The following is a 44,122-nucleotide window of genomic DNA, read 5'->3' as shown; positions in this document are numbered from 1 at the left end:
TCCCCCCCCCACCGCCCTTCCTAGAATCCGCCCGCCGAAACACTCGCTTCCCCTCATCAACGTTTTCACGCTGTCAAAAGCGTGCCGCACCGCTGCCGTTTCGGCGTGACGCACGGGCGGACCTCAAAGGATTTGCACACATGAACAAAACGCTCATCGCCCTGGCCCTGGGCCTGGCAACCTCCCTGGCGGGCACTTCCGCGTTTGCCAACAGCGTCGGCCAGGTGAACTTCACCGGTAACATCAACGCCAACACCTGCCCGGTCTACCCGATCGATCCAGGTACTGGCGCTCCTGGCCCGATCAACCTGGGCAGCGTTGCCGTCGTCGACTTCGGCGGCGCAGCCGACACCGAAACCGGCGGCCGTGAATTCGCGCTGCAGATCAAGGACGGCGCGGCCTGTGGCTTCAGCGCCGGCGACACCGCCACCGTGCGCTTCGACAGTACCCACGGCAACGCCGGTACCGACGGCAAGTACTACGGCATCCAGACTGGCGGGGCCACCGGCGTCGCACTGGCGATCAAGGACAAGGATGGCAACAACGTCGACAGCGGCACCCCGTCGCGTCCTTATCCGCTGAACGCGATCGGCGAAACCCGCATGGCGTTCCACGCCAAGTATCGCTCCACCGCGGCAACCGTGGTGCAGGGTCCGGTGATTGCCAACATCAACTTCCTCGTCACCCTCCCGTAACTCTCACCCTTGAGCGCAGAGCCCGTCTGCGCTCAAGGGCGTGCGCTGCATTGCGCGCCCCGCATCGCCCTGAGGTATTGCATGTTCCGTTCGATCAAATCCTTACGCCGACACAGGACCGCGCGCGGCTGTGCCCTGGTCATGCTGTTGCTGTCCGTCCACGTCCCGGCCAGCCACGGCGCCCTGACCCTCAGCGGCACCCGCGTGCTGTTCGAGAGTGACAAGCGCAGCGTCTCGCTGGTGGTCGCCAATCCCAGCGACAAGCCCTATGCGGTCCAGGCCTGGGTCAACACCAGCGCCGATGACACCACCACCGCCGTGCCGTTCGCGGTGTCGCCGCCCCTGTTCCGGGTCAACCCGGGCAAGGAGCAACAACTGCAAATCAATGGGTTGCCCAACAACCTGCCCACCGACCGCGAGTCGCTGTTCTTCTTCAACGCCCAGGAGATTCCCCAGGCCGAAGGCGAGCAGAGCAACGTGCTGAACATCGCCATCCGCACCCGCATCAAGCTGTTCTACCGCCCTGCCCAGCTCCAGGACAACCCCAACCTGCGGCTCAAGGACCTGCAATGGTCGGTCCAGCAGATCTGCGGCAAGGCCAGCCTGGTGGTGAACAACCCCACGCCCTTTCACTACACCTTCCATCGCGTGCAAGTGAGCGCCAACGGCAAGACCCAGACCCTGGCCACGCCGCCCATGGTCGCGCCGCTCGATCGTCAGGTGTACGCCCTGGACCAGGTCAAACCGGGCCCGGACCTGGGTGTGTCATTCACCACCATCAATGACTACGGCGGCATCACGCCAGCGATGAACCCGTCCGTCCAGATCAGCCGCTGATCGCCGATCGCCTCCAATAAGCCAGGAAGTTAATGATGAGTCCTTATTCGGGTCGCCGGCGCCTGCCCGCTCGCCAGCGTTTTGCCCAGTTGTTCCTGATCGGCAGCGGCAGTGCCGCGCTGGTCGAGGCCGGGCCCGTGCTGGCGAGTTCGCCGCTGTCGTTCCAGAGCGGCTTCATGCACCAGGGCGTGGGGCAACCGGCCGACGCCGGGCAACTCACCCTGCAGGCGCTGGCCGACGCCCAGGATCTGGGCCCGGGCCGCTACCGGGTCGAGGTCCGTGTCAATCACGAATACAGGGGCCAGCACGAGCTCGACTTTGTCCGCCAGGGTGCCGACCAACTCACTCCCTGCTTCGACGCCGAGTTGCTCGAGCGCTTTGGGGTCAAACTCGACGCCATCGCCGACCCCGAACAGCTCCAGGGGTCGTGCCTGCAACTGAAAACCTTGATCGAAGGCGCACGTACCGACTTCGACGGTGGCCGCCTGCAACTGGCGATCTCCATTCCGCAAATCGCCATGCGCCGCGATGTCACCGGCTACGTCGACCCCGAGCGCTGGGATGACGGCATCAATGCGGCGTTCGTCAACTATCAGGTGTCGGCCCAGCAAGGCTCCAATCGCTACGGCTCCAACAACAGCCAGGACCTGTACCTGAACGCCGGGCTCAACCTCGGCCCCTGGCGCCTGCGCACCAACCAGAGCGGCCGTCAGGACAGCCGTGGCGAACGGGAATGGACCCGCGCCTACACCTACGCGCAGCGGGACCTGCCCGGGATGAACGCCAACCTGACCCTGGGCGAGGCGTTCACCGGCGGTGACATTTTCAAAAGCCTGCCGATCAAGGGCGCACTGATCAGTTCCGACGCCGGCATGTTGCCCGATGCCATGCAGGGTTATGCGCCGGTGATCCGTGGCGTGGCCTTGAGCCGCTCGCGGCTGGAAGTGCGGCAGAACGGCTATCCGATCTATTCGACCTACGTCAGCGCCGGCCCCTACGAAATCGACGATCTGAGTACCGGCGGCGGCAGCGGTGAGCTGGAAATCATCCTCACCGAAGCCGATGGACAAGTACGCCGTTTCACCCAGCCCTACGCCACGCTGGGCAATCTGCTGCGTGAAGGTTCGTGGCGCTACAGCGCGGCGGCCGGCCGTTACAACGCCTCCAGCCACATCGATGACCCGTTGTTCTGGCAAGGCACGCTGGCCATGGGCAGCGGTTGGGGCTCGACCTTCTACGGCGGCCTGATGGCCAGCGAGCATTATCAGGCGACCAACGTCGGTATCGCCAAGGACCTGGGCAGCTTCGGCGCCCTGGCCCTGGACGTCACCCGTTCCGATGCCGACCTCGATACCCGGGACGTGGACTCGGTCCAGGGCACCAGTTACGCGATCAAATTCGGCAAGACCTTCCCCACCCGCACCAGCCTGCGCTTTGCCGGTTATCGCTACTCCACCGAGGGCTACCGCGACTTCGATGAAGCGGTGCGCCAGCGCAGCCAGGACGCGAGTTTCCGCGGCAGCCGCCGCAGCCGTCTGGAAGCGGCGGTGTACCAGAACCTCACGCCGAGCAGCTCGTTGACCCTGTCGCTGTCCCAGGAGGACTTCTGGCGCAGCGATTACCAGCGCCGGCAGTTCCAGTTCAATTTCAACACCCAGCACCGGGGCGTGGGCTACACCCTGTTCGCCAGCCAGTCCCTGAGCGACCGCGATGAACGCAGCGATCGCCAGCTCGGCTTGAGCATCACCCTGCCCCTGGACTTCGGGCACACCAACTCGGCGACCTTCGACCTGCAAAAGAACGGCGACAGCTACAGCCAGCGGGCCAGCCTGAACGGTGCGCTCGATGGCAACCGGTTCAACTACCGGGCCTCGGTGGCCAATGAAGACAACCGCCAACAATCGGCGGAGCTGTCGATGGGGTACCAGATGCCGTTCGGCAACGTCGGTGCCGGCGTCAGCCAAGGCAACGACTACCGCAACGTGTCGGTGAACGCCACCGGGGCCCTGCTGGTGCACGGGGACGGCATCGAGCTGGGGCCTTATCTGGGGGAAACCGCAGGGCTGGTCGAAGTGCCGGGCATCAAGGATGTCGGCGTCGCCAACGTACCGGGGGTGCGCACCAATGAGCGGGGTTATGCGCTGGTGCCTTACCTGCGGCCCTACCGGGTCAACCAGGTGGAACTGGACACCGATCAATTGGGGCCGGACGTCGAGATCGACAACGGCACGGCGCAAGCGGTGCCTCGCCGTGGTGCGGTGGTCAAGACCACCTTCGCTGCCCGTTCGGTCAATCGCATGGTGATCAACGCAACCTTCAACGGCCAGCCGCTGCCGTTCGGCGCGCAGGTCAAGGATCGTGACGGTGAAGCCGTCGGCGTGGTGGGCCAGGCCGGCCAGTTGATGCTCAGCGTGGATGATCAGCCGCAGTCGCTCGAAGTTCGCTGGGGTGATCAGGCGTGCCGGTTGGACATCGATCCGCAACGTACCGAGCCGACCCAGGGTTATCGCCTGCAGGACGTGACCTGTCGTTGAAACGCACTCATTCAGAAGGCGCCGCCCGCTGCGGCGCCTCGCTTATCGAAGGAAAAGGTTCATGAAATTATCACTGCGCCGGGGCATCGGCCTGGCGGGTATCGTGGCGGGATGGCAGCTGGCGTTGCCGGCCGTGGCCAACACCTGTGTCTGGGACAGCGCGCCGGGGCCGCTGGACTTTCAGGCGAACGTCGGTACGGTATATGTGCCGCGTGACGCAAAGATCGGCAGCGTCATCGGCCCGGACATCAATTGGGTGCAGACCGGTAATCCCGGCAACCTGGGCATCACCTGCAGTAACGATGGCAGCGTCACGCTGAACTTCAGCGCCCTGCCGGTCGCGCCCATGGACCGCAGGTATCACGAGCCCATCGGCGGCGAGGACGTCAGCGGCAAGATTTTCATGACCAACATTCCCGGCGTGGGTGCGCGGGTCACCCTGGAAGTGCCTTTCGAGGGGAATTTCGACAATGAATTCGTGCCCATTGGCGGCAAGCCGATCGTGCCCTTTGAAGCGGAAATCACCCGCACCCTGCTGTCGCCTTTCAAGCTGTCGCGCCTGCGCAGCAAAGTGACCCTGGTGAAAACCGGCAACATTCCCCCGGGGCCGCACCTGTTGAGCCGGCAGATTTTCGACGGCCACTTCACCGGTATCGGCAAGGGTTTTCGCTACGGTTTGAACGGCACGGTGGTGCAATCGCAATGTGCGGTGGGCGCCAATCCGGTGAGTGTCGACCCGGTGCCGCTGGGCGATTGGGACGCCAAGGACTTCATCCATCCAGGCTTCACCACCGCGCCGACCGACTTCACCATCACTTTGACCAGTTGCCAGTCGGATCCGTCCAGCGGCAACGAAGCCAGCGCCCACATCCGCCTCGACGGTGCCAATGGCTCGTTGCCCGAAGGTGACGGCAGCCTCGGCGTGTTCAACCTCAGCCCGGCCTCGACGGCCGCCGGAATGGGCATCCAAGTGCTGCACAAGGACGGCGTGACCCCCGTGCCCCTGGGCAATGATGTGGACTTTGGCGTGATCAAGGATGGCCAGGACAAGGTGCTGGATTTCAAGGCGCGTTTCTACCAGATCAAGAACAGCACCGACATCCGCGCCGGCAAGGCCGAAGGTTCACTGAGCTTCACCCTCACCTACCAGTGACGCTGAAAACACAGACAACTGTAGGCGCGAGCTTGCTCGCGAGAGTGGTCAACGATGACACCGGCTGCCTGACCGCCTTGCGCAGTCCGGGACGCCATCGCGAGCAAGCTCGCTCCTACAGATGTCAATCCCTGAGCATCGGCCTCAGCTCGATGAAGTCGAACCAGCGGCCGCCATCGTCGAAGCTGACGGTTGTCTTCACCGTGAACCGCAGGTCACTGTCCAGCCCAAGCATGAACCCTTGGGTGATCCTTGCCGCGACACCGCCGGTGACTTCGTCCGGCAGTACCTTGCGCGGCTCCAGCAGGGTCTCGCTTTTACCGCCCCCGGTCACTGTGAGGGTGATCAGGCAACGCGTGCTGATGTAAGGCCACTTGGGCTGGATCACCGGCAAGCCCGCTGCGGTGATCTGGCTTTTGTACACCGGGTCGCTGTGGGGGGCTGCGAGTTGAGGGGTGGGCAATTTGCCCGGGGGGAAGGCGCGCACCTTCAGGGTCAAGCGCATCGAGGGCATCGTCGAGCCGTCCGGCAGGTGAATCAGGTAGGACACCGGTAACGTACTGTCGAGAAATCCCGCAATGATTTCCTTGTCGATCTTCACATCCCGGGCATCCGGGTCGACAGGCACTGACACGGCACCGGGGCTGCCTGGCTCACCGAACCAGATCTCGACCTGATCGTCCTTGAAATAAACCGCGTCCGCCGGAATGCGTACGGTTGCCCCTTGCAGGGTTCTCTCCGGATTGAGCTCACCCCAGTCCGACGGCTCATCCTCGATCTCCATGACCCAGGGGTTGGGCGCATAACGGGGTGGCCGGATGGCTGCCACCAACAACGCCACGGCATCGGACTCAAGCGTCGGGTTGGATGCGCGGTCCTCGACCCGATAGCTCACCTCACGCTGGCCATCCCCCAGGTTGCGAATGAAATCACCGCTAAACGTCAGCGTGATCGGGTCGGTGTAATTGAGGTGTGTCAGCGGATCGCTGCGCAGTTCGCCCCAGGTGCCATCGTTTGGATTTTTCCAGGTGGCGATCACCACATCACCCGGTGCCGGGGTTCTGTAGGCAGGAACCCTGGCAAGCACCCGGTCGCCGTTCTGCGGTTCGGCCAGGTAATCGGCAGTCAACGCATTGGGCGGCAACACGGGCGCAGGGAAAATCAACTTGTTGTCAGTCGCCAGAACCGGCGGGGTCACATCGATGGTGAGGGTATAAGGCAGGGACGCATATTCATCCCCGGTGTAACTGGTCACCTCGTACAGAAGTTCGTGCTGACCTTCGCTCAGGTAGCGCACCGGGACATCAATGAACAAGTCGGAAGGGGCAATCGGATGGGTCGTGTATTTTTTGCGCTCGACACTGTCACCGTCCCAGAAAAGCTCGGCATATTCCGGGTCCTGGTCCGAGGGTTCAGAGTTATGCCATTGCGGGAACTCGACCCTCAAGTCCTGGTTCTGAGCGCTGCGTGGCAGCAGATGCGGCTCGCCGCCTTCAATATCGTCCAGCACGCCAACCGGTTTGGGGTCTTCCAGCGGTGCGAGACTTTCCTGATTGCTACCAAGCATGAGCTGTTCTCCGCTAAATAAAGCAGTCACGAACAGTAGATACGTTTTCGGTAAATCGGGGTACTAGCAGAACTGCTAGGTGCGCCCCGCAGCGCACGCGGCGGGGCGAACTTTTTGGCCTGGACTAGAACAGGTAACGCAAACCGAAGTTCACGCCCCAAGGCTGTTCGATGTGCTCGCCATTGCTGTAGTCGACATCGGCGTGCATCGACACCTTGTCGGTCAACGACATCGACACACCGGCGCCCAACTCGCCACGGGACCCCGACAGATCGTTGTTGAACACGTTGTCGTTGACCTCGACTTCGTTGTTCTTGGCGAATTCATGGGCGTAGGCGGCACGGAGGTAAGGCTGCACGACCTTGCCGTCGCCCAGGTCGATGTTGCGGCCAACGGTAGCGCCCACTTTGCCCAACAACGAACGGGTTCTGTCGCCCTCGGCGGACAGGCCGTTGTCCAGATCGTAGTCCTTGCCCTGAATGACGACGCCCGCCAACTGGGTGTAGGGCTCGACGAAGTAGCCGTCCTGCAGGGCGATGTGGCGACCGAATTCCAGGGAGGCACCTACGCCATTGTTGTCGTAGTTGCCCTTGGTTTTCTTGCCGTCGCTGAGCTGTACATCGGACTCATTCTGGAAGCGGTTGAACTTGAGCACGCCGTCGAAGTAGTAGCCGCTCTGCGGGTCCAGCCAGGTGGTATAGGCACCCAGGTAGTAGCTGTCGACCGTGCCGCTGGTGCCACGGCTCAGGTTCAGATCGGACTGGCTGTAACCGCCCAGCAACCCGATCAGCCATTGGCCACCACCGATGGGCAACGGCGCATCGGCGCCGAAGGAAATACCCTGTTGAGTCTGCTCGTAGCCCACGCCGGAACTGGCGCTGACATCGAATTTGTTGCCATAGGCCCGTGCCCAGCCACCGGACTTGCCTTCATCGCGACGCACTTCGCCCATGCGCGTACGCAGGGTGCTGAGTTCGCCGTACCAGACGGTTGGTGCGGTGTTGAACAGGGCCAGCACCGATTGCGTGCCCGGGCTGATGGTTTTCAACGCAGTGTTGAGCACCCAGTCGTTGTTGCCCTGCTTGACCAGGTCGTAGGAAAAGGTACCCAGGTCCACCGGCCTGTCCATCGAGAAGGTCGCGTCACCACTGGCGATGTGAATCACCGGGACCACGTTCGCCACAGAAGGCTCCTCGCCGCTGCTGCCCATGAGCACCTTGTGATCGCCCGTGGCAGTGCCGGTGACCTCCAGGGTATCGACCTGGCCGGTCGCGAAATTGGCGTCCATGATCAACAGGCCGCCGGTGCCAGTCAGGTTGCCCACCGACAACTTGTAGAACTCGGTCGGGTTGCCGAACTGGATCGCGCCGCCGTTGTTCATCGCCAGGTTGGCGACGGAACCGGACTCGGTCATCACCCACTTCGCGTTGTTGTCGAGCGCGAGGGAATTGACGTTGACCAGGCGCCCGGTCAGCGACGCACTGTTGTTCAGAGCCACGCTCGCCGAGCTGGCGCCGTCCACGACCACATCCCCCACCAGCGTGCTGTTGTCGACCTGCAGGTCTGCGTTGGCACCGCTGCTGACTTCCAGAATCGCACCGTTGCCGCCCACCAGGGTCGAACCGTTTCTCACCACGATGTGGCTTTGTTCAGTGTTGGTCTGCGCCGCACCGTTGAGTGCGATCGCCGCACCGCTGAGGCCTTCGACGCGGGTGCTGTCCAGGACAAGGCTGTTGGTGGGCGCCAATGGATCGGTCGGGCGCAATTGCACGCCATTCAAGCCACCGGTGATGGTGCTGCCGGTCGCAGTGAGGTTGCCGCCAAAGATCGACGCGCCGACGCCGGTGGCATTGGTGCCGTTCAGTTCACTGCCCACCAGTGTCAGGGTACTGCCGGCACTGACCGCGGCACCGCGCAACGCGCCGTTGATCTGACTGTCGGTGACCAGCGCCGTCGAGCCGGTGTTGGTGGCGGTGTCGCGGTTCAGGCTCAAACCAGTGGTGGCGCTGTTGATGGTGCTGCCGTTGCTGATGTTGGCCGTGCTGGCGGTCAGCGACACCGCGTTGGCCTGTCCGGTGGCATTGGTGGTGGCACCATTGAGGTTGACCGTCGAGCCACCCAACGCGCTGATCTGCAAAGTGCCGACCCCGGTGGCGTTTAGGATCGCACCGGCGCTGAGTTCGTAGGTGTTGAGGGGGATCGTCGGCGGCAGCGTGGTCTCGCCACCGATCAACGCCACGCCCAGGGCGTGTTGAGTGAAGAGTAGTACGGGCGCAATCGCGACAGTTTTAAGCACGAGTGCCAATGGAGTGAGCTTGAACGAATAGGTTGCTGGCATTGAGTCCACCTTCGGATGATCGGTACATAGCGCTTACGCCCTGTCAGAACCTTCTGAAGAGCCTGTATGAACCTGCAAAGGGGGCGAGACTATCGGCAGCCGTTCCGAAAATATGTAGGACTAATCCTGCGAGTCTTCAGACAAATTTCCTCCCCCTGCGGAGCCCGGGATCTCACCGGGCTCCGTTTTGCTCTTTTTCTACCGATTTGCGCGGGCTAAATGGGGCAAGACCCCGGGGTGGTGGACTCGTGCATGCCGACGTTGGCTTGCAGGGTTTTGGAAGTCACATCCACGCCCTTGAACTTGAAGCCGTAGGTAACTCGGCCCCTGCCGTCCTTGTCGTTTTCGTCCACGTAGGTAGGCAGGACGTGTTTATCGTAGGGTTGAACTCGCCATTCGAAGCCAGTGACCGGATAGGCGCCGGCGGCATCGGTCAGCGTTATCGTCTCATCGAGGGGGGTGTCCGTGATCGGTGCCGGCTCACCGGTGCGCCCCGGCAGCGCCCACCATTTCATGTCGACGGTATCGCCTGCCGCCAGCCACTCGCTCAGGTCCGGCACCAACACCACAATGGCATTGTCCGGCCCATCCAGCGATTTGCAGGTGAGCCAGCCGGCGCCGTTTACATCCCTGAACGTAGCGGCGTCGGGGCGCAGGACGACGGCATTGGCGATGACGTCCCTGGGCGGGGATTGTTGTTCGTTCGGCGTGTCAGGGCCGCCGATTCGGTAGTGCATCGTCAGTACGTCGCTATTGCCGGCCTGTTCGATGTACTTCCATAAAACCGTCACGGTGACTTCCTCACCCGCGACTTCGCCGTCGATGGTGATGTCCGCCTCCGGCATGTAGATGCCGCTCCAGTAAAACTTGATGGTTTCACCATCCTTGACCGGGTCGTAGATGTGAAAGATGAAATCGGCATCGAAGGTCTCGTCCGCGGCTTCCAGCACATTCAACTTCCCTGAGTGACTCCTTACGTTGCCCTCCTCCAGGTCTCTGTTGACCGGGTCGGGCCAGGTGATGTCCGGTAAGGGCCGAGGTGGGCCGATGAAGGAGAAGTTGACGTCGACCGTGATGGCTTGCTTGCCCCCGAAAGGCGCACCGCCGCGCAGTACCCGGTAACTGACTTCGGTGGGTTTATTCCCGGTGGCGCTGCCGTATTCAGCCCTCAGCGTATCGGAAGGAACCCGCAGACTCAGTTCGGGGTTGGGGGTTGGGCCTACATCAAAGATGTCCAGCTCGGTGGCGCCCCACATGATCGCGATCTGGTCCCTGGGCTTCCAGTTGTCGTACAGGGGAATATCGACCCAGATGCCGGCGATGGCGTCTTCGATGTCGATGCCATCGTCAGCCAAATCGACCTTGGGCAAATGAAGGTTGGTGGGCAGTGGGCCCAAGGCGACGTGCACTCGGGTCCAACCGGCGAAACGGCTTCGGTTGCGGGCTTTGTCGTATATCGCATAGGCAATGAAACAGTGGCCGTCACCGATGCGCTTGATGTGGTTGGGGTCGAACGTGACTGTTTGTGGACTGTTGGATAAGGGCACGGGGCCTTCATAAGGCAAGTCTTCCGGATTCGCTGGAAGGTCGCGCTCCCAACCGTAGATCACCGAATCGCCTTCGCTCCAGAGCAGGTAACGGGGGATGGTCCCAACCACGTTGTTCACTTCGGCATCGGTGATGATGATGGCCGGAAACGTCATGGGCGCCGGTTCCAGCTCCGTCACCCCTCTGGGTGGGGTTTGATCGCAGATGATCGGGAACGGTGCTGACCAGAACTCATCATGTTTATAGTCCCTCAATGAATACTTGAGCGTGTACTTGCCATCCGCCGCCAGATTTTCAGCAGGTATTTTGAGATCCCGAGGTTTGTCCGGGTAGTCGGGCACCGTATAGGTTTCTTCGTCCACCTTTGTATAGAACAGATTGGCGTCAATCGGGTCATGCCCTTTTGCCAGATGCAAACTCACGACTTCGTCATCACCAGGAAAGTCCGGCAGGTTATCCCACCACTCGATTCCTACCGACAAACCATTGGCGAGCAGCGGCCCAATGAGGGTGCCATCGGTGGCGTCAGCCATGGCCGCCGACAGATCCGGTGGCTTGAGGTCTGCCAGTACCTGCCGGGGTTGTGCCTGTGCGCGTTGGGCACGGTATTTGATGTAGTCATCACGAATTTGCTGTGCCTTGAGTTGCTTTTGCGAGACTGCCATTGCGAATTCTCCAGTGACGGGGGGTATTCAGCCATGACTGCCAGGCAGCACGATCAAACTGGGGTGGCACTGCAAGAGACGCCCTGTCGTTCTGCCGGTCCAGTGAAGCCTGGGGCAAATTAAGCGCGGTTTTCTTTTGTCGCGATACTGTCAGAGTTGACAGGTGTGTGCTTATACAGGGGTATGCACGGCGAGGTTTTTTGTACAGATCCCTGCGCCATGCATAAAAACGCGGTGCTTCGGTCAGATGACAAACCGCGCCACCATCGCATTCAGGTCCACCGCCAGGCGCGACAGTTCGTGGGTGGCGGCGCTGGTCTGGTTGGCGCCGGCGGCGGACTGGGTCGCCAGGTCGCGGATGTTCACCAGGTTGCGGTCCACTTCGCGGGACACCTGGGCCTGCTCTTCCGAGGCACTGGCGATCACCAGGTTACGTTCGTTGATCAAGTGGATCGACTGGGTGATCTGCTCCAGGGCGACCCCCGCGGCACGGGCCATTTCCAGGGTGCTTTGGGTGCGCTGGTTGCTCTGCTGCATCGACGACACGGCTTCACCCGTGCCGTTCTGAATGCCGGCGACCATCTTCTCGATTTCCTGGGTCGACTGCGCGGTGCGATGGGCCAAGGCACGTACCTCGTCCGCCACCACCGCAAACCCCCGCCCGGCTTCCCCGGCGCGAGCCGCTTCAATCGCGGCGTTCAGCGCCAGCAGGTTGGTCTGTTCGGCGATGGCCCGAATCACGTCCAACACCTTGCCGATGTCCCTGCCCTGCGCCGCCAGGCCTTCGATCATCAGCGAGGTGTTCTGCACGTCGTGGGTCATGGTCTGGATCGCGTCGACGGTTTCCACCACGCGGTCTCGACCTTCGCGGGCGGCCTGGGTCGACTGGTTCGACGCTTCGGAAGTCGACACGGCATTGCGCGCCACTTCTTCCACGGCGGCGGTCATCTCGTTGACGGCCGTGGCAGCCTGTTCGATTTCGTTGTTTTGCTGATGCAATCCACGGGACGCTTCTTCGGTGACGGCGCTGAGTTCTTCAGCGGCGGCACCCAATTGCGTGGCGGAACCGGAAATCTGCTCGATGGTCTGGCGCAGATTGGTTTGCATGGTGGCCAGGGCGCCGAGCAAGCGTGCCGGTTCGTCCTTGCCATCGACTTCGATGGTTTTGCTCAGGTCACCGCCGGCGATGGTTTGCGCAGCCTGCACCGCGCGGCTCAATGGGCTGACGATGCTGCGGGTCAGCAACCAGGCCAGCAGCACGGTCGCCAAGGCCGCGATCACCGACACCGCAATGATTCCGTTCACGGCCGTGTTGTAGTTGCTTTCGGCGATCACCCCGGCGGCTTTGGCGCCGTCAGCGTTGTACTGCACCAGACGAATGAGCTGCTCGCCCATCAGGTCGGTGCCGTCCTTGATCCGGGTGTTGATCAGGGTGCGCATCTCGTCGACCTTGTTCTGCCGCGACAGGTCGAGCATTTCCCGCTGGGCCTGCATGTAGCTGTCCAGGGTGGCGCTGAATTGCTTGTACAGCGCCGCTTCATCCGGCCCCGCTGGCAGTTCGGCGTAGGCGGCCTGGGCCTTGCGCGCCTTGTCGGTGAGCACGCCGATACGGGTTTGCGCCTCTTGCAGACTGGCGGGCTCGCGGTTGACCAGGATGCGGAACGACAGGATGCGCATGCGCAAAATGTTTTCGGTGACAACGCCCAATTGCTGGACGCTGGGCAGTTGGGTGCTGCCCATGTCGATCGAGGACTGGCGGATGATCGACATGCGGTTGACCGCGAACACGCCCAGCACGATGACCAGCAAGGCAATGAAAGCAAAACCGAGGAAGGCGCGGGGCGCGATGTTCAGTTGACGCAAGGACATAGGACAATACTCGGATGAGTGAGGCGGCGAGCGTCCTTGCGTGATCAGTCCGGCGCCATGGGCGCCTGTGATCTGTATCGGCGGGGCTTGAGGAATTCTGCGGGGATTTGCGAAATATTTTTCAAGGGGTTACGAGTGTTTCAACCCTGAAACACCAGAGCCCCTGTAGGAGCGAGCATGCTCGCGATGGACGCGAGAACGCCGCGTTCATTCGGGCATCCCGCGTCATCGTTGACGTCCATCGCGAGCATGCTCGCTCCTACAGGGAAATGTTATTGGTTTTTGGCGATGCGCCACACCCGGGCAATATCGCTGGTGCGCTCCCACAACAACCGTGGCGCTTCGATGCAGGCCTGGTCCAGGGTCATCGGCCCACTCGCCAGGGAGAACGCGGCGTCGATGCCGTGTTTGTACAGGTCCTGATAATCCTCGCCCAGGGTGCCGGCGATGGCGATCACCGGCACACCCTTTTCGCGGGCGATCTGCGCCACGCCAAAGGGCGTCTTGCCGCGCAGGGTCTGGGCGTCGAAACGGCCTTCACCGGTGATCACCAGGTCGGCGCCTTCGACGGCTTGGGCCAGGCCCACCAATTCGGCGACCACTTCCACGCCGGGCTTGAATTGCGCACCGAGAAACGCCTTTGCGGCAAACCCCAGGCCGCCTGCCGCGCCACTGCCCGGTTCGTCTCGCACATCATGGCCCAAGGCTTTGGCGCAATGATTGGCGAACAGCCCCAGAGCCTTGTCCAACAGTCTCACCTGCTCCGGCGAGGCGCCTTTTTGCGGGCCGAAAATCGCCGAGGCGCCCTGCTCGCCGCACAGTGGATTGTTGACATCGGCGGCGATGTCGAAGCGCACCTGGGCCAAACGCGGATCGAGCCCGCTCAGGTCAATGCGCCACAGGTTTGCCAATGCCAGGCCGCCCGGCGCCAGCTCCTGCCCGTGACCATCGAGCAGTTGCACGCCAAGGGCCTGCATCGCACCGGCGCCGCCGTCATTGGTAGCGCTGCCGCCGATCGCCAGAATGATTCGCTGCGCGCCTTCATCGAGGGCGGCGCGGATCAATTGGCCGGTGCCGAAGGTGCTGCTGATGCAGGCATCGCGCTTATCCACCGGCACCAGTTGCAACCCGCTGGCCTCGGCCATTTCGATGATCGCGGTGTGGCTGTCGGGCAGCCAGCCCCAGGAGGCATAGGCCGTTTCGCCGAGCGGGCCACGCACTTCGGCCCGCTGACGTTCCCCACCGCACGCCGCCAGCACCGCCGCCACCGTGCCCTCGCCGCCATCGGCCATCGGGCAGGTGATGATCTGCGCGTCGGGCCAGACCTCTTTCCAGCCTTGGGCAATGGCATCGGCCGCGCTTTGGGCGCTGATACTGTCTTTGAACGAGTCGGGGGCAATCACGATTTTCATGGGAATTCTCCAGTTCCATTACCCCCATGCTGCCAGCCGGCACGCACAATAACGCCGGGCCGCTGCACAAGAGGCCATGAGGATTATTGTTCATTTCCACAAAAGCGCAGCGTCAAGTCGCACGCTATCCCCCTGTAGGAGCGAGCATGCTCGCGATTGACGACAGGACGCCGCGGTGATTCAGGGCACCCCGCGTCATCGTTGACGTCCATCGCGAGCATGCTCGCTCCTACAGGGTGGGGGTGTCGGTTTGGGGGAGGAGCTGCACGCCAAGGTAAAGCGCGAGCATGCCGTCCAGGCGCAGCGGATCAACGCCGCTCAGCTCGGCAATCCGCTCCATGCGGTAACGCAGGCTATTGCGGTGAATGCCCAGGGAATCGGCGCAGGCCTGGCTTTGGCCGTCGTGGTCGCACCAGCTGCGCAAGGTCGCCAGCAACTGGCCGCTGTTGTCCTTGGCGATGACTTTGCGCAAGGGGTTGAGCAACTCGTCCAGGGCATCGTCGTTGCGGTGGCGCCAGAGCATCACCGGCAGTCGATAACGATTGAGGGTCAGCAGACGCGAGCGCGGCAACACCTCACGGCCGTAGGCCAACAAGTCGCCGACCCGCCGATAGCAACGTCGCAGCCCGGTCAGCCCATCGGCCTGCCCGCCCACCGCGATGCGCAGGATGTTCCAGCCCAGGCCGTCGAGCTTTTCCAGCAACCGCTCGTTCTCAAGGTTTTGACTGGCCGGTCGGCACCACAACAGGGACGTCTTGGCCGAACTCACGCACCAGCTATCCGGATAACGCGTGGTCAGCCAGGCACTGAGCGCCTCGGCGGTTTGCCCCGGCCCGTGCTCCATGCCCAGCTCGAACAGGTACGGCACCCGGTTCAGTTGCGGCTTGAGCCCCAGTTGTTGGGCCTCGTCGATCAGCCGCGGCGAACTGCCCGCCTCGCTGAGCAACAGCGCCAGCAGATCGTCGCAACGCTGGCGCCGCCATTGCTGTTCGTCCTGCTGGTTGCGCTGGCCAACGAGCATTTCGGCGGTCATGCGCACCAGTTGCGCGTAAGTGCGCAACTGGTCGGGCTCGCCGGTGATGCCCAGCACGCCGATCAGACGCTGATCGAGCATCAGCGGCAGGTTGATGCCCGGTTGCACGCCTTTGAGATGAATCGCCGTCTGCGCGTCGATCTCCACCACCCGACCATTGGCCAGTACCAGTTGCGCGCCCTCATGGCGGGTGTTGATCCGCTCCGGTTCGCCGCTGCCCAGAATCAACCCCTGGCTGTCCATGACGTTGACGTTGTACGGCAGGATGGCCATCGCCCGGTCGACGATGTCCTGGGCCAGGTCGTGATCGAGTTCAAACATGGGGGAATCCTTGCAAACGAATGGATCGGGGGTTGTTCAGCCGCACAGGGCCGGGCGGCAAACCCTGTGCTCAGGCACAAAGACAGCGACCCTGCCCGTGGCCGAGACTCACAGGGCGATCAACGTTACCCTTTGCATCGCAAAAAATCATAATAAAGAGAGAGCCCGCCATGTCACAGAGCGCCGCCGCTACCCAGGCCATCGTTGACGAAAAAAATGCCGTCTACAAACGCATTACCCTGCGTTTGATCCCCTTCATTTTCATCTGCTACCTGTTCAACTACCTCGACCGGGTGAACGTTGGATTTGCCAAGCTGCAGATGCTCGACGCGCTGAAGTTCAGCGAAACCGTGTACGGCCTCGGTGCCGGGATCTTCTTCATCGGCTACGTGCTGTGCGGCGTGCCGAGCAACCTGGCATTGACCCGGTTCGGCCCGCGTCGCTGGATCGCACTGATGATGATCACCTGGGGCACGTTGTCGACCTGCCTGCTGTTCGTCACCACCCCCACCGAGTTCTACACCCTGCGCCTGTTCACCGGCGCCGCCGAAGCCGGGTTCTTCCCCGGCGTGGTGCTGTACCTCTCGCAGTGGTTCCCGACCTTCCGCCGCGGCCGCATCATGGCGCTGTTCATGTCGGCGATACCGGTGTCCGGCCTGCTCGGCAGCCCGTTTTCCGGCTGGATCCTCAACCACTTCGCCGCCGGCCAGGGTGGCTTGGCCGGCTGGCAGTGGATGTTCCTGCTGCAAGGCATTCCGACCGTGATCCTCGGAGCGCTGGCCTATTTCCTGCTCAGCGACAGTTACGCCAACGCCAAATGGCTGACCCCGTTCGAGCGCTCGGTGTTGGAGGCCGACCATGCAGAAGACCTGGCCAACAAGCCGACAACCACCACCGATTCGCTGTTGGCGGTGTTCAAGAACCCGGCGATCTGGGCCTTCGGTCTGATCTATTTCTGCATCCAGAGCGGCGTCTACGCGATCAACTTCTGGTTGCCGTCGATCATCAAGAATCTGGGCTTCAGCGATAACCTGGTGATCGGCTGGTTGAGCGCCATTCCCTACCTGCTGGCGGCGGTGTTCATGCTGCTGGTCGGTCGTTCGGCGGACCTGCGCAAGGAACGTCGCTGGCATCTGGTAGTGCCGATGCTGATGGGTGCGGCCGGCCTGCTGATCGCCGTGAACTTCGCCACTACACCGGCCATCGCCATCCTCGGCCTGACCATCGCCACCATGGGCGCCCTTACCGGCCTGCCGATGTTCTGGCCGGTACCGACCGCGCTGCTGAGTGCCGGCGCGGCCGCTGGCGGTCTGGCGCTGATCAACTCCATGGGCCAGATGGCCGGCTTCCTCAGCCCGTACCTGGTGGGCTGGGTCAAGGACAGTACCGGTTCAACCGATGCGGCGCTGTACCTGCTGGCGGGGGTGATAGTGTGCGGCAGTTTGCTGGCGTTGCGCATGACCCGGACGCTGCGGGTGTAATGGCTGTTTAGTTCGTAGGCGAGTTTCCACGCAGGAAGTACGAGATTTCCTACTTCCAGCGCTGGGGCTTCCTACATTAATAAATTCGAAGAGGCGATAGTCTGCGATCGCCTCGTTTCACTGACGGTTTAGCGAGGTATAAAAAAATCTAAAAGGGTGTAAAAAGTGATCAAACTTTCTGTAACCAGCCTGTGCCTGTCCCTGTCGTTAGCCTGCCTGCCGCTGACCAGTAATGCGGCCCTCCCCGCCCAGTCTGATTCTGCAAAAATGCCTTCCTATCCGTTCAGCCTTTCGTGCAGCAAAGATGGTTTGAGAGGCGAAGCCAGGGGCCATTATTATAACTATGGCCAAAATGGCAGAAGCGTTTATGTGGATCAATACAGAATCCTCAATGCTGACCCTGATCGCAATAAAGCCAATGTGAACACGACCATTGCCAACGCCAGCGGAGGCGGAAGCAAGTCGTTCAAATCTCCCGACAGCATGAAACAGGATGGCCAGTGGCACGACCTGGGTGATTTCTGGCACTCGCCGTGGCCAGCCACTCAAGTAAGGGTGGAGTTTGTTTTCGATAAGAAAGGCGGAGATCCCCGGTGCGATGGTTGGGCCAACCTTGGATAAATTAAATTCAGCTCACGCAACTTGAATATGAAATTCAAATAGTTGCTTCTCATATAAGCAGCATGAGCATTACTCGCGGCGGTATCAGGCCGCGAGTCTTACCCAAAAAAAGGATGTTTGAATGCACAAGTTTATTGCAGGCTCTCTGTTGTCCGTATTACTGGCCTGCCTGCCACTGGCCGGCAACGCTGCCGACGCCGGCAATGCCAAAATGAGCGGAGCTGTTGCTAAACCCTTGCACCTTTCCTGTGAAGCTTTAAACGGTGTATTCCGAGGCGATGTCAAAGGCCATTATTATGATTACGGCAGCAGCAAAGGCATCTACATAACCCAGTATAAAATGTATCAAGACGATGAATTAGCAACCTATGGCCCGCGAGCAAATATAAATCTGATTGCATTCAGCGAGACCACTGTCAAAGAGGTGGCATCCCCGGATAACCGCAAACAGGACAATCAATGGCACAGCGTGAGCCAAAACATTCCAAACATTTCCGGAAGCAGGGTACTGGTGCGAGTCAACTTTGTCTTTGACAGGCCAGGAAAAAAAGACCCCACGTGCATTGCAGAACTAATGATATGAGTTGAAGTCATGTCAATAATCCGGAAATAAACTTTCCACTAGAGCACAACAGAAGCAAGGTGCTGACGAGCGTCGAATTCATTTTTTCCAGACCAGGAGAAAAGGACCCCAGGTGCGCTGTGGAACTCCTGATCTGAGCTGAAAAATCCGGAGTCATCACTTCAGCTGATCATCAATACAATGTTGCTCGCCAATGATTTAGATGGCGAGCAACTTAATCAGCAGTCGACTGGCGCATCAATGACCCAAATGCCTGTTAATGATCATCTCATCCGCCTGTCAAATATCAACAAAAGCTATCCGCATTCCGACGAAAGTCTTTCAATCCTGAATAACGTTTCCATGACGATAAACAAAGGCGAAAGTTGCGCACTGCTGGGTGCTTCCGGTTCAGGCAAAAGCACACTACTGAATATTCTTGGCTTACTGGATTGCGCCGACTCCGGTGAATATTGCCTTGCCGGTCAAAATATCTTCTCCGCCACTCCGGACGAACTCGCCGCCATCCGCAATCGCCACATCGGCTTCATTTTCCAGAGCTTCAACCTAATGCCGCGCCTGAGTGCCCTCGACAACGTCGCCCTGCCCCTGCGCTATCGCAATACCCCGCGCAACCAAGCGCAACAACGCGCCCTGCACATGCTCGCCCAGGTCGGCCTGGAACAGCGCGCCCGGCATCGTCCCGCCGACCTGTCCGGCGGTCAGCGGCAACGGGTGGCGATTGCCCGGGCGTTGATCGGCGAGCCGTCGCTGATCCTGGCGGACGAACCCACCGGCAACCTGGACCGGCGCACGGCGGACGAGATCATGGAGCTGCTGTTGTCGCTCAACCGGACCCGGAACGTGACGTTGATCGTGGTCACCCATGACCCGGCGATCGCCAGTCGCCTGGACCGTCAGGTTCGGGTCGATAACGGTGTGCTGCAGGAGATCTGCCCTTGTCCGCGCTAGGCACCCTTGTGCTGCAGGACCTGGGCACCAGCCTGCGGGCGTTGGGCAAGCGTTCGGTACTGGCGCTGATCGGCATTGCGATTGGCAGTTCATCGGTGGTGGCCATGATCAACATCGGCAGCAACGCCGCCGAGGAGGCTTCAATGATTTTCAAGGGAATGGGCGTCACCACGCTGGTCGCTCAACTGCCCGAATCCACCCGGGTTGGAAGCGTTGCTCGCCTGACGCTTGATACCGATCAACTGCGCGCCTGGGTCCCCAACCTGCTGAACATCGCACCCACTGCGCAAACCGGCAGTTCGGTGACGTTCAAGGGCCGCACCCAGTACACCCAACTGGTGGGCAGCACTGCGGAACTGCCGGGGGCGATGGGTTTGACGCTCCGTGAAGGGCGTTTTTTGTCGGCCTTCGATCAGGGTGATACCTACGCCGTGGTCGGGCACCGACTGGCTGAAGACCTCGGCACGGCGGCTGATCCCTTGCGCATTGGTGATCGGATACGCGTTGACGATTATCTGTTCCAGGTGATCGGCATTCTGCGCAACCAACCCGACAGCCTGCTGATTCCGGTGCGGGCCAACGACTCGCTGTTCATCCCCCTGGCCGGCATGCGCCGGCTCAGCGATTCGGTGCACATCCGTGACGTGATCATTCGCGTGGCAGCCCAACAGGACATCAGTGCGACCGCGGCGGCATTGACCGACCCGCTGAAACGACTGTCCGGCGCCCAGGACGTCGACATGATGATCCCGCAGCAACTCATGGAGGGCATGACCCGGCAAACCCGCACCTTCGCCTACCTGTTGATGGCGCTCGGTGGCCTATCACTGATCGGCGGCGGTACCGGCGTGATGAACGTGATGCTCATGAACGTGTCGTCGCGACGACGCGAAATAGGTGTGCGCATGGCGCTGGGCGCGCGCCGGCGGGACATCCGCAATCTGTTCATGTTCGAGGCCATCACGCTGACTGCCGTGGGGGCGTTGTGCGGTGGGCTGCTGGGCATTGCCTGTGCGTTCACTTATGCCAACGTGTCGGGCTGGACGTTCTTCCTCGCGCCTTTGTCACTGCCCATCGGCGTGCTCAGTACGTTGCTGGTCGGGGTATTTTTTGGCCTGTACCCGGCCATGCTGGCTTCCCGGCTGCAACCGGTCGAGGCATTGCGCGATGAATAACGGGCGAGTCGCGGCGATCACCCTGCTCTGCGTGTTTGCGCAGAGCGGCCACGCATCGGTGGACGTGTCCGCGCCATCATTAACGCGTGGCAATGACCGCAGCGTGCTGTTGAGCCAGCAATCGACGCACCTGACCCTGGGCGACGCGGTGTACCTCGGGTTGCGTAATCATCGGGGGATCCGCAGCGCTTACCTGCAACGGGTGGCGCAGAAATTCGACTTGCGCGTGGCCCGGGACGCGTTCAATCCAAAGCTGCTGATCAAGGCAAAACACGAGGGGACCCAAGGCAGCGAAGACCGGGGCCGCCATACGACGCTGGCCCCCACCGTGAGTCTGCTCAGTGAATACGGCACCCGCCTCAGCACCGGCTGGACCCGCCAACTGGGGGACGCCGAGCGGGCCGGACGTGTGCGCAGCGACGGTTTGAACCTGTCCATCATTCAACCGCTGCTGCGCGGTGCAGGCCGGGACGTGACCACAGCGCCCTTGCGCCTGGCGCAGGTGTCGGAACAGGCCAACCGCCTGAACCTCAAGGCCAGCGTGTCCCGGGCGATCTCCGACATCATTGCCAGCTACCGCGAGTTGCTCAGGTCCCAGGAGCAACTGACGATTGCCCAGGAGGCGCTCAGACGCACGCGCTCACTGCTGGAGGTGAACAAGGCGTTGATCAGCGCCGGGCGCATGGCCGAGTTCGAAGTCGTCCAGACCGAAGCTGACATCGCTGCGCAGGAACTGGGTGTCGAAGACGCGCAAAACCAGTTGCACATCAATCGCCTGGCGCTGCTGCGTTTGCTGGCACTGGACCTGTCGACGCCGGTCCACGCCAGTGAAATCCTCGAGGCCTCCCGCGTGACCATCGACCCGCAGCAAGCCCTGCGCCTGGCGCAGATTCAACAACCGCAGTATTTGTCGACGCTGCTCGGCCGCCAACAGGCCGAGCTGAACCTGTTGGTCGCCAGGGATCAGGCGCGCTGGGACCTGTCGCTGGTCACCGGCGCCAATCAGTTCAACGGCCGCGCGGACTCAGGCATCGGCGCCCGGCGGACTTGGGACAGTTACGCCGGTGTGCAGCTGGAAATCCCCATCGGCGACCTGAGTACCCGCCAGGCCGAGGTTCACGCGCGGGTCAATGTCGAGACTCAGGAGATCCAACTGGCCGACGCTCGCCAGGAACTGGAACGGGACGTCAACAACGTGGTGCGCGACCTCGGCACCCGATGGCGCCAATATGAAATCGCCCAGCGAGCCACTGAACTGTCGCGACGCAAACTGGAGATCGAACGGGAAAAGCTCAATGCCGGGCGCTCCAGCAATTTTCAGATCATCAGTTTCGAAGGCGACCTGCGTGCAGCGCAGAATGCCCGGCTCAGTGCTTTGATTGCCTATCTGAACGCCCAGACCCAACTCGACCTGACCCTCGGCATGACACTGGAAAGTTGGGAGATTGCCCTCAATGACTACTGATAAAACAGGCCTGCGCCGCTGGCAAAAACTGGCGTTGCTGACGTCGATCGTCTTGACGGGCCTGGCGATCATCAAAGTGCAGGCGCCACTCACTGCCGCTGCCGACAGCGAGCAATGGTTGAGCGTAAACAACGCGCCCCTGATCCACAGCATCGCCCTGGCGGGAAAGATCGAACCCCACAAGACGGTGTTCCTGAGCGCGCCCTTTGAAGGCAACATTCAAGCGCTGCTGGTGGAGCAAGGACAACGGGTGGAACAGGGGCAGCGGTTATTGACCCTGGATCCGACCCTGATCGAAACGCAACTGCGCGATGCCCTGGCGGCGCAACTCAAGGCACAGCGCGTCGAGCAAGAAATGAAAGACTGGGACAACAGTGCGCAGGTGGTGCGGGCGCGGCGCACGGTGCGTACCGCTGAAATGACGCTGAGCAACTTGCAACGCAGGCTTGACGACACCCAACAGTTGCTGGCGCGCGGAATCATCCCGCGCAATGAACTGGATGACCTGAGCCAGCAGTTGCAGATGCAACGGCTTGAACTGAGCGCCGCGCAAAACGAGTTGCAGCAAACCCTGGCCCAGGGAACCGGCGAACAGCGGCGCATTGCCGAGATGGAGCTGACCAATGCCACAGTCAAATATGAGGGCTTGCGCGCGTTGCTCGACGGCCAGCACATCGTTGCGCCCTACACCGGGGTGATCGTGCCTGCCAATACCTCATCGCGTCCCGATGCCGGCACCGCACCGTTGCAGGCCGGTTCCCGGCTGAGTCAAGGTCAGGTGGTGTTCGGATTGGCCGATATCGAACGCCTGAAGATCGTGGCCCTGGCCTCGGAGCTCGACGTCAATCAGTTGCATCCGGGGCAACCGGTGGAGATCGAAGGAGATGGCTTCGAGGGTGAGCGCCTGTCGGGCAAGGTGCACATCGTCAGCAGCCTGGCCGACCCCGGTGAAGAATCCAACGGCAGTGCGAAGTTCTCGCTCACCCTGTCGCTGCCGCCATTGACACCCCAGCAGTTGCGCAGGGTGCGCCTGGGCATGAGCGCACGCTTGTCCATCACCACGTATCGCAATGAGCAGGCGATCGTGGTGCCGCCGCAGGCGATTCGCCAGGAAGGTCCGGATCGGGTGGTGGATTACCGAGAAGCCATGGACCGCCCTGTTCAGCGGATGACCGTTACCACTGGGCGATCGAGCGTCGATGGCGTTGAGGTTTTTGGGCTGGCGCCGGGCTTCGTTCGCACGGGCGGGTTGCGGCCTCAATAATTCATTTTGCCGGGCCCGGGCTTTCTGGTATTTGATTGAAGCTTTCCCACTGGCAAAAGGAATTCATCATGAGCTACCGCACGCTGGGTCACTCGGGTTTGCAGGTGTCGACCCTGACCCTGGGCACCATGATGTTCGGCGAACAGACCAGCACCGAAGATTCCCTGCGAATCATCGACAAGGCCTGGGACCAGGGCATCAATTTCATCGACACCGCGGACGTCTACACCCACGGTCGCTCCGAGGAAATCGTCGGCGAAGCGATAGCCGGTAACCGCCACGAATGGGTGTTGGCAACCAAAGTCGGTTTCGGCCCGGTGGACGGTGTGCCGAACCGCAGCGGCCTGAGCCGCAAGCATATGTTCAACGGCATCGACGCCAGCCTGACGCGCCTGGGCACCGATTATCTTGACATCTATTACCTGCACCGCGAAGACCACAACACGCCGCTGGAAGTGACGGTGTCGGCGATGGGTGACTTGATCCGCCAGGGCAAGGTCCGCTATTGGGGCCTGTCTAATTACCGTGGCTGGCGCATCGCCGAGGTGATTCGGGTAGCCGATGCGCTCGGCGTCGACCGCCCTGTGATCAGCCAGCCGCTGTACAACATCGTCAATCGCCAGGCCGAGGCCGAGCAGATCGCTGCGGCGCACAACTATGGCCTGGGGGTGGTGCCCTACAGTCCTTTGGCGCGTGGCGTGCTCAGCGGCAAATACGCCCCGGATGTGGCGCCGGATGCCAACAGCCGCGCAGGTCGCGCCGACAAGCGCATTCTGGAAACCGAATGGCGTGTGGAGTCGTTGCGCATCGCCCAACAGATCCAGGCTTACACCCAGAGTCGTGGCGTGGGCATCGTTGAATTCTCGATTGCCTGGGTGTTGAACAATGGCGCCGTCACCTCAGCCATCGTGGGCCCGCGCACCGAAGCACAGTGGGACGCCTACACTAAGGCGCAGGCGGTGAAGATCACGGCCGACGATGAGGCGTTCATCGATTCGCTGGTGACACCGGGACATGCGTCGACACCGGGGTTCAATGATGTGAGCCACTTTGTGTCCGGGCGTAATTCCCGCAGTTGATGCTGGATGTGCCGGCCTCATCGCGGGCAAGCCTTGCTCCTGCAATGTCGCAGATCCTTGTGGAAACGGGCTTGCTCGCGAAGACGGACGGCTACTCAACATCGATGTCGACTGACCCAGCGCATTCGCGAGCAAACCCGCTTCCACAGTTTTCCGGTTGTTCGCAAAGGCTGGGGGGGCTGATCATCTGGTCAGTATTTGTCACCGAAACCACGTATCCTCCGCCCCCCGTTTCACGTTCGACTTCGCGAGGACAGTTTGTCTAAAGGTATTGCTCTATCGGTTTCAGCCTCGGTGCTGTTTGCCGTCATGTATTACTACACGTCGCTGCTCACCCCCTTGAGCGGCGTGGAGATTTTCGGCTGGCGCATGCTGCTGACCGTGCCCTGCATGACCGTGTTCATGGGGGTGTCCGGTGAATGGCGGCGCGTGGCCGACCTGCTGCGGCGCATCGGCGCAAAACCGAAACTGGTCGCCGGCCTGATCCTGTCGTCAGCCCTGCTCGGCGTGCAGCTCTGGCTGTTCATGTGGGCGCCGCTCAACGGCTACAGCCTCGATGTCTCGTTGGGTTACTTTCTGTTGCCGCTGGCCATGGTGCTGACCGGACGCATCGCTTATGGCGAACGCCTGTCCTATCTGCAAAAGGTCGCGGTGTTCTTCGCCAGCCTGGGCGTGGTCAATGAGGTGTATCAGGTCGGCGGGTTTTCCTGGGCGACCCTGGTGGTGGTCATCGGCTACCCGCTGTACTTCGTGCTGCGTAAATGGCTGAAGACCGACAACCTCGGCGGGCTGTGGGTGGACATGACCCTGATGCTGCCGATCGCCTACGGGTTCGTGCACGGTGGCGACCAGGGTTTCGGGGTGTTCGATCAGTACCCTGCCCTGGCGTGGCTGATCCCGCTGCTGGGGCTGATCAGCGCCTCGGCGCTGGTGGTGTACATCATCGCCAGTCGCCTGCTGCCGTTCAGCCTGTTCGGATTGCTGAGCTATGTGGAGCCGGTGCTGTTGCTCGGCGTGGCGTTGCTGTTGGGGGAAAGCATCAAGTCGGGGGAATGGCTGACCTATATCCCGATCTGGCTGGCGGTGGTGGTGCTGGTGTTTGAAGGGTTCAAGCACCTGATGCGCCAGCGCAGGCCTTAAGCCAACACAAAACAAAAGTGGGAGCGGGCTTGCTCGCGAAAGCGGTCTTTCATTCAACAATGATGTTGACTGATACGACGCCTTCGCGAGCAAGCCCGCTCCCACCGGTTTATCCGTGCAGCGAGTTACTCGGTGGCCAACACCCCACGCCGAACCTGATCGCGCTCGATCGATTCGAACAGTGCCTTGAAGTTGCCCTCACCGAAACCGTCATCGCCCTTGCGCTGGATGAACTCGAAGAACACCGGCCCCATCAGGGTTTCCGAGAAGATCTGCAGCAGCAGTCGCTTGTCACCCGACTCGGACGAACCGTCCAGCAAGATTCCCCTCGCCTGCAGCTCACCCACCGGCTCACCGTGGTTCGGCAAACGGCCTTCGAGCATTTCGTAGTAGGTATCCGGCGGCGCGGTCATGAAGCGCATGCCGATGCTCTTCAGGTGGTCCCAGGTCTTGACCAGGTCATCGGACAGGAACGCCACGTGCTGGATGCCTTCGCCGTTGAACTGCATCAGGAACTCTTCGATCTGGCCTGCGCCCTTGGACGATTCTTCGTTCAGCGGGATGCGGATCATGCCGTCCGGCGCAGTCATGGCCTTGGAGGTCAGGCCGGTGTATTCGCCCTTGATGTCGAAGTAGCGGATTTCACGGAAGTTGAACAGCTTCTCGTAGAAGTTGGCCCAGTAGGCCATGCGACCGCGGTACACGTTGTGGGTCAGGTGGTCGATGATTTTCAGGCCGGCGCCGACCGGATTGCGATCAACACCTTCGAGGTACACGAAGTCGATGTCGTAGATCGAGCTGCCTTCACCGAATCGGTCGATCAGGTACAGCGGTGCGCCGCCGATGCCTTTGATGGCCGGCAGGTGCAGCTCCATCGGGCCGGTTTCGATGTGGATCGGCTGGGCGCCGAGTTCCAGGGCGCGTTTGTAGGCCTTTTGCGAATCCTTGACCCGGAACGCCATGCCGCACACCGACGGGCCGTGCTCGGCTGCGAAGTACGAAGCGACGCTGTTGGGTTCGTTGTTGAGGATCAGGTTGATCGCGCCTTGGCGATACAGGTGCACGTCTTTGGAGCGGTGGGTCGCGACCTTGGTGAAGCCCATGATCTGGAAGATCGGCTCCAGGGTGTTGGGGGTCGGCGATGCGAACTCGATGAACTCAAAGCCCATCAGGCCCATTGGGTTTTCGTATAAATCTGCCATGGTTGGCGCCTCATCATTCTTTTCAATTAACAAAGGTTAGTTGCAAGCAATGCCGAGGCCGGTGGGTGGCGCGCAGGAAATGCCCCGCACGCTGCGGGCGAGGAAGTCACCGTAGATCAATTGAAACCCTAATATCTTCATTGTCGACCCAAGGCTATGACGGGCGAGGCTTCTGCTGCCAGAAGACGTTTTATTCTTGTATGCGTAAACAGATTCTACACAGCGTAAATCAGTTTGTCCGCCTTCTGTATAAAATCCCCCTTTTACACGTGGATGCAAGGGGTTGATGGCCGACAAGCGACAGGAGTGCACAGGTCCAACTATCATGACTGCCACGTGAACTCTTTTTGGAGGGCGTTATTCGCCGCCAGCATTTGAGAGCCCTATTTCATCGTCACAGGTTTCGCGAATGCCATTGAGAGCCAAGCCCCGCAAACACGGACTGCGAACTTCTGTCACCCTCGCCAGTGCCCTGCTCCCGATCGTGCTGGGTGCAGGCATCCTCTATATCCAGGCCGAAAGAACGCTTGAGCAAAGCACACGTCAGACCGCCGAAGAAGCGCTGCGCCAGTTCGAACTGATGCTCGACAACACCGCACAGGCGGCCCGCGAATTACTGCCCCTGGCCGGGCAAAGTTGCATTGACGTCAACCTCGCCCTGCGCGAACAGGTCACCCGTCGTCCATTCGTCCGCTCGACCAACCTGGTGTGGGACGACAGCATCTATTGCAGTTCGCTGTTTGGCGATTATCACGAAAAGATTACCCCCGGCGACTATGTCGGCGGCCGCCTGTTGCTGATGAAAGGCAACCCCGTCACGCCCAATACGGCATTGCTGGTTTATCGGATCAGCGACGGTAAACGCGGCGCGATGAGCACCCTCGATGGTTACCATCTGAGTAACGTATTGCGCCTGATAGGCCGGCAGACATTGCTGGCGCTGCACGTCGGCCCCAACTGGTTGACGGCCGACGGCCAGTTTCACGAGGGCGAAACGCCCGACTTCCCGGTGGCACAGATCCAACTCGACTCGTCCCGATATGCCTTCGGTGTGGAAGCCGGTTTCCCCGAAGGTGAAACCTGGCGCTACATGAGCAGTGAATATCCGGCGCTGTTCAGTTTGCTGATCTTTTTCGGTGCCGTGGCCGGCTTTATCGGGCATGTTTTGCAGAAGCGTTCGTCTTCGCCGACCCATGAAATGAAGCGGGCTCTGGAGGCGCTGGAGTTCGTGCCTTATTTTCAGGCAGTGGTGCATGGCGACAGCAAGAAAGTGTCAGGCGTCGAAGTGTTGATGCGTTGGAATCACCCGACAGAAGGCCTGGTGCGCCCCGACCTGTTTATTCCGTTTGCCGAACACTCGGGGCTGATCGTACCGATGACCCGCTCGCTGATGCAGCAGACCGCCGCGCTGCTCGCGCCGCTGTCGGCATCGTTTGAAGAGCCCTTTCATATCGGTATCAACATTACTGCCCAACATTGCCAAAGCCTGGAGCTTATCGAGGATTGCCGCGCATTTCTCGACGGATTTGCCCCCGGGTCCGTTCACCTGATACTTGAACTGACCGAGCGTGAACTGATCGAGTCCACCGCCATCACCCAGCAACTGTTCGACCAGTTGCACGGGTTGGGGGTGAAACTTGCCATTGACGACTTTGGCACCGGCCATTCCAGCCTCGGCTATCTGCGCCAGTTCAGTGTGGACTTCCTGAAGATCGATCAGAGCTTCGTAGCGATGATCGGCATCGATACCCTGTCCAGCCATATTCTGGACACCATCATTGAACTTGCGCACAAACTGGGTCTGGCCATGGTGGCCGAAGGTGTGGAAACCCAAGCGCAAAGTGAATACCTGACCGATCATAACGTTAACTTCCTGCAAGGCTATCTGTACGGCCGGCCGATGCCCGGTGCAGATTTCATTAGTGCATTAAGTGGCCATTAAGCTTGGGGAAAAATCTCCGGCAGCGCAGTACAGCGCACCAATTTGAATCAAAATACTGCTCTTGTTACATGAAAAAAAAGACATGATTTACTCTTGAGCAATTAACTACTACAATTTTTCATGCCTGCGGTAATTTGGCAGGTGAGCCATTTATCACCGAGTCGCTTCAAGGCTCTTGGCTTATAGCTTTGTTTGCGGTTGGTATCAGCCAAACACACTATTGGAGTAAAGATATTGTCCAGACTCGCTGAATTTCGTGCAGCTGAAAAGGCCCTTCAAGAACAGCTCAAGCAGCTGGAGTCCCTGAAGAACGATGCCGGGCTCAAGAAAGAAATCGAATTCGAAGAAAAGCTCCAGGGGCTGATGAAAACCTACGGCAAGAGCTTGCGCGACATCATTGCCATCCTCGATCCGAACCCGGGCAAATCCGGTCTGCAACAGGCCCCGGCACCTAAAACCCGCCGCGCTCGCGTGGTCAAGGTTTATCAGAACCCGCACACCGGCGAACTGATTGAAACCAAGGGCGGCAACCATCGCGGCCTGAAAGCATGGAAGGAACAATACGGTGCCAGCACCGTTGACTCCTGGTTGCGCGGGTAATCATTTACGCTATAAAAAAAGCCCTGCACTGCAGGGCTTTTTCATGAATACCCTACAAATGCAACGATATTGAGCGGGCAACTCGCTACTTGCGCCTTTAACTTTGTGCTTAATCCGTTTGGGTATCTAAAGATTTCCGCGCCGGCGCCAAGGCTGCAGGGACTAAAGTCTGCAATTAAAGTTTCAAGGCGTTACGCGCCGTTTCAATTTCATCCTGGCTTGCCTTATAAGCCTCGGTCTGCCCTGCATAGGAAAGAACGTAGGCCTTGTCGGCGTCCACCGCAGCGACCAAAGTTTGCGAAAGCACATGGCGACCATTCTGGGTAATGGTGCAGGTGGTTTCCAGCGCCGATAAGCGGCTCAGGGTCGCCGGATGAATTCGATTGCAGACACTTTGATAACCGCCCTGGAAAAAGTCCTTCTGCACCGACTTGCGCATTTCCAGCAACACGCCCTGCAGATTCACCTGATGACCGCTTTGAACTTGGGTCATGGTCAACTCCATCACCATCACCGGCGTGCCACCTTCATCGTTTTTCACCGCGCGCTGGCGAGAGACGCCGGCAGTGGCGTTATCCTGCGCGATGTCTTCGACCTGCCAGCCAGCAGGCCAGGTCATGACCGGCGCTTCGGCGTAAGCGCTGGCCGCTGCAGCCAGTGTGCCGATCAGGATAAACAGCGATTTACTCAGTTGAATCATTTGCCAATAACACTCAGGAATTGAACTTCAAGTCTGAGCTCCGACCGACTGTCAGGCAAACGCTTTCGGTTTGGTGATGTCCGATCCGTTGCGTATCATTGTCACCATTCAATCGCCCCGCATATTTTCCGGAGGGCCCATGAGCCTGCAAGAACTGAACACCTTCCCCGGCGTCACCGCACAACCCGATACCGCGACCCAGAAATTCGTTTTCAACCACACCATGCTGCGGGTCAAGGACATCACCAAGTCGCTGGACTTCTATACGCGCATCCTGGGTTTCTCGCTGGTGGAAAAGCGCGATTTCCCGGAGGCCGAATTCAGCCTGTACTTCCTCGCTCTGGTAGATAAAAGCCAGATCCCGGCCGACGCCGCCGCGCGCACCGAGTGGATGAAGTCGATCCCCGGCATTCTCGAACTGACCCACAACCACGGCACCGAAAACGATCCGGACTTCGCCTACCACAACGGCAACACTGATCCGCGCGGCTTTGGCCACATTTGCATCTCGGTGCCGGACATCGTTGCCGCCTGCGAGCGTTTCGAAGCCCTGGGCTGCGACTTTCAGAAGCGCCTGAACGACGGCCGCATGAAGAGCCTGGCGTTCATCAAGGACCCGGATGCCTACTGGGTCGAGATCATCCAGCCGGCGCCACTTTAAGCACCTCCCGTGGGAGCGGGCTTGCTCGCGAAAGCGGTGCGTCATTCAACGATCATGTTGGCTGATACACCGCCTTCGCGAGCAAGCCCGCTCCCACAGTTTTGATAGGTGCAGACACAAAAAAACCCCATGATCGCTCATGGGGTTTTTGTGTTTCCGGCGTTGGCGTTTTATGCCGGGGCGGAGGTGCGGATCAGGTGATCGAAGGCGCTCAGGGAAGCCTTGGCGCCCTCGCCCACCGCAATCACGATCTGCTTGTACGGCACGGTCGTCACGTCACCGGCGGCGAACACGCCTGGCAGCGAAGTCTCGCCACGGGCATCGACAATGATCTCGCCACGGGGCGACAACTCGACGGTGCCCTTGAGCCAATCGGTGTTGGGCAGCAGGCCGATCTGCACGAAGATACCTTCGAGGCTGATCGTCTTGAACTCGCCTGAATCGCGATCCTTGTACACCAGGCCGCTGACCTTCTCACCGTCACCCTTCACTTCACTGGTCAGTGCGCTGGTGATCACATCGACGTTGGGCAGGCTGAACAGCTTGCGCTGCAGTACCGCGTCGGCGCGCAACTTGCTGTCGAACTCCAGCAGCGTGACGTGGCTGACAATGCCTGCCAGGTCGATCGCCGCTTCAACGCCGGAGTTACCGCCGCCGATCACTGCGACGCGCTTGCCCTTGAACAGCGGGCCGTCGCAGTGCGGACAGAAACACACGCCTTTGGCTTTGTATTCCTGCTCGCCCGGCACGCCCATTTCACGCCAGCGGGCACCGGTGGCGAGGATCAGCGCCTTGGTTTTAAGGCTGGCGCCGCTCTCGAAGCGAACTTCGTGCAACTCGCCGGGGTTCTTCGCCGGAACCAGCGCAGTAGCGCACTGCAGGTTCATGATGTCGACGTCGTACTGCTTGACGTGTTCTTCCAGGGCGCTGGCCAGTTTCGGCCCTTCGGTCTCCTGCACGGAGATGAAGTTTTCGATGGCCATGGTGTCGAGCACCTGCCCGCCGAAACGCTCGGCCGCAACACCGGTGCGAATGCCTTTACGGGCCGCGTAGATCGCCGCCGAAGCACCGGCCGGGCCACCGCCGACCACCAGCACGTCAAAGGCGTCCTTGGCGTTGATTTTCTCGGCCTGGCGCTCGGCGCCGCTGGTGTCGACCTTGGCGAGGATCTCTTCCAGGCCCATGCGGCCCTGGCCAAACACCTCGCCATTGAGGTAGATGCTCGGCACGGCCATGATCTTGCGATCATCGACTTCGGCCTGGAACAGCGCACCGTCGATGGCGACGTGGCGAATGTTCGGGTTCAGTACCGCCATCAGGTTCAACGCCTGGACCACGTCCGGGCAGTTCTGGCAGGACAGCGAGAAGTACGTTTCGAAGCTGAACTGGCCCTTGAGCGAGCGGATCTGTTCAATGACTTCGGCACTGGCTTTCGAAGGGTGGCCACCGACTTGCAGCAGGGCCAGCACCAACGAGGTGAATTCGTGCCCCATCGGGATGCCGGCGAAACGCAGGCTGATATCGGCCCCTGGGCGATTGATCGAGAACGATGGCTTGCGTGCATCGTCGCCGTTGTCGATCAAGGTAATCTGGGTGGAAAGACTGGCAACGTCCTTCAACAGTTCGAGCATTTCCTGGGATTTCGCACCGTCGTCGAGAGAAGCAACGATCTCGATCGGTTGGGTGACCCGTTCCAGGTACGATTTCAACTGGGCTTTAAGATTGGTGTCCAACATACGGGCGATTTCCTTGAATTTTTCAGACAAAAAAACGCCCGAGCGAATCTCGCCCGGGCGTTTTTATTGGGCGGTGCAGCTTACTGAGTAGGTGCGGAGTACCGCCCTGTGGAGCGTGTCACGGAGTTAGATCTTGCCGACCAGGTCCAGGGACGGAGCCAGAGTGGCCTCGCCTTCTTTCCACTTGGCTGGGCAAACCTGTCCTGGGTGAGCAGCGACGTACTGAGCAGCCTTGATTTTGCGCAGCAGTTCGGAAGCGTCACGACCAACGCCGCCGTCGTTCAGCTCAACGATTTTGATCTGGCCTTCAGGGTTGATCACGAAGGTGCCACGGTCAGCCAGGCCAGCTTCTTCGATCAGCACGTCGAAGTTGCGGGAGATGGCGTGGGTCGGGTCGCCGATCATGGTGTACTGGATTTTGCCGATGGCTGGCGAAGTGTTGTGCCAGGCAGCGTGGGCAAAGTGAGTATCGGTGGAAACGCTGTAGATCTCGACGCCCAGCTTCTGGAATGCGTCGTAGTTGTCAGCCAGGTCTTCCAGTTCGGTTGGGCAAACGAAGGTGAAGTCGGCCGGGTAGAAGAACACCACAGACCACTTGCCTTTGAGGTCAGCGTCCGAAACTTTTACGAAGTCGCCGTTTTTGAATGCGTCAGCTTTGAACGGTTTTACTTGGCTGTTGATGATAGGCATCGTTGACTCTCCGTCAGGGGTTGTGAAGTTGATGAAGTGAACTTTACCCACTGGACCGACGGTTGGCTCATTGGCAAATACGATGCTGCTGATCGACTTTCGCTATTAGCCAGCCGTATTAATAGAAGAAATTGGAATCTCGTAGGTGCATACGCCCCCCTGTAGGAGCGAGCTCGCTCGCGATGAACATCAACGAAGACGCTGGCTCCCTGAATTACGCGGCGCTCTCCGGGTTTTCGCGAGCGAGCTCGCTCCTACAAGGGGTGCAGGCGTCAGGTCTCAGTGAGGCGGGCCATGCCCAGGAACGGGCTGGCTTCGATGTAGCGCATGGCCGACTTCATGTCCTTCCAGCCGACATAGCTCATCAACGACTTTAAGTCCCAGCCTGCCTGATGCGCCCATGAGGCAAACCCGCGGCGCAGGGAATGGCTGGTGTAGAGCCCGGCCGCGATCCCCGCTCGCTCCAGCGCCTGTCGCAACAAGGGAATCACGCTGTTGGCGTGCAGGCCCTCTTCGCTCAGATTGCCCCAGCGATCGATACCGCGAAACACCGGGCCGCGCACCAGAGCGGCTTCGCTGATCCAGTCGATATACGCCTGCACCGGGCACAACCGCTGCAAGGCGGGCGTCTGGTAAGTCTTGCCGAGGTTTTCGCGGTCACTCTTGCTGCGCGGCAAATACAGGGTGATGCCTGAGCCGGCACTGGCTTGTACGTGCTCGATCTGCAAGCGGCACAACTCATCGCTACGAAACCCGCGCCAAAAGCCCAACAGGATCAGCGCGGTGTCGCGCTTGGCCCGCAGCAATGCCGGCCGATCGCCCTCAGTCCGGGCTGTTTGCGCTTCCTGCTCGAGCCAGCCGATCACTTGCTCCAGATGCTGCAACTGCAGGGGCTCGGCCTGCTTTTCCTGGGCCGGGTGCAAAGCGCGAATACCTTTGAACACCTTGCGCACCACCGGTGCCTTGGTCGGATCGGCGAAGCCTTGGCTGTTATGCCATTGCGCCAGCGCCGACAGACGCAACTTCAGGGTATTGATCGACAGCACACCGGCATGGGCCACCAGATAGCGCGCGACGCTGTCGCCCGTTGCCGGCAGGAACCCGCCCCAAGTCACCTCGAAGTGTTCAATCGCCGCTCGATAGCTGCGGCGGGTGTTGTCGCGGGTGGCGGCTTGCAGGTAACGATCGAGATCGCTCATGGGTGGTGGGCCTGTTGTGTACGGATCTGAAGGTGCAATGGCGCGGAAAACGGTATGACACGGGGTAATACCAGTATATCCCGTGTCAATTACCGGTTGTATTTATCTTCTTCCATTCGATGGTACAATGTGTATTCCAGTGGTACGTACCACACAACGAAATCGTAGGAAAAGTCATGGCCCGGGGCGGTGTAAATAAGGCAGTGGTTCAAGCTGCGCGGATGGCGATCCTCGCCCGAGGTGAAAACCCCACGATCGATGCCGTGCGCATCGAGATGGGCAACACCGGCTCGAAAACCACGATTCATCGCTATCTGAAAGAGTTGGGCGAAGACCAGCAACCGGCCGAGACAGAGCCGTCCGAGCCTATTGACGATGAGTTGCTGGCGCTGGTTTCGCGGCTCGCACAACGCTTGAAAGAACAAGCCCAGGCCCCGATCGATCAGGCCCGCGAACAGTTCGAGGCACAACGCAAGGCGTTGGAAAGCCAGCTGGAGCAAGCCCGGGAAGCGAACATCGAACTGCATCAGCAGTACGAGATCCAGAGCCTGGCGCTGACCCAGGAATCCGAAGCCCTGCATGAAACCCGCGCCCTTCTGCAGTCCGAGCAAACCCGCAATGCAGGGCTGAACCAGGCGCTGGCGGATTTCGAATTACGTTTGCAGGACAAGGAAGAGCAGATTCGCTCCCTGGAAGAGAAGCACCTGCATGCCCGCGATGCGCTGGAGCACTACCGCAATGCCGTCAAGGAGCAGCGCGAGCAGGAGCACAGCCGGCATGAAAGTCAGGTGCAACAGTTGCAGATGGAGTTGCGTCAGGCGCAGCAGAGCGCGTTGGTGCGCCAGGACGAAATTACCCAATTGCACCGCGACAACGAGCGCTTGCTGACGGAGAACCGTGGCACCCTGCGTGAACTGAGCCTGATGCAGGACCAGCTCAAGCAGAGCAACAGTCGTCAGGATCAGTTACTGGAACAGACCGCGCGGGTCGACGGCGAGCGCACCCTCCTCCAGGAACGCTTGCGCGTCGCCCTGCTGGAAAGTCAGTCGCTGAAACAGAATGTCGATGAGCAGGTGCAGATCAACAAGTCGCTGGAACTTGAATTGACCAAGGCCCAGGCGGAGCTTGTGGAACGGCCCCGTCAAAACGACGCAGACCCTCTGTAGGAGCGAGCTCGCTCGCGATGAACCTGAGAACACCGCAGGGTGTCAGGTTTGCAGTGTTATCGTTGACGTCCATCGCGAGCGAGCTCCTACAGGGGGCGGGCAACCATCAGGTCTGGCGGCGTCAGCGCCAGACCCAACAAATGACGATCAGCCCGCGACCGGCGTACGCATGGTCACGAACTCTTCGGCGGCCGTCGGGTGCACACCGATGGTTTCGTCGAAATGGCGCTTGGTCGCACCCGCCTTCAAGGCAATCGCCAGGCCTTGGACGATTTCGCCGGCATCCGGCCCGACCATGTGGCAGCCCAGTACCTTGTCAGTCTTGCCATCGACCACCAGTTTCATCAGCGTGCGCTCCTGGCATTCGGTCAGGGTCAGCTTCATTGGGCGGAAACGGCTCTCATAGACCACCACCTTGTGACCGGCGTCCCGCGCCTCCTCTTCGCTCAAACCGACGGTGCCGATGTTGGGCAGGCTGAACACCGCCGTCGGGATCATCTTGTAATCCACCGGGCGGTATTGCTCAGGCTTGAACAGGCGCCGCGCCACGGCCATGCCTTCGGCCAGGGCCACCGGCGTGAGCTGGACACGACCGATCACGTCGCCCAGCGCCAAAATTGACGGCTCGGCGGTTTGATACTGCTCATCGACTTCGACGAACCCCTTCTTGTCGAGCGTGACTCCGGTATTTTCCAGCCCGAGGTTGTCCAGCATCGGACGGCGGCCGGTGGCGTAGAACACGCAATCGGCCTCCAGTTGACGACCATCCTTGAGGGTCACTTTGAGGCTGCCATCAGCCTGTTTGTCGATGCGCTCGATGTCGGCGTTGAACTGCAGGTCCAAGCCGCGCTTGGTCAGCTCTTCCTGCAAATGCTTGCGCACCGAACCGTCGAAGCCGCGCAGGAACAGATCACCGCGGTACAGCAGCGTGGTCTGGGCACCGAGGCCATGGAAAATCCCGGCGAATTCAACGGCAATGTAACCACCGCCTACCACCAGCACGCGTTTTGGCAGCTCTTTGAGGAAAAACGCCTGGTTGGAACTGATCGCGTGCTCGTGCCCCGGAATCTCCGGGATCTGCGGCCAGCCGCCGGTGGCGATCAGGATGTTTTTGGCGCTATGGCGTTCGCCGTTGATCTCCACGGTATGCGGGTCGACGATCTTCGCGTGACCTTCATGCAGGGTCACGCCGCTGTTGATCAACAGGGTGCGGTAAATGCCGTTCAGGCGATTGATCTCGCGATCCTTGTTGGCGATCAGCGTCGCCCAGTCGAACTGCGCTTCGTCCAGGGTCCAGCCGAAACCCGATGCCTGCTCGAAGTCCTCTGCGAAATGCGCGCCGTAGACCAGCAGTTTTTTCGGCACGCAGCCGACATTGACACAGGTCCCCCCCAGGTAACGGCTTTCAGCCACCGCCACCTTCGCGCCAAACCCGGCCGCAAAACGAGCCGCCCGCACACCGCCGGAACCGGCGCCAATCACATAAAGGTCAAAATCGTAGGCCATCGTCTATCTCCTGGGCAGGTGATCAGCATACCCGCCGCCATTGATTGGGCAAGGGTTGCATTCGATATGGTGGCGAAAAAAAAGCCACCCGAAGGTGGCTTTATGATCAAACAGGGCGCTATCAGTACGCCTTGCCAGTCTTGTAGAAGTTCTCGAAGCAGAAGTTGGTCGCGTCGATGTAACCTTCGGCGCCGCCGCAGTCGAAACGCTTGCCCTTGAACTTGTAAGCCATGACGCAGCCGTTCTGGGCCTGCTTCATCAGGGCGTCGGTGATCTGGATTTCGCCGCCCTTGCCTGGCTCGGTCTGTTCGATCAGGTCGAAGATGTCCGGGGTCAGGATGTAGCGGCCGATGATGGCCAGGTTCGATGGTGCGTCTTCCGGCTTTGGCTTCTCGACCATGCTGTGAACGCGGTAGATGTCGTCACGGATCATCTCGCCGGCGATCACGCCGTACTTGTTGGTCTCTTGCGGGTCGACTTCCTGGATGGCCACGATCGAGCAGCGGAACTGCTTGTAAAGCTTGACCATCTGGGTCAGTACGCCGTCGCCTTCGAGGTTGACGCACAGGTCGTCCGCCAGTACCACGGCGAACGGCTCGTCACCGATCAGCGGACGACCGGTCAGGATCGCGTGACCCAGGCCTTTCATTTCGGTCTGACGGGTGTAGGAGAACGAGCATTCGTCGAGCAGTTTGCGGATGCCGACCAGGTATTTCTCCTTGTCGGTGCCCTTGATCTGGTTTTCCAGCTCGTAGCTGATGTCGAAGTGGTCTTCCAGGGCGCGCTTGCCGCGACCGGTGACGATGGAGATTTCAGTCAACCCAGCGTCCAGTGCTTCTTCGACGCCGTACTGGATCAGTGGCTTGTTTACCACCGGCAGCATTTCTTTGGGCATGGCTTTAGTCGCTGGCAGGAAGCGAGTACCGTAACCGGCTGCTGGGAACAAGCATTTCTTGATCATATAAGTCCTTGAAAGGGCTGTGTTGTACGAGTTTCGGCGCAGTCTAATCAGGCCGCGTGCACCTTACAATGCCCCGCGCTGGCTAACCGATGCCATCATAGAGAAATATTCTTGCCGATAGTTCCGCACGGCATGCATTGATCCGTGAACAGCCTGTTAGTGATAGCAGACACCGGCAGGATTGCACACCCGTCAAGCGGATCGACCATCACCCCACCCTACTCTCATCGGCACCCGTTGCGGGCATTTGGCGCTATCATGGCGCAATTGAACCAGCCAACGAGGCAGATAGATGTCGGCAGCAAAGAGCGTCAACGGGTACCTGATCAACAAAAAGAAGGACGGCCAGTGGTCGATCGACAGCGCTGCCGGCGAGCAAATCGCCGGACCTTTCCCGACCGAAGCCATGGCCGTTGAAGTTGCGGCCGTGCTGGAGCTTGAGCATCCCGAGCCCAAGCGACGCGGCAAGGACAAGAACTGATCGACCACCAAGCCCTGCCATTGCAGGGCTTTTTTGTGAGCGAAAAACGGATTGTGGCCTTTGGCTATAACCTTTTGCCTGCGGCGCTGTCACAGGCTATGCCCACCCTTTTGACGACGAATAAACATGACTAAATTCTTGCCACTGATTGCGGTATTGGCCCTGAGCGGCTGCGCCACCTCCCAAACCACCTACCTGAACAATGGTGAACAGGGCCTGGCCATCGACTGTTCCGGGGAAGCCAATTCATGGGCGACCTGCTACGAAAAGGCCGATGCATCCTGTGCCGGCACCGGTTACCGCATCGTCGGCACCGATGGCACCCCGGCCCCCAAGGAAAGCGACAAAACCCTGGGCGTAGATGTCGGCAACTACAAGAACCGCAGCGTGGTGGTGGTCTGCAAGTAAGGCACCCTGCCCTACATGTGGATTTCGGCGAACTTGATTCCCAGGCCGCGCACGGTTTCGACCAGGTCATCCAGGCGCGCGAAGGACTCGACTTCGTCGTTGTCATCCACCAGGAAATAACTGCGTCCGGCGCTCTTCTTGAAGAACACGATCCACTCTCCCGGATTCGCCGGATTCTGAATCACATGGGTGGCGTTGATCTGCCCCTCGGCGTGCCGCGCCCGTACCTGCTCTCGTTTCATGCCTGACTCCAGAAATGACAATGCCGCCAAAGCATCGCTTTGACGGCATCGGTGTGACCTGGCGACAGTCTATCAGCCGGAAATGCACGCAGTCGCGGCATTGCGCACATCCCGGGGACGCAGCGGCACATTGGAGATACGCTCGTGGAGCTTGATACTGCTGCCGCCGGCGCGGTCTTCGATATCGAATACCGCCGCAGGCCCGGATGACAGTTTTTGCGGCACGATCACCCGTACGCCATCTTTCTGCGCTTCGATCTGCAAGGCGCCGCGACTGTCGGCGAGCTTTTCGCTCAAGCACTGCGCATATTCATGGGGATCCTTGCCGGAAATCACGCTCATGGTCGGTAGCGTCTGGTTGATTTCCGAAACGCTCGCACAACCACTGATCACCAACGCCACTGGCAAGCCCAACACACCCCACTTCATACAAAACCTCCGTTAAAGACCGTCCGACAGCGCAGCCGCGGATTTTCTCCCTTTATCACCCAGCGAACGTGAAATATCTGTCTTAAATTGGCAAACCAGCCCCCACCAGCCGGATATTTAGGCCAGCAGGCTGATAAACTGCGCGCATCGTTTTGATTTTGTAGCAAAAGCCCTTCTGGAGGCGCCCATGAAATTCATTCACCAGCGCGAGCACCTCAACGAAGACGACATCGTCGTCATTCAATGCTCGCAGATGTGCAACATCCGTTTGATGAACGACGCCAACTTCCGCAGCTTCAAAAACGGTGGCCGCCACACCTACCACGGCGGCGCGTTCGACACCTTCCCGGCCCGCATCACGGCGCCGAGCACCGGTTTCTGGAACATCACCATCGATACCGTCAACCGCCGGGCGATCAGCGTGACCCGCAAGCCGACCCTGACCCATTCGATCAAGATCATCCGCCGTTCCAGTTCGAAACTCAGCTGATAGACAGGTATGCCCGTGGCCCAGACAACCAAGTACGTCATCAAATACAAACTCAACGGCGAACGCCGCTTTGAATTCGCCCAACTGGAAAACGGTACCGAGCAAGAGGCCAAGGCTGCGCTCGATGCCTTGCACGGCCAGGGTGACGACGTGATCAGCGACATCAGCGTCAGCAAGGCGCTGTAATTCGAGGGTCGAGCGCAGGCGTTGCAGTGCCTGCAACCCAACGCCTCCCGCACGGGACAGTTCCCATGAATCCAACGACCTTTGACTTGTTTGCCGATGCCGAGCCGCAGCAACAGCCCCGGCGCGACCCAATCGGCGAACAGGCCTGGGTGTTGCGAGGCTTTGCCCTGCCCTGGCTGGAGCGTTTGCTGCCGGCGCTGGAGGCCGTGCTCCAGGCCGCACCCTTTCGACAAATGGTCACCCCCGGCGGCTTTACTATGTCGGTGGCCCTGAGCAGTTGTGGGACCTGGGGCTGGACCACCGACCGTAGCGGCTACCGCTACACCCGCGACGACCCTCTAACCGGCCAGCCCTGGCCGACCATGCCCGAGGTGTTTTTGCAGTTGGCGCAGGCGGCGGCGCGGGAGGCCGGATTCGCCGATTTCGTGCCGGACTCCTGCCTGATCAATCGTTATATTCCCGGTGCGAAGATGTCATTGCATCAGGACAAAGACGAAAAATCCTACGCCGCACCGATCGTTTCGGTGTCCTTGGGATTGCCGGCGATGTTCCTGTTCGGCGGCTTCGCCCGCAGCGACAAAAGCCAGCGCGTGCCATTGCTGCATGGCGATATCGTGGTCTGGGGCGGCGTCGACCGCTTGCGCTATCACGGCGTTCTGCCGATCAAGCAAGGGCAACACGCGGTGCTGGGCGAGCAGCGGATCAACTTCACGTTTCGCCACGCGAAATGAGACGCTGGAGTTTGACCGCAAGCGCCGGAGTGTAGCCTGGTCGGGGGATGGTTAATCTGCGGCAACACTGGTCAACGGACTCCAATGCCATGACAAACCAATCGACAAAAGTCAGTGCCGAAAACGACCCACGCTGGGCCGCCGTCGTCGCTCGCGATCCCCGGGCGGATGGGCAGTTCGTCTATGCGGTGAAAACAACCGGGGTCTATTGCAATCCCAGCAGCCTGGCGCGTTTGCCGAAACCGCAGAATGTCGAGTTCTTCGATACTGCCGAACTGGCGCAAGCGGCGGGCTATCGCCCTAGCAAACGCGCGACCAGGGACCAGAGTGCGCTTGCCGCGCAACATGCCGCCACCGTCGCCGCAGCGTGTCGTCAGATCGAGCGTGCTCAAGAAGTGCCCGAGTTGAACGCGTTGGCCTCCGCCGCGGGACTGAGCAGCTTTCACTTTCACCGCGTATTCAAGGCCGTCACGGGGCTGACTCCCCGAGGGTACGCCGCAGCCCACCGGTCGCGCCGGATGCGCGAACAATTGGCGGATGGCCGCTCGGTGACAGACGCTTTGTACGAGGCTGGCTTCAACTCCAACAGTCGCTTTTATGAAGCAGCGGATCAGGTGCTGGGCATGAAGCCCGCCGATTACCGTGCCGCCGGGCAAAACAATGACATTCGCTTTGCCGTCGGCCAATGCTCCCTGGGGGCCATTCTGGTGGCGCAAAGTGAGCGTGGGGTGTGCGCAATTCTGCTGGGCGATGATCCGCAGCAACTGGTCTGCGACCTGCAGGACAAGTTTCGCCGCGCCAACCTGATCGGCGCCGACCCGGCTTTCGAACAGATGATTGCCAAGGTCGTGGGGTTCATCGAGGCACCGGCCCTGGGCCTGGACTTGCCGTTGGATGTGCGTGGCACAGCGTTCCAGGAACGGGTCTGGCAAGCGTTGCGCGAGATCCCGGTGGGCAGCACCGCCAGCTACGCCGACATTGCCCAGCGTATCGGCGCGCCAAAAGCGGTGCGCGCCGTGGCCCAGGCCTGCGGCGCGAACAGCCTGGCGGTTGCCATCCCCTGCCACCGCGTGGTGCGCAGCGATGGCAACTTGTCGGGGTATCGCTGGGGCGTGGAGCGCAAGCGGGTATTGCTCGACCGGGAAAGCTCCCCCGAAACCTTGTAAGCGCATGACTTGCCCGCGAAGGCGGCCTTGCCGCCAAATGGCTTCGCGGGTAAGCCTGGACCCTGCAGAGCACTATTCAAACGCCTTTCTGCCCCAGCCCACCGCAATATCCTGCGCCGACGGCTATGCTTTTTTCGCGGCTGAAAAAACCGCGAGACCGGTCTTGTCGATGGAGTTGACTATGTATTGCCCACGCTGGTTTGCTGCTGTGCTGGTGGTGTGTTCATTGGCGTTTACTCCCGCTCAGGCCGCGCCTGCACAGGCCCCGACGGCCCCTGCCAACGCGGCGGAGCAAACCCCGAGCTGGCCCCAGGTGCTGACCAACGGCGACAGCAAGCTGACGATTTACCAACCGCAACTCGACAGCTGGGACGGTTACACGTTGCAGGCCCGGGCGGCGGTCGAGGCCACGGACAAGGACGGTAAATCCACCTACGGCATCGTGGAATTCAGCGCCCACACACTGGTGGACAAGGCCACCCGCTGGGTCGCGCTGGATCAGTACAGCCTCACCAAAGTCGATTTCCCCGCCAGTGCCGCCAACGTTGACCGCTGGACAGCCGCGCTGAAGGCCGACGCGGCGAAACGCCAGAAAACCATTTCCCTCGATCAACTCGAAGCCGCCCTGGGTACCCTTGCGGCCGAGCAGAAATCCAGCGGCGAGCCACTGGACAATACACCGCCCACCATCATCAGCTCAGAAGTGCCTGCCATTCTGGTGTACATCGATGGCGAGCCGGCGTATCGCCCCGTCGACGGTACGGCGCTGCAACGGGTCATCAATACCCGGCCGCTGTTGCTCAAGGACGCCCAGGGCAAGCATTACCTGCGCGTGTTCGATGGCTGGATGGTGGCCGATGCCGTGAGCGGCCCCTATGCCAGGCTGACATCATCTTTGCCCGACCTTGAAAAAGCCAGGAAGTCCGCGATCCAGAGCAGGCAAGTCGACCTGTTGACTGGCCAGAGTGATGCCAAAGACAAGGTCCCCAGTCTGGCCAAACCGCCGGTGCCACAGATTCATATCGCCACCGCACCGACGGAATTGATCGTCACCGACGGCCCCGCCCAGTGGCAGCCGATCCAAGGCACGAAATTGCTCTACGTGACAAACACCACCGGGCACATTTTCAAGGAGGTCGCCGATCAGGACAGTTACCTGCTGATCTCCGGTCGCTGGTTCCGCGCCAGCGACATGCAGGGCCCGTGGACTTTCGTGCCGGCAGACAAATTGCCGGCGGACTTCGCCAACATTCCCGATGACAGCGCCAAGGAAAACGTCAAAGCTTCGGTGGCCGGAACGCCTCAGGCCAGGGAAGCGGCGATTGCTGCCACCATCCCCCAAACGTCCGCCGTCAAGAAAAGCCAACTGAAAATGTCTGCGCCGGCATTCGACGGCGCACCGCAGCTCAAGGCCATCAACGGCACTCCTTTGCAATACGTGGTCAACAGCCCGATGCCGATCATCAGGGTCGATGCCCAGAGCTGGTACGCGGTAGAGAACGGCGTGTGGTTCGTGGCCACGTCGGTGCAAGGCCCATGGTCGGTCGCCGCGTCAGTGCCGGCGGTGATCTACTCGATTCCACCCAGTTCACCGATGCACTACATCACCTACGTGAAGGTCTACTCGGCCAGCGGTGACACGGTGGTGGTCGGCTATACGCCGGGTTATCAAGGTTCCACGGTGGACCCCAACAGCGGTGTGGTGGTGTACGGCACCGGTTACCCCTATACGCCTTGGGTCGGCAGCGTCTGGTACGGCCCGCCGGTGACCTACGGTTTCGGCGTGGCGATTCGCTACACGCCCTGGACCGGCTGGACCTTCGGTTTTGGTTTCGGCTGGAGCTGGGGCGGCAGCACGGTGGCCGTGGGCTGGGGCTGGGGCGCCTACCCCTGGT

Annotated in this window: 39 protein-coding genes; 24 read left to right on the top strand and 15 right to left on the bottom strand. The window is 60.5% G+C overall.

Going from position 1 to position 44,122, the window contains the following annotated elements; translation table 11 throughout:
• Positions 1 to 140 precede the first annotated feature (140 nt).
• From B0W55_RS16055 to B0W55_RS16040, 4 genes are all read left to right on the top strand, one after another.
• Positions 141 to 695: a fimbrial protein gene (locus B0W55_RS16055; RefSeq protein ID WP_077046918.1), complete on the top strand. Its 555-nt coding sequence runs from the start codon at positions 141 to 143 to the stop codon at positions 693 to 695.
• An 81-nt stretch (positions 696 to 776) separates the two neighbouring features.
• Positions 777 to 1,532: a molecular chaperone gene (locus B0W55_RS16050; protein ID WP_077046917.1), complete on the top strand. Its 756-nt coding sequence runs from the start codon at positions 777 to 779 to the stop codon at positions 1,530 to 1,532.
• 35 nt (positions 1,533 to 1,567) lie between these two features.
• Positions 1,568 to 4,066, top strand: a complete 2,499-nt coding sequence (locus B0W55_RS16045; protein WP_077046916.1) for a fimbria/pilus outer membrane usher protein — start codon at positions 1,568 to 1,570, stop codon at positions 4,064 to 4,066.
• A gap of 61 nt (positions 4,067 to 4,127) precedes the next feature.
• Positions 4,128 to 5,219, top strand: a complete 1,092-nt coding sequence (locus B0W55_RS16040; RefSeq protein ID WP_077046915.1) for a fimbrial protein — start codon at positions 4,128 to 4,130, stop codon at positions 5,217 to 5,219.
• A 124-nt stretch (positions 5,220 to 5,343) separates the two neighbouring features.
• Here B0W55_RS16040 and B0W55_RS16035 read toward each other — a convergent pair whose 3' ends face one another.
• From B0W55_RS16035 to B0W55_RS16010, 6 genes are all read right to left on the bottom strand, one after another.
• Positions 5,344 to 6,786, bottom strand: coding sequence for a hypothetical protein (locus tag B0W55_RS16035; RefSeq protein ID WP_077046914.1), 1,443 nt, complete (start codon positions 6,784 to 6,786; stop codon positions 5,344 to 5,346).
• A 124-nt stretch (positions 6,787 to 6,910) separates the two neighbouring features.
• A complete protein-coding gene (locus B0W55_RS16030; protein ID WP_077046913.1) occupies positions 6,911 to 9,124 on the bottom strand; it encodes an autotransporter outer membrane beta-barrel domain-containing protein in 2,214 nt (737 codons plus the stop codon).
• A gap of 215 nt (positions 9,125 to 9,339) precedes the next feature.
• The gene (locus B0W55_RS16025; RefSeq protein ID WP_077046912.1) at positions 9,340 to 11,337 is read right to left on the bottom strand and encodes a hypothetical protein; all 1,998 of its coding nucleotides are present in this window, start codon (positions 11,335 to 11,337) and stop codon (positions 9,340 to 9,342) included.
• 243 nt (positions 11,338 to 11,580) lie between these two features.
• Positions 11,581 to 13,206: a methyl-accepting chemotaxis protein gene (locus B0W55_RS16020; protein ID WP_077046911.1), complete on the bottom strand. Its 1,626-nt coding sequence runs from the start codon at positions 13,204 to 13,206 to the stop codon at positions 11,581 to 11,583.
• 272 nt (positions 13,207 to 13,478) lie between these two features.
• Complete coding sequence (locus B0W55_RS16015) at positions 13,479 to 14,618, bottom strand: glycerate kinase (protein ID WP_077046910.1); 1,140 nt, start codon at positions 14,616 to 14,618, stop codon at positions 13,479 to 13,481.
• Positions 14,619 to 14,847: 229 nt separating this feature from the next.
• Positions 14,848 to 15,972: a sugar diacid recognition domain-containing protein gene (locus B0W55_RS16010; RefSeq protein ID WP_077046909.1), complete on the bottom strand. Its 1,125-nt coding sequence runs from the start codon at positions 15,970 to 15,972 to the stop codon at positions 14,848 to 14,850.
• Positions 15,973 to 16,142: 170 nt separating this feature from the next.
• On the opposite strand from B0W55_RS16010, the gene B0W55_RS16005 reads away from it, so the two are divergent.
• The 9 genes from B0W55_RS16005 (at position 16,143) to rarD (ending at position 25,731) form a co-directional block, all read left to right on the top strand.
• Positions 16,143 to 17,453 (top strand): MFS transporter, encoded by a 1,311-nt coding sequence (locus tag B0W55_RS16005; protein ID WP_077046908.1) that lies wholly within the window; start codon positions 16,143 to 16,145, stop codon positions 17,451 to 17,453.
• Positions 17,454 to 17,618: 165 nt separating this feature from the next.
• Positions 17,619 to 18,074 carry a hypothetical protein gene (locus B0W55_RS30055; protein WP_139340925.1) on the top strand — a complete coding sequence of 152 codons (456 nt, stop codon included), beginning with the start codon at positions 17,619 to 17,621 and terminating at the stop codon, positions 18,072 to 18,074.
• Between the two features lie 121 nt (positions 18,075 to 18,195).
• The gene (locus tag B0W55_RS16000; RefSeq protein ID WP_077046907.1) at positions 18,196 to 18,657 is read left to right on the top strand and encodes a hypothetical protein; all 462 of its coding nucleotides are present in this window, start codon (positions 18,196 to 18,198) and stop codon (positions 18,655 to 18,657) included.
• 240 nt (positions 18,658 to 18,897) lie between these two features.
• Entirely contained in the window at positions 18,898 to 19,608 is a 711-nt protein-coding gene (locus B0W55_RS15995; protein WP_077046906.1) for an ABC transporter ATP-binding protein, read from the top strand.
• Positions 19,596 to 20,783, top strand: coding sequence for an ABC transporter permease (locus tag B0W55_RS15990; protein WP_256576314.1), 1,188 nt, complete (start codon positions 19,596 to 19,598; stop codon positions 20,781 to 20,783). Before B0W55_RS15995 ends, B0W55_RS15990 begins: the two co-directional genes overlap by 13 nt.
• Positions 20,776 to 22,248 (top strand): TolC family protein, encoded by a 1,473-nt coding sequence (locus tag B0W55_RS15985; protein ID WP_077046904.1) that lies wholly within the window; start codon positions 20,776 to 20,778, stop codon positions 22,246 to 22,248. Before B0W55_RS15990 ends, B0W55_RS15985 begins: the two co-directional genes overlap by 8 nt.
• The gene (locus B0W55_RS15980) at positions 22,238 to 23,512 is read left to right on the top strand and encodes an efflux RND transporter periplasmic adaptor subunit (RefSeq protein ID WP_077046903.1); all 1,275 of its coding nucleotides are present in this window, start codon (positions 22,238 to 22,240) and stop codon (positions 23,510 to 23,512) included. Before B0W55_RS15985 ends, B0W55_RS15980 begins: the two co-directional genes overlap by 11 nt.
• Positions 23,513 to 23,580: 68 nt before the next feature.
• On the top strand, positions 23,581 to 24,591 hold the full coding sequence (locus B0W55_RS15975; protein WP_077046902.1) for an aldo/keto reductase: 1,011 nt from the start codon (positions 23,581 to 23,583) through the stop codon (positions 24,589 to 24,591).
• 258 nt (positions 24,592 to 24,849) lie between these two features.
• Positions 24,850 to 25,731, top strand: a complete 882-nt coding sequence (gene rarD / locus B0W55_RS15970; protein WP_077046901.1) for an EamA family transporter RarD — start codon at positions 24,850 to 24,852, stop codon at positions 25,729 to 25,731.
• A gap of 125 nt (positions 25,732 to 25,856) precedes the next feature.
• Here rarD and hppD read toward each other — a convergent pair whose 3' ends face one another.
• On the bottom strand, positions 25,857 to 26,933 hold the full coding sequence (gene hppD, locus B0W55_RS15965; RefSeq protein ID WP_077046900.1) for a 4-hydroxyphenylpyruvate dioxygenase: 1,077 nt from the start codon (positions 26,931 to 26,933) through the stop codon (positions 25,857 to 25,859).
• 409 nt (positions 26,934 to 27,342) lie between these two features.
• On the opposite strand from hppD, the gene B0W55_RS15960 reads away from it, so the two are divergent.
• Positions 27,343 to 28,875, top strand: coding sequence for an EAL domain-containing protein (locus B0W55_RS15960; protein WP_077046899.1), 1,533 nt, complete (start codon positions 27,343 to 27,345; stop codon positions 28,873 to 28,875).
• 234 nt (positions 28,876 to 29,109) lie between these two features.
• Positions 29,110 to 29,475, top strand: a complete 366-nt coding sequence (locus B0W55_RS15955) for a histone-like nucleoid-structuring protein, MvaT/MvaU family (RefSeq protein ID WP_077046898.1) — start codon at positions 29,110 to 29,112, stop codon at positions 29,473 to 29,475.
• A gap of 175 nt (positions 29,476 to 29,650) precedes the next feature.
• Here B0W55_RS15955 and B0W55_RS15950 read toward each other — a convergent pair whose 3' ends face one another.
• Entirely contained in the window at positions 29,651 to 30,175 is a 525-nt protein-coding gene (locus tag B0W55_RS15950) for a DUF4946 domain-containing protein (protein WP_077046897.1), read from the bottom strand.
• A gap of 139 nt (positions 30,176 to 30,314) precedes the next feature.
• Here B0W55_RS15950 and gloA point away from each other — a divergent pair, with 139 nt between their 5' ends.
• Positions 30,315 to 30,836 carry a lactoylglutathione lyase gene (gloA, locus tag B0W55_RS15945; protein WP_077046896.1) on the top strand — a complete coding sequence of 174 codons (522 nt, stop codon included), beginning with the start codon at positions 30,315 to 30,317 and terminating at the stop codon, positions 30,834 to 30,836.
• Between the two features lie 170 nt (positions 30,837 to 31,006).
• Here the strand turns inward: gloA and ahpF are convergent, their stop codons facing one another.
• The 3 genes from ahpF to B0W55_RS15930 form a co-directional block, all read right to left on the bottom strand.
• A complete protein-coding gene (gene ahpF, locus B0W55_RS15940) occupies positions 31,007 to 32,572 on the bottom strand; it encodes an alkyl hydroperoxide reductase subunit F (RefSeq protein ID WP_077046895.1) in 1,566 nt (521 codons plus the stop codon).
• 126 nt (positions 32,573 to 32,698) lie between these two features.
• Entirely contained in the window at positions 32,699 to 33,262 is a 564-nt protein-coding gene (gene ahpC / locus B0W55_RS15935; protein WP_007975937.1) for an alkyl hydroperoxide reductase subunit C, read from the bottom strand.
• A gap of 272 nt (positions 33,263 to 33,534) precedes the next feature.
• Positions 33,535 to 34,461, bottom strand: coding sequence for a site-specific integrase (locus B0W55_RS15930; RefSeq protein WP_077046894.1), 927 nt, complete (start codon positions 34,459 to 34,461; stop codon positions 33,535 to 33,537).
• A 176-nt stretch (positions 34,462 to 34,637) separates the two neighbouring features.
• Between B0W55_RS15930 and B0W55_RS15925 the strand changes: the two genes are divergently transcribed.
• Positions 34,638 to 35,627 carry a DNA-binding protein gene (locus B0W55_RS15925; protein ID WP_077046893.1) on the top strand — a complete coding sequence of 330 codons (990 nt, stop codon included), beginning with the start codon at positions 34,638 to 34,640 and terminating at the stop codon, positions 35,625 to 35,627.
• 147 nt (positions 35,628 to 35,774) lie between these two features.
• On the opposite strand, the gene gorA is transcribed toward B0W55_RS15925, so the two are convergent.
• Positions 35,775 to 37,133 carry a glutathione-disulfide reductase gene (gorA, locus tag B0W55_RS15920; RefSeq protein ID WP_077046892.1) on the bottom strand — a complete coding sequence of 453 codons (1,359 nt, stop codon included), beginning with the start codon at positions 37,131 to 37,133 and terminating at the stop codon, positions 35,775 to 35,777.
• A 121-nt stretch (positions 37,134 to 37,254) separates the two neighbouring features.
• Positions 37,255 to 38,094, bottom strand: a complete 840-nt coding sequence (gene galU / locus B0W55_RS15915; protein ID WP_003182953.1) for a UTP--glucose-1-phosphate uridylyltransferase GalU — start codon at positions 38,092 to 38,094, stop codon at positions 37,255 to 37,257.
• Between the two features lie 292 nt (positions 38,095 to 38,386).
• On the opposite strand from galU, the gene B0W55_RS15910 reads away from it, so the two are divergent.
• Entirely contained in the window at positions 38,387 to 38,575 is a 189-nt protein-coding gene (locus tag B0W55_RS15910; protein WP_077046891.1) for a hypothetical protein, read from the top strand.
• Between the two features lie 126 nt (positions 38,576 to 38,701).
• Complete coding sequence (locus B0W55_RS15905) at positions 38,702 to 38,983, top strand: hypothetical protein (protein WP_077046890.1); 282 nt, start codon at positions 38,702 to 38,704, stop codon at positions 38,981 to 38,983.
• A gap of 11 nt (positions 38,984 to 38,994) precedes the next feature.
• Here B0W55_RS15905 and B0W55_RS15900 read toward each other — a convergent pair whose 3' ends face one another.
• Both B0W55_RS15900 and B0W55_RS15895 read right to left on the bottom strand, forming a co-directional pair.
• Positions 38,995 to 39,225 carry a hypothetical protein gene (locus tag B0W55_RS15900; RefSeq protein WP_077046889.1) on the bottom strand — a complete coding sequence of 77 codons (231 nt, stop codon included), beginning with the start codon at positions 39,223 to 39,225 and terminating at the stop codon, positions 38,995 to 38,997.
• Positions 39,226 to 39,297: 72 nt separating this feature from the next.
• Complete coding sequence (locus B0W55_RS15895; RefSeq protein WP_077046888.1) at positions 39,298 to 39,654, bottom strand: hypothetical protein; 357 nt, start codon at positions 39,652 to 39,654, stop codon at positions 39,298 to 39,300.
• A gap of 187 nt (positions 39,655 to 39,841) precedes the next feature.
• On the opposite strand from B0W55_RS15895, the gene B0W55_RS15890 reads away from it, so the two are divergent.
• The 5 genes from B0W55_RS15890 to B0W55_RS15875 all read left to right on the top strand — a co-directional run.
• Positions 39,842 to 40,144, top strand: a complete 303-nt coding sequence (locus B0W55_RS15890; protein WP_057400164.1) for a DUF1883 domain-containing protein — start codon at positions 39,842 to 39,844, stop codon at positions 40,142 to 40,144.
• A gap of 15 nt (positions 40,145 to 40,159) precedes the next feature.
• Positions 40,160 to 40,330: a hypothetical protein gene (locus B0W55_RS30815; RefSeq protein WP_175645514.1), complete on the top strand. Its 171-nt coding sequence runs from the start codon at positions 40,160 to 40,162 to the stop codon at positions 40,328 to 40,330.
• Positions 40,331 to 40,395: 65 nt separating this feature from the next.
• Positions 40,396 to 41,061 carry a DNA oxidative demethylase AlkB gene (alkB, locus tag B0W55_RS15885; protein ID WP_077046887.1) on the top strand — a complete coding sequence of 222 codons (666 nt, stop codon included), beginning with the start codon at positions 40,396 to 40,398 and terminating at the stop codon, positions 41,059 to 41,061.
• Between the two features lie 89 nt (positions 41,062 to 41,150).
• Positions 41,151 to 42,227 carry a bifunctional DNA-binding transcriptional regulator/O6-methylguanine-DNA methyltransferase Ada gene (gene ada / locus B0W55_RS15880; protein ID WP_077046886.1) on the top strand — a complete coding sequence of 359 codons (1,077 nt, stop codon included), beginning with the start codon at positions 41,151 to 41,153 and terminating at the stop codon, positions 42,225 to 42,227.
• A 181-nt stretch (positions 42,228 to 42,408) separates the two neighbouring features.
• The coding region (locus tag B0W55_RS15875; RefSeq protein ID WP_077046885.1) for an autotransporter at positions 42,409 to 44,122 on the top strand (1,714 nt) is incomplete at its 3' end.

This window comes from Pseudomonas sp. KK4 (assembly GCF_001984065.1).
Classification (GTDB): Bacteria; Pseudomonadota; Gammaproteobacteria; order Pseudomonadales; family Pseudomonadaceae; genus Aquipseudomonas.
The sequence above is the reverse complement of the archived record's forward strand: the minus strand, read 5'-3'. Positions and strand labels throughout refer to the sequence as shown.

Bases quoted from the DNA above. Each gene is read 5' to 3' on its own strand.
- B0W55_RS16055 (WP_077046918.1), top strand. From the start codon at position 141: ATGAACAAAACGCTCATCGCCCTGGCCCTGGGCCTGGCAACCTCCCTG.
- B0W55_RS16050 (WP_077046917.1), top strand. From the start codon at position 777: ATGTTCCGTTCGATCAAATCCTTACGCCGACACAGGACCGCGCGCGGC.
- B0W55_RS16045 (WP_077046916.1), top strand. From the start codon at position 1,568: ATGAGTCCTTATTCGGGTCGCCGGCGCCTGCCCGCTCGCCAGCGTTTT.
- B0W55_RS16040 (WP_077046915.1), top strand. From the start codon at position 4,128: ATGAAATTATCACTGCGCCGGGGCATCGGCCTGGCGGGTATCGTGGCG.
- B0W55_RS16035 (WP_077046914.1), bottom strand. From the start codon at position 6,786: ATGCTTGGTAGCAATCAGGAAAGTCTCGCACCGCTGGAAGACCCCAAA.
- B0W55_RS16030 (WP_077046913.1), bottom strand. From the start codon at position 9,124: ATGCCAGCAACCTATTCGTTCAAGCTCACTCCATTGGCACTCGTGCTT.
- B0W55_RS16025 (WP_077046912.1), bottom strand. From the start codon at position 11,337: ATGGCAGTCTCGCAAAAGCAACTCAAGGCACAGCAAATTCGTGATGAC.
- B0W55_RS16020 (WP_077046911.1), bottom strand. From the start codon at position 13,206: ATGTCCTTGCGTCAACTGAACATCGCGCCCCGCGCCTTCCTCGGTTTT.
- B0W55_RS16015 (WP_077046910.1), bottom strand. From the start codon at position 14,618: ATGAAAATCGTGATTGCCCCCGACTCGTTCAAAGACAGTATCAGCGCC.
- B0W55_RS16010 (WP_077046909.1), bottom strand. From the start codon at position 15,972: ATGTTTGAACTCGATCACGACCTGGCCCAGGACATCGTCGACCGGGCG.
- B0W55_RS16005 (WP_077046908.1), top strand. From the start codon at position 16,143: ATGTCACAGAGCGCCGCCGCTACCCAGGCCATCGTTGACGAAAAAAAT.
- B0W55_RS16000 (WP_077046907.1), top strand. From the start codon at position 18,196: ATGCACAAGTTTATTGCAGGCTCTCTGTTGTCCGTATTACTGGCCTGC.
- B0W55_RS15995 (WP_077046906.1), top strand. From the start codon at position 18,898: ATGACCCAAATGCCTGTTAATGATCATCTCATCCGCCTGTCAAATATC.
- B0W55_RS15985 (WP_077046904.1), top strand. From the start codon at position 20,776: ATGAATAACGGGCGAGTCGCGGCGATCACCCTGCTCTGCGTGTTTGCG.
- B0W55_RS15980 (WP_077046903.1), top strand. From the start codon at position 22,238: ATGACTACTGATAAAACAGGCCTGCGCCGCTGGCAAAAACTGGCGTTG.
- B0W55_RS15975 (WP_077046902.1), top strand. From the start codon at position 23,581: ATGAGCTACCGCACGCTGGGTCACTCGGGTTTGCAGGTGTCGACCCTG.
- hppD (WP_077046900.1), bottom strand. From the start codon at position 26,933: ATGGCAGATTTATACGAAAACCCAATGGGCCTGATGGGCTTTGAGTTC.
- B0W55_RS15960 (WP_077046899.1), top strand. From the start codon at position 27,343: ATGCCATTGAGAGCCAAGCCCCGCAAACACGGACTGCGAACTTCTGTC.
- B0W55_RS15950 (WP_077046897.1), bottom strand. From the start codon at position 30,175: ATGATTCAACTGAGTAAATCGCTGTTTATCCTGATCGGCACACTGGCT.
- gloA (WP_077046896.1), top strand. From the start codon at position 30,315: ATGAGCCTGCAAGAACTGAACACCTTCCCCGGCGTCACCGCACAACCC.
- ahpF (WP_077046895.1), bottom strand. From the start codon at position 32,572: ATGTTGGACACCAATCTTAAAGCCCAGTTGAAATCGTACCTGGAACGG.
- ahpC (WP_007975937.1), bottom strand. From the start codon at position 33,262: ATGCCTATCATCAACAGCCAAGTAAAACCGTTCAAAGCTGACGCATTC.
- B0W55_RS15930 (WP_077046894.1), bottom strand. From the start codon at position 34,461: ATGAGCGATCTCGATCGTTACCTGCAAGCCGCCACCCGCGACAACACC.
- B0W55_RS15925 (WP_077046893.1), top strand. From the start codon at position 34,638: ATGGCCCGGGGCGGTGTAAATAAGGCAGTGGTTCAAGCTGCGCGGATG.
- gorA (WP_077046892.1), bottom strand. From the start codon at position 37,133: ATGGCCTACGATTTTGACCTTTATGTGATTGGCGCCGGTTCCGGCGGT.
- galU (WP_003182953.1), bottom strand. From the start codon at position 38,094: ATGATCAAGAAATGCTTGTTCCCAGCAGCCGGTTACGGTACTCGCTTC.
- B0W55_RS15910 (WP_077046891.1), top strand. From the start codon at position 38,387: ATGTCGGCAGCAAAGAGCGTCAACGGGTACCTGATCAACAAAAAGAAG.
- B0W55_RS15905 (WP_077046890.1), top strand. From the start codon at position 38,702: ATGACTAAATTCTTGCCACTGATTGCGGTATTGGCCCTGAGCGGCTGC.
- B0W55_RS15900 (WP_077046889.1), bottom strand. From the start codon at position 39,225: ATGAAACGAGAGCAGGTACGGGCGCGGCACGCCGAGGGGCAGATCAAC.
- B0W55_RS15895 (WP_077046888.1), bottom strand. From the start codon at position 39,654: ATGAAGTGGGGTGTGTTGGGCTTGCCAGTGGCGTTGGTGATCAGTGGT.
- B0W55_RS15890 (WP_057400164.1), top strand. From the start codon at position 39,842: ATGAAATTCATTCACCAGCGCGAGCACCTCAACGAAGACGACATCGTC.
- alkB (WP_077046887.1), top strand. From the start codon at position 40,396: ATGAATCCAACGACCTTTGACTTGTTTGCCGATGCCGAGCCGCAGCAA.
- ada (WP_077046886.1), top strand. From the start codon at position 41,151: ATGACAAACCAATCGACAAAAGTCAGTGCCGAAAACGACCCACGCTGG.